Genomic DNA, 57,671 nt, shown 5'->3' on the forward strand with positions numbered 1-57,671 from the left:
CCGCCGCTGAGATGCGCACCCGGCTGCGGGATCTCGGTGCAGGGGGCGTGCAGGCGAAGACATTCCACGCTGCTGCCCTGAAACAGCTGCAGTACTTCTGGCCGCAGACCGTCGGAGGACCGCTGCCCGCACTGCTGGACCATAAGGCGCAGCTCATCGCCGAGGCGGCACGCAGGCTGCGCCTCTCCACCGACCGGGCGGCTATCCGCGATGTAGCAGCTGAGATCGAGTGGGCGAAGGTTTCAATGCTGACCCCGGACAGCTATGTGCGGGCAGCAGCAGGCCGTGATGCTCCTGCGGGCTTCGACCTCACCACCGTCTCGCGCATCTTCCAGTCCTACGAAGACGTGAAGGTAGACCGCAACGTCATCGACTTCGAGGACGTACTGCTGATTATCGTCGGCATCCTGCAGGAAGATCCGCGTGTGGCTGCGACGGTACGCGACCAGTACCGCCACTTTGTGGTGGACGAATACCAGGACGTTTCGCCGCTCCAGCAGCGGCTGCTGGACCTGTGGCTGGGGGAGCGGGATGAACTCTGTGTAGTCGGCGATGCCAGCCAGACCATCTACTCCTTCACCGGTGCCACGTCCCGGCACCTGCTTGAGTTCACCCACCGTTTTCCCGGCGCCCAGGTAGTCAAGCTCGTCCGGGACTACCGGTCCACACCGCAGGTCGTGAACCTGGCAAACCGGATCCTTGCTGCGCGTACGGCAGAGGGGGAGCGCTCGCGGAATGCTCCTTCCTGGCCTGCGCCCCTCGAACTCATTGCCCAGCGCCCATCCGGTCCGGAACCGGAATTCACCGAGTGTTCGGATGACGAGGCAGAAGCCGCACAGGTTGCCGGCCGCATCCGGAAGCTTCTCGATGCAGGGGTTGAAGCCAGCCAGATCGCGGTCCTGTTCCGCACCAACGGACAGTCCGAAGCCTATGAGCAGGCCCTGTCAACCGCAGGAATCGGGTATCAGCTGCGCGGCGGCGAGCGGTTCTTCGCCCGGCGTGAAGTGCGGGACGCCATGCTCCAGCTGCGCGCGGCGTCCCGGTCCGTCGGGAACGAACCCGTGCCCCAGCTGGTACGTGACATCCTGGCCAACCTCGGGTACACGGCCGAGCCGCCCTCAGGCGGAGGAGCTACCCGGGAGAAGTGGGAGTCACTGGCTGCGCTCGTTGCGCTGGCTGATGAGCTGCATGCGAACCGCACCCTGGACCCGGACAGCATCTTTACCCTGCAGGATTTCACCGCCGAGCTGGAGGAGCGGGCCGCTGCCCAGCATGCACCGAAGGTACAGGGAGTGACCCTGGCCAGCCTGCACTCAGCCAAGGGCCTGGAATGGGACGCGGTTTTCCTGGTGGGCCTGAGCGAAGGACTCATGCCGATTTCCTTCGCGGACACTCCGGAAGCCGTTGATGAAGAACGGCGGCTGCTCTACGTGGGCATCACCCGTGCGCGGGAGCATCTCTTTCTTTCCTGGTCGACAGCCCGGACGCCAGGCGGCCGGGCGAACCGCAAGCCCTCCAGGTTCCTTGACGGACTTCGGCCGAATACCTCGCGTGACACCGGTACCCCGCGGCAGGCAAAGCCTGCCCGGCGGAAGGTCACCGGGCCGGCCAAATGCCGTGTCTGCGGGAGCCTGCTTGTCAGCGGAGCGGAACGGAAGATGGGCCGCTGCGGGGACTGTCCCGCAACTTATGACGAGGCAACCTTTGAAGCACTGCGTGAATGGCGGCGGGAGGCAGCCGCAGAGGCCGGCGTCCCGGCGTTCGTTGTGTTCACGGACGCTACCCTGGTTGCCATCGCCGAGGATAAGCCGCCTACGCTGAACCGGCTTGCGACGCTGCCGGGTGTGGGCCCCTCCAAGCTCGAACGCTATGGCGAGGCCGTGCTCGAGGTGCTGTCCAAGAGCCCGCAGCTGTAGTTCCGGCGCGGCTAGGCCGCCCGGGCGGACTGCAGCCGGCATCCGCAGCTGGGGTGGAACTCCAGCGGCTCTATGCCGGCATGGCCGTCGGCAGCACGAAACTGCAGCACGGCAGACCAGGTCACCGGCTGGGCCACCCCGTCGATGAAGGACAGCGCCTGTCCTGCGGCGGCAGCGGCTGCCAGGGCCGCTGAGGACACTTCTTCGCCTCCCGGACCTGCGTTCTCATCCTGGGCGGGGCCCTCCGGAGCCAGGGCAGCGGCATACCAGCCCGGATCCGCGTCCCCGCGGTGCCGGTCCAGGCACCCCAGGCATGGTGTTGCCCCGGGAACCACCAGCGGGCCAACCTGGTAACCGTACTGCTGGGCCGCTATTGCCAGGTGCGGCTGCTCGCGCCGGCCTTCGGGCAGGGCGTGCAGCGGGGCAGGCTGCTCGCAGGCCAGGATCGACAGATCGACGCCAGCGGGGCCGGCTTCGGCTGACGGCCACGGGATCTGAACCACCCGCACAGTGGGGTCGATTCGGTACAGCTGGCGTTTGACAGCCTGGAACCGCGGCATCCCGATATCAGTCAGGGCGTAGGCGGGTCCGACGTCGCTGGGACGCACGATACCCGCATCGCCCAGCAGCACGGTGCCAATACCGGCGGCCGCAAGGATCCGTGCGGCCAGCGCCCCGCACCGGCCAAGTCCCAGGACCTCGACGGCTGCCGAGCCGCGCAGCGCTACCGGTTCCAGGGCATCGCGGCCATAGACGGCCGAGAGCCGTTCAAGGTCGGGACCAAGCCGCTCCTGGCGCAGCGGCGGCAGGAGCCGGCGGTCAGCCGGATTTGCCAGCAGAACGGGTGCCAGCGCCCGAAGCAGCTGCTCGCTGCGCTGGGTGTTAACACCTGCGGCTGCCGCCGCTTCCGGTTCTCCGCCGTCGGGAATCCCTGAGCGCAGGGCATGGATGAACGTGAGGTCGGCGTCCGTCAGCCCGGCGAGGAGAAGGGCTCCGCTGCCCAGCCCGAACTGCCGGCGGTCCGAACCGAGGTCCAGGACGTAAATCCCCGGGTTGATCCGCATGCCTGGACTCCTTCGGATTGGAATGTGCTGTGCCGGGGCACCATGTAAGCACGTCCAGGATGGGGCCGCAGGAGTTTTCCACAGGTTTCGAATGCACCCGTCGAGGCGAATAATGTGGAGATATGCCATCTGTCTCCACCCCAGCCACCACCCGTGCCGGGCTGCCCATCGAAGTGCGGCGTTCGGCACGCCGCAAGCGCACGGTCAATGCCGTTTTCCGGGACGGAGTGGCCGTTGTTTCGATCCCTGCCCACTTCACAAAGGCCCAGGAAGCTGAGTGGGTCCAGCGCATGGTGGACAGGCTGGAGACCAAGACGGCCGCTCCGCCTGCCGCGGACCCGGCGGAGGCGCACTCCGGGCTGGCCGAACGCGCCGCGGAGCTGTCCCGGCAGTACCTGGGCGGTGCGGCCCGGCCGGTTTCCGTCCGCTGGGTGGGGAACCAGAACTCCCGCTGGGGCTCTGCGACTCCGGCCAGGGGGACCATCCGGCTGTCCGACAAGCTGATCGGCATGCCCCAGTGGGTGGTGGACTACGTGCTGCTGCACGAGCTCGCGCACCTGATCGAGGGGTCCCACAGCCCGAAGTTCTGGCGCCTTCTCCAGTCCTATCCGCACACTGAAACAGCCAAGGCTTATCTCTCCGGCGCCGCGTACGCCAGTGCGCGGGGTCTTAAGGGAGAGTTCGCCGAGGACTAGGCGGAGGGTCCGTTCTTTCCGGAGCCGTCCCCGGAGCCATGTTCATCCGGGCCGTCGCCTTCGGAACCGCCGTCGCCGTTATCCGGCCGGGACTCCGTACCGTCTTCGCTGTCGGCAGCGCCGTCGTCCTCAGGAGTGTCGAACCCGCCGTCCAGCAGCCGCCGGAGCGCTGCATCCACGTCGGAGTCCGAAGCGTCCAGCAGCTCGCGCCGCTTGCTGAAGCCCGCGGGATCATCCAGGTCCTTGGAAGTTGGCATGAGGTCCGGGTGCTGCCAGATGGCGTCCCGGCCTTCGATCCCGCGTTCTTCGCGCAGCTGAGCCCACAGGGCGGATGCGTCACGAAGACGGCGCGGGCGGAGCTCAAGGCCCACCAGCGAAGCGAAGGTGTGTTCCGCCGGTCCGCCGCTGGCACGGCGGCGGCGGATCATTTCGCGCAGCGCCTGGGCTGAGGGAAGGTTCGACGTCGCTGCGGCAGTTACCTCATCCACCCATCCTTCAACCAGGGCTAGGGCCGTCTCCAGCCGTTCCAGGGCAGCGTCCTGCGCGGGAGTGCGTTCGGGCTGGAAGACACCTCCGGCGAGTGCTTCCTGGATCGACTCCGGGTTGGCCGGATCAATATCCCTGGCAACCTCCTCGATCTTCGAGACGTCGATGTGGATGCCCCGGGCGTAGCTTTCGATGAGGCCGAAGAGGTGGGCGGCGAGCCACGGCGCGTGGGCAAACAGCCGGGCGTGCGCGGCCTCGCGGACTGCGAGGTACAGCCGGACCTCGGCGTCGGGGACGTCGAGCCCCTCGCCGAACGAGGCGACGTTGGTCGGGAGCAGCGCCATGGTGCCCTCGGACAGGGGCAGGCCAATGTCGGTTGAGCTGAGGACTTCCTTGGACAATGCGCCAACTGCCTGGCCCAGCTGGATGCCGAACATGGCCCCGCCCATGTTCGCCAGCATGGAAGAAGCGCCGCCCATCATGGACTTCATTTCTTCCGGCATCTGAGTGGTAATTGCATTTGAGAGTGCCTGGGAGATGCTGACTGCCACCGGCTCGGTCAGCCGCCGCCAGGAGTCCATTGTGGCTTCAACCCACTCTGCGCGGGACCAGGCCCTGCCAAGAGTCGTTGTCGAAGGGAAATCCGTTACCGGATCGAGCCACATCTGAGCTACGTGAAGGGCTTCGTCCACCTCGCGGGCCTGGGACGCCGTAATCGACGGGTCACCTCCCGCCGCGGCCACCCTTCTGGCGTTGTCTTTGGCGAGCTGCCAGTTGACCGGCCCGTCGGACGGGGCGCTGAACATGGCCTGGACCTGCTGGAAAATCATGGCCATGGCGTTCGGATCCGAAGGCAGGCCGGCTGCCTTGGCCAGTTCCTGCGGGTCGATGCCTCCGGCCTGGCCTCCGCCGCCAAAGAGGCGGGCAAGCATCTCGGACAGCGGATCCTGGGGAGTGTCCCCGTGGTCGGAGGGATTTGAGCTCATGGGTACCACCGGTCCTGTGGAAGTTCTAGTGCATTGGCAGCGGTGGGTCACCGGCTGCGTGGAATCCCACGTTACCGGCACCTGCCGGGCACTGTCCCGTATTCGCGGGATTCGTTCGCTGTTGGCAAAGGCGCACGTGGGAGAATGTCGGCAGAGCCCGTGTGCGCCCGGGTCCAGGCAAGCCCATTCCCGTGCGCATGTACCGCCCGATACTCCCGGTGCCAGACCGGACTGAGGCCACGAGCCCCAGGAAAGGACAGCAGATTGCGTTCTCCGAACGAAGAACCGCCCGCAGGCAGCGCAGCAGGTGCCGAACCCGCAGGCACCTCCCCGCGCGCACGCCCGGGGCAGCGCCCGCCCCGCCGCCGGGCGCTGATGATCGCCGGCGGCACCGCATTCGTGCTGGGCGCTGCTGCCCTGCTGCTGCCCGCCCCGTACGTCCTTGAATCGCCCGGACCGACTTTCAATACGATCGGGGAAATAGGGGACAGCCCGCTCATCACCATCGAAGGTGAGCAGACGTACTCGACGTCCGGGGAGCTGGCGCTCACTACCGTGTATGTGTCCGGAGGCCCTAATGGTGCGGTGAACATGGGGGAAGTGGTCGGTGCCTGGCTGGATCCGCAGGACGCCGTGCTGCCCGTCGATTTCGTCTATCCGCCGGGAACTACCAGGGGGGAAATCCAGGAGGGCAACGCCGAGGCCATGACCTCTTCGCAGGAATCCGCTGTGGCGGCCGCACTGGATGAACTGGGGATTCCGTTCACGGAGGAAATCTCGGTGGCCGGGATCATGGAGGGTGCTCCGGCGGAGGGTGTGCTGGAAACCGGAGACATCATTGTGTCAGTGGACGGCAATCCGGTGACCAGCGTGGAGAGCCTGCGTGAATCACTGAATGCCACCGGCGGGGACGCCGCCGGTATTACGGTGAGGCGCGACGGAGAGGAACAGACCCTTGAGGTGACCCCGTCCCTGGCGGAGAGCGGTGCATACCAGGTAGGCGCCTACCTGAGCATCGATTTCACCTTCCCGTTCGAAGTGGCAATCGCCCTTGAGAATGTCGGCGGAGCCTCTGCCGGGATGATGTTCGCACTGGGAATCATCGACAAGCTGACCCCGGGGGAATTGACCGAGGGGCACCGCTTCGCCGGCACGGGCACCATCGATGCTGACGGCCAGGTTGGACCAATCGGCGGCATTGAGCAGAAGATGGTTGGCGCCGCGGAATCGGGAGCAGAATTTTTCCTGGCGCCTGTTGCCAACTGCGATGACGTAACGGGTAATATTCCGGACGGCCTGGAAGTGGTCAGCGTGAGCACCCTGGAAGAGGCGCTCACTGCCGTGAAAACCCTCGCATCCGGGAGCGGTGCCGGGGACCTGGCACGCTGTCCGTGACGGTGCCGGGACACCGCAGGCGCGGAGGGATCGAATCACGATCCTAATAAGGTTCCCGTCCTAACCGCTGATAAGTGGCCCCGAGCGCATTTAACAGGGCAGAATAAGGAACCACGGCAAGAAACGGGCAGGCCGTCGGACACAGGGGTCGTTAGTTGCTTTGATACCGAGGCAGCAGAGATCCGAACTCGCCGAGCTGCCGCAGGTGCCGTGAGCCGACGTACCGAACGATGAGGTAACTGTGACTTCCGGACCTAATGGCCCATTCTCCCGACCGAGCCCCAGCACCACCCGTCGGCGGCGCAGCCCGCTGATTGCCACCCTGATCGTCGTAGCCGTACTGGTGATCGGGTTTGTCTACTTCTCCCAGGTTTACGCTGACGTGCTCTGGTACAACCAGCTTGGCTTCCTTGAGGTCTTCGTCAAGGAAAACCTGACGCGGATTGCGCTGTTCGCAGCAGCTTTCCTGATCATGTCAGTCTGTGTGTACTTCAGCATCCGTGCTGCCTACTCATCACGGCCGATCTATGCGCCCGACAGCGCCCTGCAGGACAACCTGAACCGCTACCAGGCGCAGCTTGAGCCGGTGCGGAAACTGCTGATGATCGGCATTCCGGTTGTGGTCGGCGGTTTCGCCGGCACGGCGGCAATGGCCATGTGGGAACAGGCTCTGCTGTTCTTCAACCGCAAGGACTTCGGGCAGACCGACCCCGAGTTCAACATGGACTACAGCTTTTACCTCAATACGCTGCCGTTCGTGGGCTTCATTGTCGGTTTCCTGATCTCTGTCGTGGTGGTCAGCGGTATTGCCGGCCTGCTCACCCATTACCTCTACGGCGGCATCCGCCTGGAAGAAAAGGGTGTATTCGTCAGCCGTCCGGCGCGCATACACATTGCCGTGATCGCCGCATCCTTCCTGCTGCTCCAGGCCGTGAACTTCTGGCTGGACCGCTACAACACCCTGCTGAGCACCTCCGGTGCCTGGACGGGTGCCCTGTACACCGACGTCAATGCCGTCATCCCGACCAAGGCGATCCTTGCGGTGGCCTCGGTGATCGTGGCGCTGCTGTTCATCCTTTCGGCCATCATCGGCCGCTGGCGCCTGCCGATCATCGGCACGGCGATGCTCGTGATCACCGCCATCGTTGCCGGCGGGGTCTACCCCTGGATTGTGCAGCGCTACCAGGTCGTTCCCTCGGAGCAGACGCTTGAGCGCGAGTACATCCAGCGCAACATCGACCTGACGCGCGAAGCCTACGGGCTTGCCGACACCGAAGTGATCGACTACGACGCAACGGTTGATGCCAACGCCGGGGCCCTGGCAGCCGATGCCGGAACCACCGCGAACATCCGTCTCCTGGACCCGAATGTCGTTTCGGACGCGTTCGGCCAGCTCCAGCAGTTCCGCCAGTACTACCAGTTCCCGGAAACCCTGAACGTTGACCGCTACGACGTAGAGGGCGACGTCCAGGACACTGTTATTGCCGTCCGTGAGCTGAACGTCAACGGCGTTCCCGATGGCTGGGTGAACGAGCACATCCTGTACACCCATGGCTACGGCGTGGTTGCTGCCCGCGGCTCCACCGTCCAGCCTGACGGCAAGCCCAGCTTCATGGAATCCGGAATCCCCTCCACTGGTGTGCTGGGAGACTACGAGCCCCGGGTGTACTTCGGTGAGTCCTCCCCGGACTACTCCGTAGTAGGTGCGCCTGAAGGATCCGCTCCGGTGGAGATCGACCGTCCGCAGACCGGCAATGCCGAGGACGACACGCAGACCACCTTCTCCGGTGACGGCGGACCGAGCGTAGGCAACCTGTTCAACCAGCTTGTCTACGCCATCAAGTTCCAGTCCACGGAGCTGCTGCTCTCCGACTTCGTTAACGAAGACTCCCAGATCCTCTACGACCGCGATCCCCGCGAACGCGTGGAGAAGGTTGCTCCGTACCTGACGGTGGATGGAAACGCCTACCCCGCCGTTGTTGACGGACGAGTGAAGTGGATCGTGGACGGTTACACGACCAGCCGCTACTTCCCGTACTCCACCCAGCAGGAACTGGCTTCGGCCACTACCGACTCCCTGACCGGCGGCGCCTCAGCCGCACTGCCGGCAGACCGGGTGAACTACATCCGCAACGCGGTCAAGGCGACCGTGGATGCGTACGACGGTTCCGTGACCCTCTACGCCTGGGACGACGAGGATCCGCTGCTGAAGGCCTGGCAGGACGTCTTCCCGTCCACGCTGAAGCCCTACAGCGACATGTCAGCGGACCTGATGGCGCACGTCCGCTACCCGGAGGACCAGTTCAAGGTCCAGCGTGAGCTTCTGGGCCGCTACCACGTCACCGATGCCGAGTCCTTCTACAAGAACGACGACGCGTGGTCCGTTCCGTCCGACCCGACCCGGACGAACTCCGACGTCAAGCAGCCGCCGTACTACCTCTCGCTGCAGATGCCGGGCCAGGACGCGCCGGCATTCTCCCTGACGACGCCGTTCATTCCGTTCGTAGCCCAGAACGGCGAAGCCCGGAACGTGCTCTACGGCTTCCTCGCGGCCGACGCCGACGCCGGCACCGGCAACGACGGCGAGAAGTCGGAGGAATATGGAACTCTGCGGCTGCTCGAACTCCCGACTGATACGGCTGTGCCCGGCCCCGGCCAGGCACAGAACCGCTTCAACTCGGATCCGACCGTTTCCAATGCGTTGAACCTGCTGCGCCAGGGTGCCTCCGAAGTCATCAACGGCAACCTGCTCAGCCTGCCCGTAGGCGGCGGCATGCTCTACGTGCAGCCCGTCTATGTGCAGTCCTCCGGTGCCTCCTCCTATCCGACGCTCCAGCGCGTCCTGGTGAACTTCGGTGAAAAGGTGGGCTTCGCTCCGACCCTGGACGAAGCACTTGACCAGGTCTTTGGCGGCGACTCCGGAGCCGTTACCGGCGATGAGGAGAATGTTGGCGAGACGCCGGTTGATCCCAGTGCTCCGCCCGTGGAGACCACGGCCCAGGCAGACCTTGAAACTGCACTGTCCGACGCAGGCGCTGCAATCCAGGAAGGCCAGGAGGCCCTGGCCAGCGGCGACTTCGCAGCCTATGGCGCAGCGCAGGACAAGCTGAACGCCGCGATCCAGCGGGCCATCGCTGCACAGGACAAGATGGCAGGCGCAGCAGCGGGTGCCGATTCGGGCGACGCCGGTGCAGAGGATAGCGGGAACGAGGGTTCAGGAGAGTAGCCGGTTTGCAGCTCAACCCCGCGGCGGGTAACATGGATAACACGCCGCGGGGTGGAGCAGTTCGGTAGCTCGCTGGGCTCATAACCCAGAGGTCGCAAGTTCAAATCTTGCCCCCGCAACCAAGAAAATCCCCGTCCGGGTTCCGGACGGGGATTTTGTTTTGCCGGCAGTGCACCCATCAGCGCCGGCCATGCCGTCTTTGGGGGACTGGTTCCAACGAACCCGGGCTCCACTACACTGCGGGAATGAATGCCCGCCAGTATCCGGGGTTGAACGGAAGGCCGGAGCCGCGTGTCCAGAACGACCCGGACCGCGGTGAGAGTGCGCTGCAAAAACTGGACCGGAACTGGACGGACCTCTGGTCACCGCTGTCCTGATGTCCACCGTGGTGATGCACCGGTCCTTCTTCCAGCGGCGGATCAAGTACCAGCTGGTGCGCAACAGCGACCTGCTGCTGCGCTGGACACTCGTGCTGGTGGGGCTGATCCTGATTGGCACGCTGGGACTCGTTTTCGACCTCGTGCTGGGCGGCTGGGCAGGAGCTGTGGCCGCCGGCGCAGCCGCACTGGTGCTGCTGCTCCTTTGGATCGTGGTTCCGCAGCGCAGCAGGAGGCTCGCGGTTCGCAGGAAACTCGAAAGCAGCACCTGACACGGAAGCAGGCCGGCACCCGCATGGGGTGCCGGCCTGCTGCGGTAATGAGGAAACTAGTTCTGTTCGATTGCTGACTGGTTGGCTGCAGAGGCCTTCAGAGCGGCAAGCCGGGCTTCTACCTCCGTCTGCTCGCCCAGGTCCTCCAGGGACTCGAACTGAGCGTCGAGGCTGGAGGCAGCGAGCTCATTGGCACCGCGTACCTTCGCCTCTTCACGGCGGATCTTCTCTTCGAAACGGCCGACCTCAGAGGTGGGATCCATGACGTCAATGCTCTTGATCGCGTCGTGCATCTGGTTCTGCGCCGCAGCGTTGCGGGAGCGCGCGATAAGTTCGTTGCGCTTGGACTGCAGCTGCTGGAGCTTGTCCTTCATCTGGTTCAGCCCGGTCTTCAGCCGCTCGACGATTTCTTCCTGGGAAGCGATTGTCGGCTCGGCGCCGCGGGCCTCGTTCTCCGAGGCCATCTGGCGCTGGATTGCCACCTTGGCCAGGTTGTCGAACTTCTGGGCATCGGCGGTGTTGCCGCTGGCCCGGAACTCGTCAGCCTTGCGCGAAGCTGCGAGGGCCTTGTTGCCCCAGCTGCGTGCATTTTCCAGGTCCTCGTTGTAGTCGTCCTGAAGCATGCGCAGGTTGCCGATGGTCTGCGCCACGGCGCTTTCCGCCTCGGCGATGTTGTTGCTGTAGTCCCGGACCATCTGGTCAAGCATCTTCTGGGGGTCTTCCGCCTGGTCCAGAAGGGCGTTGATGTTGGCCTTGGCCAGTTGGGCGATCCGCCCGAATATGGACTGCTTTACCATCTGTCTGCCTTTCACATGTGTGCAAGTAACCTGCGTTGTGCTGTTGCCAGCCTGTCAAAATACCGGTGCTGCAGTAACCCCGTCCCGGTAATTACCGGGGATGTTACGCCGCTAGAAGTTGCCCCCGGAGGAACCGAAGCCGCCGCCTCCGCCGAAGCCGCCGCCTCCGCCGCCGAAACCGCCGAAGCCGCCGCCGCCCCATCCTCCGCCGCCCCCGTGCGAGCCGCCGCGGAGGATCGAGTCGATGAGGATGCCGCCCAGAATGGCGCCACCCAGGCCGCTGCCGCCGCCGCGGCCGCCGTACATTCCGCCGCCGCCGAAGCCTCCCATGCCGCCCATACCGCCGAAACCATCGACGTCCTGCTGGGCCATCTGGGAAGCCTGCGCCGCCAGGGCGTTTGCCTGCTGGGCGTACGCCAGCGCGCTGACCGGATCCGAGGACTGAAGTGCAATGGCCTGCTGCAGGTTGCGTTCAGCTTCTGCCAGGCGGGTCCGCGCCTCGCTGCCAACCCCGCCGCGGCGGGCCCGGATGTAATCGGAAGTGCCGGCGATCTGCGCCTGCGCGGACATGATGGTGTGCTGGAGGGCGTCGCGTGCCCGCCGTTCCTGTTCCTGCCGGTCGCGCAGTCCTTCGAGAGCTGCATCAAGCTGGGCATTCGAGGCTTCAAGCCGTCCCAGCAGGTCCACTGGATCGTATTTCTCCCCGCGGGCCGCTGCCACAGCATCAAGTGCCTGTTCGACGCCGGCGATCGGACCGGCGAGCGCGGGCTGCGCACCGCCCTGTGAGAAGGCACGTGCCTGGGCGAGGTCCTGCTTCGCATCGGCTACGGCGCGGTCCAGTTCCGCGGCTGCTTCGTCCAGCCCCTTGCCCGTGCGGTCGATGGCGTCCAGGAGGACGTTGGCCTGATGCACACTCTCCTCTGCAGCCCGGACAGCCAGTACTGCCGCGGAGGTATCTCCGCCCTGGAGCCTCTCTTCGGCGGTGGCGGATGCGTTTGATACAAATGCCAGCCGCTCCCGCGCCTGGTCAATGTTGTCCCGCACCTGGACCAGCGCGGAGTCACTGTACTTCGCGGACAGGCCTTCCAGCGCAGCACGGGCTGAGTCCAGCCGTTCTTCGGCGTTCCGGGCCGAGTCCTGGGCAGCGGCAAGAGCGGCAGGGGCGTTGCGTTCCAGTTCGCGCAGCGCGTCAAAGTCCTTCTTGTGGGCCTGCAGGGAGTCATTCACTGCTTCACAGCGGCGGATGATGTCCTTGAGCCAGGCGCGCTGCTGCTCCTCGGTATCGGGGATCTCGTCGTCAAGCTGCTGCTGCATCTTGAACGACTCACTCATGTGGGCGCGCGCAACTGCCAGGTCGTCGGTGAAAGTCGAGACGGCGTCGTCTCCGTACTGGGCTGCGGCAAAAGCCAGTTCCTGCTCGCTGGACTTGATTGCGTCGTCGGCCGCCACCAGCAGGCTTCCTGCCTGCTTGCGCAGCTCCGGGACGCTCATGGCGTCGAGCGGATCCTTGGGTGCAGCCGCTTCACGGCTGGTCAGTGCGCGCTGCTTCCTGGAACGGCTTCGAACCAGGGCGAAGACCGCAAACGCGCCCACCAGGACCAGTCCGGCCACCAGGAACGCCGGTACCAGGCTGCCGCCTCCGCCGCGGGATGTGGTTTCCCCGTTTCCTCCGCCGGCGATGTCCTCCAGCGATTCGGCGGCGTTGACGGCAGAAGCAGTCCAGTCCTGGGAAGTGATGTCCTGGTTGCCCAGGAGCGGTTCCTGTGCGGCCTGGAGCATGGCGTTGCGCCGGGACTCGTTTAGAACCGACTGGTCACCCGTGGCAACCTGCATCTTGCGGTCTTCGGTGGCGATTGCCAGCAGAGCTTCCTGGGCTCCCATGCCCTTGGTCTCCACTACGTCCCGTGCCCACGCGGTCGCGTCAGAGGGATCCGTGAACGTGTCGACGAAGACGACGTACAGGGTGTAGCCCGTGGATTCCTGCAGCTCTGTGATGGCGTCCCGGACCTCCGATGTACCAGCTCCGAGGGAGTCATTGGTATCCACCAGATACTGGCCCGGCGGAATGGTGACGGGCGGGTCGGCATGGGCTGCGGTCGGAACCAGCACCCCCAGCAAGCCGAGAGCAAGCACGGCTGCCAGCCGTGTGGTCCTGAACCGCATAAATTATCCTTCGTCTGTCATTCGTCTGTCCACGACAATCCTGTCGATGCTGCAACGGACTGCAGGGCGGATGTACCCCTGATTCTAGGGGTGGCCCCACCGCCCGTCCACCAAGAAACCGTATCCTACAAAGCTGGTGGTTGACCTTATGTACCGGCGGCTGACTAGGCCCGACGGCGCCGATACCACCCGGCTCCCGTAGACGAACGCTTTCGGGGAATTCCCAGCGAGTATCCAGAAACCTTGTGCCTTTGTCACAGGGTGCACTGTCATAGTGGATGGGTCGATACTTACGGGTACAGCAATCTTGAAAGGACGGCCCATATGAGTGAGCACTTTGGGGGCAGCGAAGGCCCGCAGCGGCCGTTGCCTCCCCGTCCGCCGGCGCCGCCGTCGTCCTCAGTTCAGCCGGAGCCTTCAGCACAGCCTGGGTCCCAGGTTCCGCAGGAACAGCAGGGCGGTTCCGCGGCAGGTTCCGCCCCCACCGCAGCCGGCGCCCACGCGGCCGGCGGGGCAGCCTCCCGGGACGCGTCCTGGACCCAGACACAGCCGGCGTTTTACGGTCCGCCTGCGGCCCCGCCCGGGAACGGCGGCGGGTACCAGGATCCGAACTACGGCGGCGGGTATTCCGGCTCCGCTTATCCGGCGAATCCGGGCAAGCGCCGCTACGGGACCGGGACGCTGGTAGGCGCCATGCTTGTTGCCGGCCTGCTGGGCGGAGGCGTGGCCGTAGCAGCCAACTCAGTGATGGGTAACGGCAATGCCACGGCGGGAACCACCGGCCAGTCCCAGACAGTGGTGGTTAATGACCGGGATGACGTCAACGCCATTACGGCCGCCGCGGTCAAGGCATCGCCGAGCGTGGTGACAATCGAGGTTTCGGGCTCGGGCGCATCCGGAAGCGGCTCGGGCATCATCCTGGACGATGACGGCTACATCCTGACCAACACGCACGTGGTGACCCTGGGCGGTACCGTGGCCACACCTACCATCGAGGTCCAGACCGAAGACGGACGGGTGCTCTCGGCAACCGTTGTCGGGACAGACCCGCTCTCAGACCTCGCGGTCATCAAGGTGGATGCCCCGGACCTGGTTCCGGCGACGCTGGGCGATTCGGATGAACTGAACGTGGGCGACTCCGTGATCGCAATCGGTGCTCCTCTGGGGCTCTCCGGCACGGTAACGGACGGAATTGTTTCCACGCTCAACCGCACCATCAGCGTGCAGTCCTCGGCGGCACCGGAAAACGAGTCGGACACCGCTCCGGAAGACGACGGGTTCGGATTCCGCTTCGCCCCGCCGGACGGCTCGTCACAAAACCAGAGCTCAGCGGCGTCGTCCATCTACCTGAACGTCATCCAGACCGATGCCGCCATCAACCATGGAAACTCCGGCGGTGCCCTGGTAAACACTGACGGTGACGTCATAGGCGTGAACGTGGCGATCGCTTCTGCCTCCAGCACCGGCAGCGGCGAAGACAGCGGAAACATCGGCGTCGGGTTCGCCGTACCCGCCAGCTACGCGCAGCGTGTGGCCGACGAGATCATTGAGAACGGGTCGGCCACGCACGGCTTCCTGGGCGTTTCCGTCACACCGGCGACGGGCGCGGGCTCATCGTCTTCCTTCACCATTGGAGCCGCCATCGCGGACAACCCCGCCAGCGGCACCCCGGCAGCGCAAGCCGGCCTGCAGAAGGGGGACATCGTCACGGCGGTGGACGGCATCCCTATCACGGACGCTAAGTCGCTGACCGCGGCGATCCGCATGCAGCCGGCCGACAGCAAGGTGACGATTGACTACGTCCGCAACGGACAGGCCGAGAGCACCGACGCAACGCTGGGCGACTCAGCGGACCAGTAACTATAAAACCGGATTGGCTCCGGGCCCCTGGCGCAAGCCGGGGGCCGGAGCCAATGTGCATATATGCGCAGTGCGAAGCGCTTCCGCGGCGCCGGGCTTTCACCGCCGCGGTATTCGAGCCGGGGCGCTGCGTGTGATTAGCTTGAATCTGTCACCGCCGACGGGCGGGGGATTGCCGGGATCCGACCGGCGGAATCTTCCTACAGGAAAGGCCGGAATGCAGGAGTCAGCCAACAGGCCGCTGAACATTGTTGTTTTGGTGAAGCACGTCCCGGACACCCAGTTTGACCGGCAGCTTGCCGGACCGGACCACACCCTTGACCGCTCGGAGAGCATCCTCTCCGAACTGGACGAATATGCGCTTGAAGCAGCGTTGCAGCTGGCCGAGGAACGCGGCGGCGAGAAGCGCGGCAACTCCGTTACCGCCGTCACAATGGGCCCGTCCGCAGCAGCGAACGCAGTCAAGAAATCACTCCAGATTGGTGCATACAAGGGCGTCCACCTGCTGGATGACGCACTGGCCGGTTCCGATGCCGCCGGCACGTCCCTGGCCCTGGCCGCCGTCGTGAACCACCTCAACGCCACCGCCGGACCCGTGGATCTGGTCATAACCGGGATGGCTTCCACCGACGGCGAGACGTCGCTGGTTCCGGCCCAGCTCGCCGAACGGCTGGGTTATGCCCAGCTCACGTTCGCTTCCGAGCTGGAGGCCGCAAACACCGCCTCCGGCCCAGGGCTGAGGGCCCGCCGCGACGGGGATTCCTACTCCGAAATCGTCGAAGCCCCGTTCCCGGCCGTGGTTTCAGTCACCGACCAGGCCAATGAACCGCGCTACCCCAATTTCCGCGGCATCATGGCGGCGAAGAAGAAGCCGGTAACCGTCCTGTCCCTGCAGGAAATCGGGGTGGACTCTGCCCAGGTTGGCAAAGCCGGTGCCTGGACCTCGGTTGCTGCCTCCGCTCCGCGCCCTGCACGCGGGCAGGGAACGATCATTACCGACGACGGAAACGCCGGCGTAGCGCTGGTGGACTACCTCGCCTCGCAGAAACTCATCTAGCACGTCCCTTACGGCGCTGCCGCGCCTGTACCCCTAGGAGAGCGCCCAATGGGCTCCGTACTGGTCTTCATTGATGTTCCGTCCCTTCCCCTTCCGCGGGCCAGCCGTGAGCTGCTGGCCCTTGCTGCCACCATCGGCACCCCCGCAGTCGCGTCCCCGCAGCCTCTTTCCGAAGATGCCGCCGCGGAGCTTGCCGGCTACGGAGTGCAGCGGATCTTCGAACCCAGCCAGCCGCTGCCTGAAGTCCTGGTAGCCGCCAAGGCTGCGTTCCTCGCTGAGGCCGTCCGCGCAGCAGCACCGGATGCCGTCCTGCTGGGCAATTCCTTTGAGGACCGTGAGGTGGCGGCACGCGCCGGAGTGAAGCTCGGCTCCGGAGTGATTACGGACGCCGTCGCCGTGGCGCCGGACCTGGCCGTCACAAAATCCGTTCTGGCCGGTTCCTACACTTCCACCTGCCGTGTCGAAACCGGCGTTCCCATCATCACGGTGAAGGCCAACTCAGTGGAACCTGCGGAGCGGGGCGCAGCCGGATCACCCGAACGCGGCCTCGTGACTGTCCCCGAGACAGGACCGGCGGCGGTTGTGATGGAACGGTCCGAGAAGCGCGTCAGCGGACGGCCGGAGTTGTCCGAGGCCCGCGTGATCGTGGCCGGCGGCCGCGGCCTGGACGGGGACTTTGGTCCGGTGGAGGAACTTGCAGACCTGCTCGGCGGTGCAGTGGGCGCCTCCCGTGCGGCGACGGATGCAGGCTGGATTGAGCATTCGGCCCAGGTGGGCCAGACCGGCAAGACTGTCTCGCCCCAGCTGTACATCTCTGCCGGCATCTCCGGTGCGATCCAGCAGAAGGCCGGTATGCAGACCGCCAAGGTGATCGTCGCGGTTAACAAGGACGCCGACGCCCCCGTCTTTGAAATCGCGGACTTCGGTGTTGTGGGCGACGTCTTCAAGGTGCTGCCGCAGGCCGCGGAGGAGATCCGGAAGCGCCGGGCGTGAGCGCATTCCCAACCGGAGTCCCTGGGCGCGTCCTCGCGTTCGCCGCGCACCCGGATGACATCGACTTCGGTGCCGCCGGGACGCTCGCCAAATGGTGCGCCGCGGGCGCCGAAGTGACGTACTGCATCATGACCTCCGGGGACGCCGGCGGATTCGAACCAGGTGACCGGGAAGGCGTGACGGCGCGGCGCAATGCTGAGCAGCGCGCCGCAGCGGACATCGTCGGGGCCGGGGAAATCCATTTCCTGGGGGAGCGGGACGGCTTCCTGGCCGCCGATCACGAGGTTGTGGGCAGGACCGTGGAGCTGATCCGCCGGGTGCGTCCCGACGTCGTGCTTTCGATGCACCCGGAACGGAACTGGTCCCGTCTCCAGGCCAGCCATCCTGATCATCTGGCCTGCGGCGAGATCGTGACCAGGGCGGTATACCCTGCGGCCGAAAATCCCTTCGCCTACCCCGAGCTCGCCGCCGGCGGGCTCGAAGCATACAAGGTGCCGTGGCTTTTCTTTTACGGAGCGCCGCGCGAGCGCGAAAACCACGCCGTTGACATCACCGCGGAAGTGGACCGCAAGCTCTCAGCCATCCGGGTCCATGCCAGCCAGCATCCCGACCTCGCAGGCATGGAGTCCGCGGTGCGCTCATTCCTGCAGGAAAACGCCGTGCGCCATGGCCTGCCCGAAGGCGCCAGCGCGGAGGTCTTCCACGCGGTGGGAGTCAACACCCCCGCCACGATCGCAGGTTTCTAGGGTTTGACGGCCGTTACGATCAGGGTGTCGGCATTGAGCGTGTACTCCTCGCCCAGTTCTGCGAGGAACGCCGTGCGGACGCGCTCGGCGGCACCGGGGTCGGCGGGCAGCAGCTGACGGAGCGGGCTGCCCATCACCAAAGCCCAGGCCAGGTCCTGGCTCAGTGCCACCGGAACCGGGGTGTGAACGGCCTTCACTCCGGTCAGCCCGGCGGACTGCAGCCGGTCCGTGGCCTTTTCCGGGGTGTTGATGCTCAGCATGTTGTCCCGTGAGCCGCCGCTGGCTTCCGGCAGCTCCACGCCTTCGGCGGCGCAGTGGCGGAAGAGAGCGGAAGTGAATTCCGTGAGCGCGCCCTCAGCCCAGGTGCTAAGCGCCAGGCGGCCGCCGCTTCGCAGCAGGGACACCAGATGGCGAAGCCCCGCGTCCATGTCCGGGAGGAAGAACACGGCGTAACCGCACAGAACGACGTCGTACTCCGTGTCCGGCTGCCAGGAGAGTACATCGGATACGTGGAACGAAGCGTTTTCCAGGGACAGCGTCTGGGCCTTCGCAGCCGCCACTTCCAGCAGCTCCGCTGAGAGGTCCACCGCGTCCACGACGGCTTCCGGGCCGGCGCTCTGCGCCGCCGGCACCGTGATGGCTCCGCCGCCGCTGCAGGCGTCCAGGACGCTCTCACCCATGCTCACATCGGCCGCGGCCACCAGGGCATTGCCCATTGGGTTCCACAGGGACGGGGCGAGGCGTTCAAAGTCGAGTGCACCGGCGTTGAAGGTCTCGGCAAGGGGATGCTGCTCGGGCATGGTGTGTCCTTTGGCTTAGAGCTGGGCACCTGCGAAGCCGTGCTGGCGCCAGGCTTCGTAGACAGCAATGGAGGCGGAGTTAGCGAGGTTCAATGACCGGAGGGAGGGCAGCATGGGCAGCCGGACGCGGGCCGTGACGTGCGGATCGTTTTTTACTTCAGCGGGCAGGCCTACCGATTCGGGACCAAAGAGCAGCACGTCTCCGGGCTGATAGGCGACGTCGGTATATGAGGTATCCCCGTCCGAGGTGAAGGCGTAAACCCGTTCGGGCTGCAGCGCTTTCCAGGCAGCTTCCAGATTCGGGTGCACACGAAGCACTGCCAGGTCGTGGTAGTCCAGCCCGGCGCGGCGCAGCTTTGAGTCTTCAAAATCAAAACCCAGGGGCTCCACCAGATGGAGCTCGGCGCCGGTAATGGCGGCAAGCCGGATTGCGTTTCCCGTGTTGCCGGGGATTTCAGGGGTATAGAAGAGGATGCGGAACACGTCTTTATCCTATGCCCGCGCCGCTACTGTTTCGCCGCATCAAGGAGGGCGCCCAGCACGGGAAGGAGCACTGTGTTCGGCTGAGGTCCGGTACTGAAGAATCGGCGAAGGTCCCGGGCAAGGGTTCCCGGGTTCACGACGTCCACCGGAGCTGACTCAGGAAGATTGGGCGGTGAGTCGATGACGGGTTCAAAAGGGTTCTGGTTGGCGTTGTGGAGTACCAGCCAGCCGGAGACCCGGACGTCCGGGAACCTCTCCTGCAGTGTCCGGACGGCGTCGTCCAGCCGAAGCGATCCGACTGCATGCCCGCGGTGGCGCAGGGTATTGCCGTCCCAGTACCAGGCCCCGGGAGAGGCCATCATCGAATCGATGACCGCCATCCGGTACCCGCCGAGCAGGACATGGCCGATCTCCAGCACCCCTCCCCGGCGGCCGCTGTCCGGAATTCGCAGACTGTTGACCAGCCTGCCTGCCGGGTAATCCGGGAGAAGGGAGTTGGCCAGCAGCCCGATAGTCAGGTTTTCAGCGTCGTACCGGGAACCGGCAGATGAACCCATCCGTTTGAACAGGCCGGGTCGTTCCGGCTCGCCGTTAACCTGGCGGCTGATCATCGCCAGGGGAATTGCCGGCGGCCGCTGAGGGGAAAAGTCGGGTTCAAAGACCGGAGACTTACCAAAGTCGGGGTTTGGTGCCGGTCGTCCGGGACGGCCCGGGGCGGTGCCGGCGCCGGTTCCCGCAGGACGGGCAGGGGAGGAGCCGTTTGGTGCGGCGCCGGTGCCGGCATGACCCAGACGCCGGTCGTAGGCGCTTCGCTGGAGCGGATCGGACAGTACCTGGTATGCCTCGGATACGAGGTGGAAGAGCTCGCTGCTGCCGCCCTGGTCCGGGTGGGACCGGCGGGCTGCACGACGGTAGGCCGACTTGATCTGCTCGCTCGTCGCGGACGGCGTGAGTCCCAAAACCTCATACAGCGATTGGTTTGGGGGAGTCACTGCTGGTCCTCTCGATAGCGAGTCGTCGGCGGCGGCATCCCGGCGCGGGTCCGTGGTGCCATACCTGCACATCACGGTGCAGGCACCGGTATAACGCTGCAGGCCGCGGATTAGTTCGCAGCCTGGCGGAGAGCCAATTCTAGCGTTCGAAAAAGGGATGCAGACGCATCGGCTGCAGGCCGGTTTGGTGAAGGACTCCGGGGCGCGGAGCGCCGAAGGAGCACAAGCCGTTAGAATTGTCTGGTGCCCGTGTACCTCGACCACGCGGCGACCACGCCGATTTCGGCTTCGGCCCTCGCCGCACTCACCTCCGAACTGAGCCGCAGCGGCAATCCTTCCTCGCTGCACGGCTCCGGCCGGCGTGCCCGGATGGTTGTTGAAGACTCCCGGGAAACCCTTGCCGCCGCGCTGGACTGCCATCCTTCCGAAGTCATCTTCACCTCCGGTGGCACAGAGGGGGACAACCTGGCAGTCAAGGGACTGTACTGGTCCCGCCGCGACGCAGATCCGCGGCGGACCCGCATCCTGTGTTCCCCGGTGGAACATCACGCTGTGCTTGACACGGTGGAATGGCTCGAAAAGCATGAAGGCGCCGTCGTTTCCTGGCTGCCCGTGGACTCGGACGGCGTGGTCAGCCTCGACGCGGTGCGCCGCGAGCTGGAGGAACACGGTGGGGAGACGGCACTGCTTACGGTGATGTGGGCGAACAACGAGGTTGGTGCCATCCAGGACATTCCGGCCCTGGTTGAACTCGCGCACGCCCACGGCGTACCCGTGCACTCGGACGCGGTGCAGGCCTTTGGCGCCGTTCCCGTGAGCTTCCGCGAATCCGGCCTGGACACCATGGCGGTCAGCGGACACAAGATTGGCGGCCCTGTGGGAGTCGGTGCGCTGGTAGTGGGACGGGCAGTGAAGCTCACGCCGGTGCTGCACGGCGGCGGCCAGGAGCGGGACATCCGTTCAGGAACCCTGGACAAGCCCGGAATTGCCGCGTTTGCTGCGGCGGCCCGGGAAACCACCGAAAACCTGCAGGAAGAAGCCGCACGGCTGCGCACTCTGCGCGACTACCTGATTACCGCCGTCGAACGCACGGTTCCCGACGCAGTACTCCGGGGACCGCGCGACGACGAGGCGGGCACCCGCAGGCTGCCCGGCAACGCCCACTTCACCTTCCCCGGGTGCGAGGGAGACTCCCTGCTTTTCCTCCTGGATCTTGCAGGGGTAGAGTCGTCCACCGGCTCGGCGTGCACCGCCGGCGTGCCCCGGCCCTCCCATGTGCTGCTTGCCATGGGACTAAGTGAGACCGAGGCCCGCGGGGCCCAGCGCTTCAGCCTGGGGCATACATCCACGGCTGACGACGTTGATGCATTGATAGATGCCCTGCCCGAGGCCTATGAGCGGGCCAAGAAGGCCGGCATGGCGGGCAGCGAAAGCAGCATTCGAACAGCAGGGACAGGTTTTATCTCATGAAGGTTTTGGCAGCAATGAGCGGCGGAGTCGACTCCGCCGTAGCCGCAGCAAGGGCAGTAGAGGCAGGGCACGACGTCGTTGGGGTCCACCTGGCGCTCTCCCGGATGCCCGGTACGCTGCGCACCGGCAGCCGCGGCTGCTGCACCATTGAAGACTCGCGTGACGCCTGGCGGGCCTGCGACATCCTGGGGATCCCCTACTACGTCTGGGACTTCTCCGAACGCTTCAAGGAAGACGTGGTGGATGACTTCGTCGCCGAGTACGCGGCCGGCCGCACCCCCAATCCGTGCATGCGCTGCAACGAACGCATCAAGTTCGCTGCCCTGCTGGAGAAGGCACTTGCCCTGGGATTCGACGCCGTCTGCACCGGCCATTACGCCAAGGTGATCACCGACGCCGACGGCAACCCGGAACTGCACCGCGCCGCTGACTGGGCAAAGGACCAGTCCTATGTGCTCGGTGTGCTGACCCACGAGCAGCTCAGGCACGCCATGTTCCCTCTCGCTGACACCCCGTCCAAGGCGGAGGTGCGGGCTGAGGCTGAGCGCCGGGGCCTGTCTGTGGCCAACAAGCCCGACAGCCACGACATCTGCTTCATTCCCGACGGCGACACCCGCGGCTGGCTCGAAGAGCGCATCGAAATGACCGAGGGCGAGATCGTGGATCCCACCGGCGAAACCCTCGGCACGCATCCCGGTGCCAACGCGTTCACCGTCGGCCAGCGCAAGGGCCTGAAGCTGGGCCGCCCGGCTGCCGACGGCAAGCCGCGCTTTGTACTGGAGATCCGGCCGAAGGAAAACAAGGTCATTGTCGGACCGGAAAAGCTGCTTGAAATCGACCAGATGCGCGGCATCAAGGTCTCCTGGGCCGGGCTGCCCATCCGTGAGATAGCCACCGGGGAAACCTTCGAGTGCACCGCGCAGGTCCGCGCGCACGGCGACCCTGTTCCCGCCACCGCCTGGATGGAAACAGGGGAGGACTCCCGCAGCGAGCTCGTGGTCCGGCTGAAGGATCCCATGCGCGGAGTGGCCCCCGGGCAGACCGTGGTGATCTACCAGGGCACCCGGGTGCTGGGCCAGGCCACGATCGACTCGGCACGTTCCCTGCAGTGGGACCCCGCAGCAGTCTCCTAGCCCCGGCCGCCGTAACCTGCGCCGGTGCCGGCCGTCCGGGACCCTAAACTGGAGTCATGAGTACTGCACCAGCTGACGACGACTTCGACCCCAAAGCCAGCTCCCTTTCCGGCAAGGTGGCCGACGAGGTCATGGACGAGCTGCTTGCCATGCGCAGCAGCATCGACAACATCGATGCGACGCTGGTGTATCTGCTGGCCGAACGGTTCAAGGCAACCCAGCGGGTGGGGCACCTGAAGGCCGAGCACCACCTGCCCCCGGCTGACCCAGGCCGTGAAGTTGCACAGATCGCCAGGCTCCGGCGGCTGGCGGAAGACGCCCACCTGGACCCGGCCTTCGCCGAGAAGTTCCTGAACTTCATCATCAGCGAGGTCATCCGGCACCACCAGGCCATCTCCGAGACCCGCAACGGCGGAAGCAATGACGCAGGAGCCTGAAACTTCCCAGCCGGCCCCGCCGTCCGGGGTCACAGCTACGGCAGCGGGCACCTGGCCCGGAACAGATCCGCTGGAAGCGGCGAAGACCATCCGGGGCGAACTGGGTGAGCCGCACCTGCCCTTCCTGGTGGAACTGCCCCAGCGGGGCCCGGGTGCCGACGCCACCGGACGTACCGCCGCACTGCTCGTGGAGCTCCCGGTGGACCTGCAGCCGCATGGCTGGCGCCTGGTGGACCGTCCCGGCGTCGACCACCGCCGCGCAGTTTCGCTGCTCTCACGGGACATCAACACCCTTGCCGACGTCATCGGCGAGGAGGAAGCACCTGGCTCTGCCCTGAAGGTCAGCCTCCGGGGACCGCTTTCCCTGGCCGCTTCCCTTTACCTGCACAACGGTGAGCGGGCGCTTTCGGACGCCGGTGCCCGCCGGGAGATCGCCGAATCCCTCGCCGCAGGTGCTGCCGGTTACGTTGAGCGGGTCAAATCCATAGCACGGGGAGCAGCGATTACGGTTCAGCTGGATGAGCCCCTGCTGGACCGGGTCCTGAGCGGACGCATTCCAACAGCGAGCGGCTACCGGACGCTGCGGTCGGTTCCGGCACAGGAAGCCTCACAGACATGGACTGCACTGCGGGAGACCCTGCTGGCAGCCGGTGCAGGCGAGGTCGTCCTGAATCTGCCCTCCGCGGAGCATGGCCGGCCCGGATCGGGGCTGGACCTTGCACTGGGAGCAGGGGCCGACGGCGTTGCGCTGCCAGCCCGCGGTCTTTCCAGCCGTGACTGGGAAGGACTCGCAGAAGCGATCGAGGCCGGGAAGCAGATCTGGCTGGGCATCCTGCCGCTTCCCGCCGCCGGTGCGGCACCCCGCCAGGTAACGGGGCTCGTTGAGGACGTCACCGGACCGTGGTCCCGGGTGGGACTGCCGCTGCGGGACCTCCAGGCACTTCGGATCATGCCCGACGGTGACCTGGCGGATCTTGCGCCGTCCAGCGCCAGGCGTGTCCTGGAGCGGCTGGCCCAGACCGCATCGGCCCTGGACCAGCTGGCCGCCGAAGGCTAAGGCCCGTCCTTCCGGAGAGCAGGCCTAGAGCCGCCGTTCCCACTTCTCGGGTTCCACATCCGGTGGAAGCACACCGTCGAAGTCCCGGTATTCGTAGCGGAAGCTGCCGTCATAGACGAACACGGTGCCGAGCTGCCGCTGGCGCACCAGGGTCCGGATCCGGAACATCCCGGATTCTGCGTCCCACCACTGCTCGGCGTGGGCGTCGGCGCCGGCGAGGACCGGGACCGGCACCCGCAGCCGGCCCAGGAACAGCCGGGTGTGCGGGGAGTGCATGTGCAGCCTGCCGTCCGCAGAGACGGAAAGCTGAAGGTCCGTGGCCAGGTTCCGGCGCCTGCCCACATAGTCCGTCAGCCCCGCGGGGGAGGTCAGGGACGTGGTGTCCTCGAAGATCCGCTCGGCGCGGTCAAAACTGAAAGTACGCACCGCCGTTAGCGAGGACCGCCCAAACGGGTCCAGATGTGCATAGTTGCGGATCGTAAACGGAACGGCGCGGCCGTAATCGGGGAAGAAAGCATTGGTCACCGGCAGGGCAGACATCAGGGGCCGCAGTACCGGGCGGGGGCTGCCGGCGACGTCGAACACTCCGGTTCCCACTCCGTACCGCTGCTCGCCGGGAGCCAGCGAGAAGTAATCCTGCAGTTCGGGCTGAAGCCGGTCGAAATCGGCGCCCAGCGCCCGCTGGTATACGGACCCGTCAGTCATTCCTCCACACTACGCCGCCGGACCGGCTGAACGGTCCGCGGACGCAGCTAGAGCCTGCCGGAGGCCTTCAGCCGGATGTACATATCGGCCAGCTTCGGAGGGAGCTCATAAGGCGGTTCATCCACCACTTCAGCTCCCATTGACTTCAGCTGCGCTGTTACGGCTGCCCGGTCCAGCAGGGCACGTTCGGCTGCTGCCGCCCGGAACACGTCCGCGGCGCTTCCACGCCGGGAACGGAGGTCATCCAGTGCCGGATCCCGCACGGAAGCCACCACCACCACGTGCTTGGCCAGCAGGGCCGGAAGCACCGGAAGCAGCCCCTCTTCCACCGCTCCGGCATCCAGGGAGGTAACCAGCACAACCAGCGAACGCCGCGATGACACGGAGGAAATGATTCCCGGCAGCAGCGAGAAGTCGGCCTCAATGAGTTCGGCGTCCAGTGGCGCCATCGCCCCGGCCAGCCGGCTCAGCAGGTTCGCCTTCGCGGCAGAATCCACCCGTGCCCGCACGCGGCGGTCAAAGGCGACGAAGTCCACCCGGTCCCCGCCGCCCTGTGCGAGCATCCCCAGAAGCAGGGCAGCTTCAATCCCCGTATCCAGGCGGGGTTCGTCGAGAATCCGCGCGGCTGCGGTGCGGGAAGTGTCCAGCGCGATGATGACCCGGCGGTCCCGTTCCGGGCGCCAGGTTCGTACCACCGTGTCCCGCCGCCGCGCCGTTGCCCTCCAGTCGATAGAGCGGACATCGTCGCCGCGCACGTAATCACGCAGGGAATCGAACTCTGTGCCCGCTCCGCGCAGCTGCACGGAGGCGTTGCCGTCGATTTCCCGCAGCCTGCGCAGTTTCGCCGGCAGGTGGCGCCTGGACCGGAACGGGGGCAGGACCCGCAGCGTGCCCGGGTAGGGAACGGTCCGCTGCCGGGCCGCCAGCCCCAGCGGGCCAAAGGAACGAACAGTAACCGAAGCGGTCCGAAGGTCGCCGCGCCGTTCAGGGCGCAGGGTTCCCGGTGCCCTTCGTGCTTCCCCGGCCGGGACCGTGAGGCGGCGCTGGGGCTGGAGCTGGCCGGCCGACGGCTGCCAGGCATCCCGGATGACGGCGTGGAGAGTGCGGCCGGAGCCATTGCGGACCACCAGTGCAGCAGGGACGTCTTCATCCAGCCGGGCACTTTCCGGCAGGACGCGTTCCAGCCGGACCTTCAGCGGGGACGCCGCCAGGGCCAGGTCCAGTGCTGCGGCCGCAGCAAGCACACCGAGCCAGCCCAGTATGCTGACCGGTCCAGGGAAGAGCACGACTGCCACGGCGCCGGCGGCTGCCAGAAGGACCAGTCGGGACGAGATGGCCATCGGCTACCGGGGTACCGGGACAGTGGCGAGGATGCTGCCCAGCACGTCATCCACGCTGACGCCGTCCATCTGGGCTTCGGGCCGCAGCGCAACCCGGTGCCGCAGCGCCGGCAGCGTCAGGGCTTTCACGTCGTCGGGCGTGATGAAGGAGCGGCCGGAAAGCCAGGCCCAGGCCCGTGCCGTGTTCAGCAGCGCCGTGGCACCGCGGGGGGAGACGCCCAGCTGGAACGACGGCGCTGAACGGGTGGCGCGGACAAGGTCCACGATGTAGCCCAGCACTTCCGGGGCGGTTTCCACCCGCGCCACCGCTTCGCGGGCGGCCAGCAGGTCGGTTTCCCCCGCCACCGGACGGACGCCCGCTGCAGCCAGGTTCCGCGGGTCGAAGCCGCTGCCGTGCCGTCGGATCACTTCGATTTCGTCGTCGCGGCCGGGGAGCTCCAGCGTCATCTTCAGCAGGAAACGGTCCAGCTGCGCTTCGGGGAGGGGATAAGTGCCTTCATACTCAACCGGGTTCTGGGTCGCTGCCACCAGGAACGGGTCCGGCAGCTGGCGGGAGACCCCGTCCACTGTGACCTGGCGTTCCTCCATGGCCTCCAGCAGTGATGCCTGCGTCTTGGGAGGAGTGCGGTTGATTTCATCGGCAAGCAGGATGTTGGTGAAGACCGGCCCCTCACGGAAACTGAACTCGGAGGTCCGCCCGTCGTAGATCAGGGAGCCGGTCACGTCACCCGGCATGAGGTCCGGGGTGAACTGCACGCGTTTGGTGTCCAGGGACAGCGCTGCGGCCAGGGTCCGGACCAGCAGCGTCTTCGCTACGCCGGGGACACCTTCCAGCAGAACGTGGCCGCGGGCGAGCAGGGCAATGATCAGCCCGGTAACTGCGGCATCCTGTCCCACCACCGCCTTTGCGACTTCCTGCCGGACGCCTTGCAGGGCCCGGCGCGCGTTTTCGCCGGCATCGGACGAAACGCCGGGCGCCTCGGCGGAGCCGGAGACCGAAGGGTAGTGCTGGGTCATGATTCCGTTATCTCTTCCTCTAGGTAGAGCAGTTCCTGTGACCACGTCACGAGGTCGCTGTCGTTTGCAGGTGCGTGCCGGTTGAGCAGGGCGTCGATCTCGGACGCCGGGCGTCCGGTACTGCGTGCTGCCGCCTCCACAACGGCGGCACTGGTGCTGCCGGGCCCCAGCCGGAGCCTGGCCGCCAGGCGGACCATGGTGCCGGCACGCAGATTCGCCGCGGCGCGGTCCAGTGCCCTGCTGTCCTGGTAGAGACGCGCCCGGCCGTCTGCTGTCTCCGAAGCACGGACCACCACCGGCATGGGTTCCATTGCCAGCGGGCCCAGCCTGCGGCCCCGCCAGAATGCCGCGATTGCTGCCACGACCACAACCCACACCAGCAGGGGATCCACCCAGTCCGGAAGCAGGCTGAACGGGTTGGCAGGGGCATCGCCGGCGGGGATGTCGGACGGGACGGGCAGATACCAGACCAGGGTGCCGGCACTGCCGAGGGAACGCAGAGCCAGGGCCGCGTTGCCGTTCTCGGTGATGGTGCCGTTGGCAAGCAGTCCGGAGTAGCCCAGGACGGCAGCCGAGCCGTCTTCTTCGGCAGCGAAGAGGCCGGCCGGCTCCCCGGCACCGCCGGTCACGGGAAAGCACGTGACCGGGCCGCGGTAAGCCAGTCCGCCGGCGCTGACCGTTCCGGCAGCCTCTGCCGCAGGGTCCGCGCAGCGCGGACCGGTCACCTCACCGGTTTCGACAGTCTCTTCGGGGACCAGCCCGGCCTGGGAGATCCCTGGTGCCAGCCCGCGCAGCTGCGCAAACGTCGGTTCCACAAGAACGGCCTTCCCGGCAGCGGCACGCAGTTCAGCCAGCTGGCCGGCGCCGAGGTATTCGTTCGGATCGAAGAAGAGCAGGGTCGCATCCTGCGCGTCCAGGGCCCGCAGTGCGCTGTCGAAGTCCGGTGCCTGAACGACGTCGACTCCCCGTTCGCCCAGAACCCTCACCAGCGCCTGCGCACCATTGGGGGAGGGGTTGCCGGCGGAGAGCGGGGTGCGGTCGGCACTGGTGGAGGTCAGCAGGCTAAGCACGACGCCTCCGGCCAGTACGAGCGCCAGGATGATCCACAGCCGCCAGGCGCGGAACCGTCTGCGCAGCCGGGACGGACCTGCGGACGTACCGGAAACATTGCCCCCGACGGCGTGCCCCGCTGCGGTTTCCACCGCTGCGCCGCTCATTTCGGGACCGCCAGGGACGGCTGCGCGGTGCGCTGCGGGGCGGCAGGCGAGGAGCCCAGCAGGCGTGCATCAAGTTCTCCCGCGCGGCGGGCATCCTGCTCCGCGGCCTGGCCGCCGCCGTAGCGGACTTCATCGAAGCGGCGGCTGAGCCAAAGAATTTCCTCCGCCGCAGCCGGGAAGACTGCTGAGAGCGAAGCCCCCGCTTCATGGGCGGTCCGTCCGGGCCGGGGATCCAGGATGACCCGTTCCTCGGCAGAGCGCAGGATCGCCCGGAGCCGTTCGGCCAGTGACCTGTCCCAGTCGCCGGCGCGCAGCGCTTCCTCGGCAAGGGCCCGGTGGCTGACCGCGTCCTGACCGGTTTCGGCGTCGTCGAAAACCCCGTCCGGCCTGCGCCTTGCGTTCAGGCGCGGCCGGATGACCAGGATGGCAAGGGCCAGCAGCAGCAGGGCACCAAGGCCCAGCAGGAGGACACCGGTGGAAGCACCCACCCCCTGGATTCCTGACACCACATCAGCGAGCCACTCCAGCACAGCCGTCAGCGCCCGCTCCAGCAGGCCCGGCTGGGCCTCCTGGTATTCGGGCTTCGAGAGTTCGGACTGCAGCCAGTCGCGGGCCTGGTCAGCGTCAGGTTCCACCGGCACCTGCAGGACGGGTGCGGTACGAATGCTTGTCTCCATGCAGCCCTAGGCAGAACCGGGGTATGGGCTGCCCGGCCACTGGCCGGCCGGTGCCGGGGGCTGGTTCCGGCCAGGAACGAACTCAGGGCCGGAAGCCGCTGCGACTTCCTGGTCCTTCATCAGCGCAACGTCGAATCCCTCGCGGCGCATGCGCAGGTCGATGTACAGCAGCGACGTAACCGCCGCCTGGAAGGCGTATCCGATTGCGCCGAAGAAGGCGGAGACTGCCGTAGTAAGGATGAGCACCGGGATGACGGAGGAAATGTCGTCCGCTGCAGCCTCTCCCGTGCCGAAGGACGCGAAGAGCGTGATCAGCATGGTTATGGGAGTGCTGATCACTGAAACGATGATGGAAACAATCACGCTGGTCAGCAGAAGGATGCCGAAAGTGCGCCACCAGTTGCGCCGGGTGAGGGTCCAGGACCGGGAGACCGCAGCGAAGACTCCGCGGGGTTCGGCGACCAGGGCCGCCGGGGCCAGTGCCAGTTTCACCGAGAGCCAGGCAAACACGGCAATCAGCGCGAGCACACCGATAACGGTCAGGAACACCCCGAACGGGCCAAGGAATTCAATGACGAAGATCAGGGCGAAGATAAAGGCGACGATGCCTGCCGCCACGGCAGCGAACATCAGCAGGCCCAGTCCGGCAAGCCTCAGCATTGATCCTTTGGCCAGCCGCCACGTCTGGCCGAAGCCGGTCTTGAGGTTCAGGATTGCCCGGGCAACCGGAATAACCAGCAGCCCCTGCATGAGCAGGATGCCGATCGCGGAGACCACGGTCAGCGCCGTACCGCCGGTCAGGGCAGTAGCGCCCAGTGAGAGTGCCTGCTCGTCGGTGAGCTCCGACTCGAGGCCAATGTCCGAAAGCGGTGCCAGGAGTGACTGTCCGAAGATCACCGTCAGGACAGAGATGACGGCCTGGATGATGATTGCGGTGCCGAAGGTCGCTGCCGGGTTCCGGCGGCAGGCCTGGAAGGCACCGTCCATGATTTCCCCGAGACCGAGGGGACGCAGCGGAATGACCCCCGGCTTCGGGGGAGCGCTGTACGCGCCGGGCGGATAGGGACCCTGGGGGCCTGCCCCGGGGGCGCCGTAGGGGCCGGCGTTCCAGCCCTGCGGCCCGTACGGCGGGACGCCGCCCGGCTGGGACGGGTTGCCTGCCGGCGGACCCCACGGCGGCTGTCCCCACTGGGGCACCTGGCCCCACTGCGGCTGCTGTCCCCAGGGCGCCTGGGGCGGAGGGGAGGGCTCATGCCCGGCTCCGGGGCGGGGTGCGCCGCCGGGTTCGGGTTCGTTGTGATTGTCCTGACTCATCCTTGCGCCCCGCCTTTTTGGGTGATCGTCCTGTTTCTCCTAGTCCGACTATAGTTTCTGGACGCCGTGAGAGGGACCCGGCGGGCCGGACGGAAATATGCCGTTAGGGATGATAGGGATAACATGGGCTATTCCGGCATGCCTGGCTTCAGGCTGGGTGCCGCATGTCCGGTGAGAGCACACATCATGGCGTGTGGCTGCCGGACAGCCCAGGACGTCGAATGCCCTGGCAGGGCGGGAAAGTAACGGGGAACTGAAAAGCATGAAGGCACGGATACTGGTCGTAGACGACGACGAAGCGCTGGCCGAAATGATCGGTATTGTGCTTCGCAACGACGGGTTCGACCCCGTTTTCTGTGCCGACGGCGCCCAGGCGCTCGAGGTTTTCCGCAGCTCCAAGCCGGACCTCGTCCTCCTGGACCTGATGCTTCCCGGAATGGACGGCATTGAAGTGTGCCGGCAGATCCGTGCCGAGTCAGACCTTCCGATCGTGATGCTGACCGCCAAATCCGACACCGCCGACGTCGTTCGCGGCCTCGAATCCGGTGCCGACGACTACGTGCCCAAGCCGTTCAAGCCGGCCGAACTGGTGGCACGGGTGCGGGCGCGGCTGCGCCCGGTTGATTCCAAGGCACCCGAGACACTGTCCATTGGCGAGATCAGCATCGACGTCGCCGGCCACTCCGTTTCACGCGGCGCCGAGCGCATTGCACTGACACCCCTGGAATTTGATCTCCTGGTGGCACTTGCCCGCAAGCCCTGGCAGGTCTTTACCCGTGAGATGCTCCTGGAGCAGGTGTGGGGTTACCGTCACGCCGCAGACACGCGGCTGGTCAACGTGCACGTCCAGCGCCTGAGGTCCAAGATTGAGCGGGATCCGGAAGCACCCGAAATTGTCCTGACGGTCCGCGGTGTCGGTTACAAAGCCGGCCAAAACTAGTACCTTCCCCTCCGCCGGTGCGGAGGAGGGCAGTGTGCCGGACAGTTTCAGAACCCAGGTCCGCGCGCGGCTGCAGCGCGCCCTTGCAGCGGTGCGCCGGGGAGCTGAATCCGCGCACCGGGCCAGCACCGCCAAGGTTGCCGCCCGCTGGCGCACGTCCCTCCAGTTCAAGACCGTTCTTGCAACGCTGCTGCTGGTGACCGTGGCCGCAGGCGGGATCGGGGCCTTCCTTTCCAACCAGATCGCCGGCGCGCTGTATGAGGAACGCCTGACGCAGTTCCAGGCCGAAGCCAGTTCGGGCCTGAGCAGCGTGAAGGAGAACTTCCGCACCACTGCCGCGGTCGACAGGGAAAGCACCGAACGGCTCGTCTCCAATACCCTGTCCCTGCTTGAGGGCAGGGGAGCTGAGACACCCCGCAGATACCTGCTCACGCCGCTGCCGGACCAGGAAAACCTCTACGTTTCACCGCTCGGCGACGGAATAACCGCCAGCGGTATCCCCGATCCGCTGAGCGAGGCCGTCGCGGCGCTTGATCCCGAGGGTGAGGACGTCGTCCACTGGTCCGCGCTGGCGCTGGCCCACGGCGAACCCGGGCTGGCTTTCGGCACCAAGGTGACGCTGCCTCCTGACCGGTCCGAATACGCGCTTTACCTCATTTATGACCTGTCCACCATGCAGCAGACCCTGGACGACATCCACCGCATCCTCTGGATTGCCGGCGGACTGCTGCTGGTCATCATCGGCACCATCGCGTGGGTAGTGACCAAAGCAGGCGTCGGCGCCGTCAGCGCAGCGGCATCGGTTTCGGAGAAGCTCGCCGCCGGTGAGCTGCAGGAACGCATGGAGGTCAAGGGAGAGGACGAGGTCGCCCGTCTGGCAGCGTCGTTCAACCATATGGCCGCAACGCTGCAGGACCAGATCACGCAGCTGGCCCAGCTTTCGCGCATGCAGCAGGGCTTCGTCTCCGATGTCTCGCACGAACTCCGCACCCCGCTGACCACAGTGCGCATGGCAGCAGAGGTGCTCTACGATGCCCGGGACGGATTCGATCCGGTGTCCAAACGGTCCACCGAGCTGCTTTATCACCAGGTTGAACGCTTCCAGGCGCTGCTGGCGGATCTGCTGGAAATCAGCCGGTTCGACGCCGGTGCTGCTGAACCGGACCTCGAAGCCGCCGATATCCTCGGCATTGTCCGCGACGTCGTTGAAGCCACCGAGCCGCTGGCACTGAACAACGGTTCCCAGGTCCGCATTGTGTGCCGGGAAGAACGTGTAGTGGTCGACGCCGATCCCCGCCGGGTTGAACGGATCGTGAGGAACCTTGTGGTCAACGCGCTCGAACATGGAGAAGGCAAACCGGTCGAGATCGCCGTCGCCACGAATGCCGACGCCGTTGGCGTGGCGGTCCGGGACTACGGCATTGGAATGACCGAGGACGACGCAGCGCGTGTCTTTGACCGGTTCTGGCGCGCAGATCCGGCACGGGCGCGGACAACCGGCGGCAGCGGACTTGGCCTGGCGATCGCCGCCGAAGATGCCCGGCTTCACCGGGGCTGGCTGGAGGCCTGGGGCAGCCCGGGCGACGGCGCGTGCTTCCGGCTGACCCTTCCGCGGCGCCACGGAGAAGGTTTTGCAGCCTCTCCGGTGCCGCTCTCGCCGCAGGACACCGCGCTGCCGGCACCCCCGCGGGCACTTACTGCGGCCCCTGCCGAGGGGGAGGAATCCAATGCCTAGAGCCCACATTGCCCGCCGTACTGCTGCAGTGCTGATCGCCGGACTGCTCTTCGTCTCCGGCTGCTCCTCGATCCCGACGGTGGGGCCGGTTGGCACAGCCACGGCCAACGCCGGCGGCAACAGCCTGACAAACCAGCTCAACTACAGCCCGCCCGGGCCGCCTGAGGGAGCCGGCCCGCAGGAGATCATCGAAGGATTCATCAGGGCAGGAGTGGGCGCCGCCGAGGACTACAGCGTTGCCCGCGAGTACCTGACTCCGGAACTGACTGCATCCTGGGTGCCCAACGAGCGTGTGGTTATCTACGGTGCGGACCCCAACATAGTCCCGCTGCCGGAACCAAATGCCTTCCAGATCCAGCTGGAAGTGGTCGGTTCGGTCAACGCCAAGGGAATCCGCACGGTGTCCGCACCGGGGACAACCGAGACGATCCAGGTTCGGCTTGTGGAGCAGGACGGCCAATGGCGGATCAACGGCATACCGAACGGCGTGATGATCTCCGACGTAACGTTCCCAACCGTTTTCCGGGCACACAACCTGTATTTCTACTCCAGCACGTACCGCTACTGGGTGCCGGACACCCGCTGGTTCGTCCAGCGTTCGGGCATGGCGGCCTCAGTGGTAAATGCGATGCTTGCCGGCCCGGCCCCTTATCTCGAAGGCGCGGTCACCAGCGCCTTCCCCGTGGAGACAAAACTTGCCCGCGACGCGGTCCCGGTGGTTTCCGGGGTGGCTACCGTGGACTTCTCCGCTGAGGTCCTGGAGGATTCCACGGACCTCAACCGGCAGCAGATGGAACTTCAGCTGCAGCAGAACCTGCGCCAGCTCAACAACGTCAACTCTGTGGAGATGACCGTCAACCAGCGGGCCGTTGATCTGGGGCCCGAAAGCAGCGAGCTGCTGCCGGTTCAGGCTGATCCATCGGTAGGGGACACCCAGGTGGGTGTTCTGGGGAAGGAACTGGTCTTCTTCCGTGACCGGCAGGCGAAGGGCATTGAGAACCTGCCGGATGTCTCCGAATACGGCCCGCGGGATCCGGCCGTGTCCGTGGACCTGTCAACCATCGCTTTCCTGTCGGGTGACCGCAGCACCCTCCTGGTAACCGGCCCGGACAAGGACGTAGCCCAGGTTGCAACTGGCAGCGGGCTCAGCGGGCCGAGCATCGATCCTGAGGGCTGGATCTGGTCTGCCGCGGAAGCTGGTCAGGGGAGCAGGCTCATCGCTGTGGGGCCGAACCTTGCGGCATCCACACAAGCCGGACTGACTCCTTCCTGGCTCGCAGACATGCGTGTCCGGGAACTGCGTATCTCCCGGGACGGGGCGCGCGCCCTGCTTGTGGTGGAGCAGGACGGCGCATCCCGGGTCCTGGTCGCCGGCGTCGTGCGTTCCTCGGACGGCACCCCGCAGACACTGACCACCCCCCTGGAACTGTGGACGACCGAGCCGGTCTCCACAGCGGTCTGGGCCGGTGAAAACCGGGTCGCGGCACTGCAGCGGGGACAGGATGACGCACTTACCCCGGTGGTCCTTGATCCGGCGGAAGACAACCGTGAACTGGCAGACTGGGAGGGCAGCTTCGGCATCAGCGGAGGCGACGGGCCCGAGGATATTTTCCTGCAGACCGGAGAAGCCGTTTACAAGAAGCTCGGCAACGGCTGGATCCGCGAGATCGACGGAATCCGGGACCCGTCCTTCCCCGGCTAACGCCACCGGCCCTGCACAGGTCCGTCCGTTTCCCGGTACCCGTCCCGTGTTTCCGGAATCCGGTCCCCTGTCCCGCAGCCAGCAGCGGGCAGGCGCGATCATGGGCGCATGGCAGCACTTAGGAGACTCGAGGAACTGCTCGCCCTGCCTGGGCCGGCAGCAGCCGCCGCAGCTTTGAATGAACTGCGCTCGGTGCTGCTGCCGGTGGAATGCGTTGCCTGCGGAACCCCGGACGCGTCGCTTTGCCTGCCCTGCCTGGCAGCCTTCCGCCAGGCCACCCTGCGCCCTTTCGACGCATCAGAACGGGCTGCCATGCTTCCCCGCCATGAAGAAGCGGATCATCTTCCTTTGCCGGTGACCGCCGCCGGACGTTACGGGGCAGAACTGGCAAGGGTAATGCTGGCGTACAAGAACCACGGGCACACAGACCTCACAGGCATCCTTGCCGAAGCGATGGCCCGTGCCCTTTACAGCGCGCGGTCATCAGCAGCCCACAGCGGGCACCTGGCAGTGGTGCCCGTCCCGGGATCTTTCCGGGGCAGGACCAGGCGCGGGTATGACCCACTGGAGCTGATCCTGGCGAAGATAGAGCGGCGGGGCCTGCTTCCCGCAGGAACAGGCATTCACCGCTCCCTGCGGTTCCGGCCGGCGGCTGCAGCAGCCGGAGTGCTCGGCCGGAGCAGAGGCGGGCAGAAGACGCTGAGGGCCCGTGCACGGCGCCGGAACGTCCACGGAACCATGACTGCCCGCCCGGTTACGCTCCAGGGGGCCACAGTGCTTGTTGCCGACGACGTTCTGACTACCGGGGCGACGCTGGCCGAAGCTGTCCGGGCACTCCGTGCCGCCGGGGCACACGTAGCCGGAGCGGTGGTAATCGCGGCGGTGCGTGCTCCGTCCTGAGCCAATCGGGCAGGCCGGGGCATATAAGAGTCCGGCCGCCGAAAACTCAGCCCGCCGAAGCACAGGCGGACACAGCGGCCAAGGTCAGAAGGTGAATTAACCTTCCCGGTGATCTAACGTGTTGGGTATGGATTGCTTCAAGAAATGGAGCGGTCCTGCGGCAACGGCCGCGAAGGAAACTGGCAGCGGCCGTTGTTGTGTCACCGAAGAATATTGGAGGGCACCATGGAATTCATGATCAGCGGACGCAATGTTGCAGTATCCGATCGGTTCCGTCAGTACGCCGCCGAAAAAATCGGCAAGGTCGAAAACCTCGGAGACAAGGTACAGCGGGTGGATGCCCGGGTTACCAAGCACGAAAACGTCCGTGAGGCGGATAGCTCCCTCACCGTGGAATTGACCGTACTCGGCCGTGGACCAGTGGTCCGTGCAGAGGCCTCTTCCGCTGACAAATTTGCAGCCTTCGATCTGGCTTACGGCAAGCTGATGGAACGCCTGCGCCGCGCCAGCGACCGGCGCAAGGTGCACCGCGGCCGCCACACCCCGGTTCCTGTCCGGGTTGCCACCGCGGGGCTGGAGCCAGTCAGCAGTTCCGAACCGCTCTCGTCCCAGTTCGCGGCCGCCGAGCCGGCCCCGGCCGAGAGCAGCGAAACCGACCAGGACATGCAGACCGGCGACTGCCCGGTCCTCATCCGTCGCAAGGTCTTCCCGGGTGCCCCCATGAGCCTTGACGACGCCGTCGACAACATGGAACTGGTTGGCCACGACTTCTACCTCTTTGTCGACGCTGCCACCGGAGCACCGTCCGTGGTCTACCGCCGGAAGGGGTGGACCTACGGCGTTATTACGCTGGATTCCAAGTGCGCCGAAGGGGCCGAGGAGATCCGCGAGGAGATGCGCGGCTACCGGGACGCCACGCCGGCCAAGGACGTGAACGCCGGCGCCTAGGGGCCAGTGCTCGCCGGTCCTAGGATGGGTGCATGCCAGCAGCCTTCTCCCTTGACCGGGCACGCCGCACCATCCTCGGTGCCCAGCAGCTAGCCAAACCGCGGCCCGTCCGCCCGACTTCCGGGCAGGCGGGCCGCGTTTTTGATGCGCTGGCGCTGCTGCAGATTGACTCGGTGAATGTGCTGGCCCGCAGCCACTACCTACCCCTCTTTACCCGGCTGGGCGCCTACGACCGGGCTGCCCTGGACCGGATGTCCACCCGGCATCCCCGCCGGATGGTTGAATACTGGGCCCATGAAGCCAGCTTCATCCGCCCGGATCTGTTTGCAGACCTGCGCCAGTGGCAGCGCCGGACCTGGGTGCGTGCCACCTCGATGCCGGAGGAACCGCGCAGCCAGCTCACTGAAGCTGTGCTGGGCCTCCTGCAGCAGAAGCATCCGCTGTCTGCACGGGAGGTGGAGACCGTCCTTGGTCATGGCACACAGCCCGGCACCAAGTCATGGGGCTGGAACTGGACTGATTCAAAACGCGTCCTGTCGGACCTTTTTGAACAGGGACTGATCTCATCGGCCGGACGGGGAACAGCCTTTGAACGGCTCTATGCTCCCGCAGCCGCAGTGCATCCTGACGGCGAAGCGGCACTGGAGCCGGCGGACCGGGACGAGGCCCTGCTGCGGCTAACGGAAACGGCGGCACGGGCAATAGGCCTGGGGACGGCACCAATGCTCGCCGACTATTTCCGCCTCCCGCTGCGGGACACGCTCGCCGCAGCCCGGCGCCTTGCACTGCAGGGGCGTTTGGAGGAAATCACAGTCGAGGGATGGAAAGATCCGGTCTTCCTTCACCCGGAGGCAGGGACACCGAGGCGGTGCCACGGGCGCGGCCTGCTGAGCCCCTTCGATTCGCTGGTCTTTGACCGGCGCCGGCTGCAGGCAGTCTTCGGTGTCCATTACCGGATCGAAATCTACACACCCGCCCACAAACGCCAATACGGGTATTACGTACTGCCGTTCCTCCTGCGCGAGGCGATCGTGGCACGGGTCGACCTGAAAGCCGACCGGGCCGGCCGGGCCCTGCTGGTCCAGGCAGCCCACAGCGAGCCCGGTTCCCCGGACGACACGGCCGTTGAGCTTGCCGCGGAATTGCGGCTAATGGCACAGTGGCTGGGGCTCGCAGAGGTTATGGTAAGACCTGTGGGCAACCTTGCGCCCGCCCTGAAACTGGCAGTTGACCGTGGATGACCCCCATGCGGGAACCAAGGCGACCTGCCGGACGTCTCTCACGTAGACTGGGGACGCCAGATTTCGGCAACACTAGATTGGGAGCAAATCAGTGGCATCACTTCTCGAACGAGTTCTTCGCACGGGTGACAAGAAGACGCTGAAAACACTGCGTAACTACGCCGATGCGATCAACGTGCTCGAGGACGAGTTCAAGGGCATGACCGATGCCGAACTGCGCGCCGAGACGGATAACCTCAAGGAACGCCACGCGGACGGTGAGAGCCTGGACGACCTGCTCCCCGAGGCCTTTGCCCTGGTCCGTGAAGCAGCCGGCCGGACACTCGGCATGCGGCACTTCGACGTGCAGATGATGGGCGGCGCCGCCCTGCACCTGGGCAACATCGCCGAAATGAAGACCGGTGAAGGAAAGACCCTGGTGGCTACGGCCCCGGCCTTCCTCAACGCACTGACCGGCCGCGGTGTCCACGTGGTCACGGTCAACGACTACCTCGCTGAATACCAGTCAGACCTGATGGGCCGTGTCTTCCGCTTCCTGGGCATGTCCACCGGCTGCATCCTTGCCAACCAGGATCCGGCCACCCGCCGTGAGCAATACGCAGCGGACATTACCTACGGAACCAACAACGAATTCGGGTTCGACTACCTGCGCGACAACATGGCCTGGAGCTCCAACGAGCTGGTCCAGCGCGGACACCACTTCGCAATCGTCGATGAAGTGGACTCCATCCTCATCGATGAGGCGCGGACCCCGCTCATCATCTCCGGCGCCGCCAGCGGCGATGTCAACCGCTGGTACACGGAGTTCGCCAAGGTAGTGCAGCGGCTGACGCTGGACGTCGACTATGAGGTCGATGAAAAGAAGCGCACCGTGGGTGTGCTGGAGTCCGGCATCGAAAAGGTCGAGGACTACCTCGGCATTTCCAACCTCTACGAAGCTGCGAACACACCCCTGATCGGTTTCCTGAACAACGCCATCAAGGCGAAGGAGCTCTTCAAGCGGGACAAGGACTACGTCATCCTCAAGGGCGAGGTCCTGATCGTCGACGAGCACACCGGACGCATCCTCGCCGGGCGCCGCTACAACGAGGGCATGCACCAGGCCATCGAGGCGAAGGAAGGGGTGCAGATCAAGGCCGAGAACCAGACACTGGCGACCGTCACGCTGCAGAACTACTTCCGCCTCTACGAAAAGCTCGCGGGCATGACCGGCACGGCCGAAACTGAAGCCGCCGAGTTCATGAGCACCTACAAGCTCGGCGTTGTACCCATTCCGACCAACAAGCCGATGGCGCGCCTTGACCAGTCGGACCTGATCTACAAGAACGAAGTCGCCAAGTTCGACGCCGTCGTCAAGGACATCGCCGAACGGCACGCCTCCGGCCAGCCCGTCCTCGTGGGCACCACCAGCGTGGAGAAGAGTGAATACCTTTCCAAGCAGCTCGCCAAGGCCGGCATCCGGCACGAGGTCCTGAACGCCAAGAACCATGCGCGTGAAGCGGCCATCGTCGCACAGGCCGGCCGCAAGGGTGCGGTTACAGTGGCAACCAACATGGCCGGCCGCGGTACCGACATCATGCTTGGCGGTAACGCAGAGTTCAATGCCGTTGCGGAGCTGAACAGCCGCGGACTGGATCCCGCCGAGGACCCGGAGGCCTACGAAGCAGCCTGGCCTGCCGCCCTTGAGAAGGCACAGGAAGCGGTTGCTGCCGAGCACGACGAAGTTCGTGCGCTGGGCGGACTCTACGTGCTGGGCACCGAGCGCCACGAGTCGCGGCGAATCGACAACCAGCTGCGCGGCCGCTCCGGACGTCAGGGCGACCCGGGTGAATCCCGGTTCTACCTGTCGCTGACCGATGACCTGATGCGCCTGTTCAACTCCGGCGCAGCAGAGCGGATCATGAACAGCTCCTCCATGCCTGACGACGTCGCGCTGGAATCGAAGCTCGTTTCCAAGGCCATCCAGAACGCCCAGGGCCAGGTTGAGGCCCGGAACGCCGAGCAGCGCAAGAACGTCCTGAAGTACGACGACGTTCTCAACCGCCAGCGCGAAGCCATCTACGGGGACCGGCGCCGCATCCTCGAAGGCGACGACCTGCAGGAAAAGATCGGGTTCTTCCTCGAAGACGTGATCACCGCCGTCGTCAACGATGCAACGGCCGAAGGACACGGCGATGACTGGGACCTCGAGACGCTGTGGAAGAACCTGAAGATTGTCTACCCCATCGGACTCACCATCGATGAGGTCATCGACGAGGCAGGCGGCCGTTCCAGCCTGACCCGGGACTTCCTGCTGGATGAAATCCTCTCTGACGCCCGGCTTGCCTACCAGGCACGCGAAGACGCCATCGGCTCGGCCGCAATGCGCGAACTCGAGCGGCGTGTTGTCCTCTCTGTGATCGGCCGGAAATGGCAGGAACACCTCTACGAGATGGACTACCTCAAGGAAGGCATCGGCCTGCGGGCGATGGCACAGCGCGATCCGCTGGTTGAGTACCAGCGCGAAGGTTTCGTGATGTTCCAGACGATGATGGAGGCGATCCGCGAGGAGAGCATCCGTTACCTGTTCAACGTTGAAGTCCAGGTCACCCAGCCCGCAGCCCCCGAGGCGCTGCAGGGAATCAAGGACGCACGCGGCGTCGTTGGCGCCCCCGTGATCAAGGCTCCGGGTCTGGACGCTCCCGAGCGTCCGGCCAGCCTGCAGTTCTCTGCACCGAACAGCCAGGGCCAGGTGGAGACCCGGGTGGAACGCACAGCCGCGGCGAAGCCGGGCAGTGCACAGTCCCCGTCTCCTTCCCGCAAGGACAACCGCGCCAAGAAGAAACGGCGCAAGTAGCGTCACCCGATTTCCAGGGCCGCAACTTTCCAGAGTAGCGTCACCCGATTTCCAGGGCCGCAACTTTCCAGAGTCCGCGCCGCAGCTCCAGACGGAGAGCTACGGCGCGGACTCTGTCCGTTTCTGCCGCGGCAACGGCGGTTTCGTAGACCCCGGGTGCCACCGGGCACACGCGGACCCTGAGGATTCGCACGTTCCGGTGCAGCCGGGTCCCTTCCCGCCCGCGGACCAGGTTGGTACGCAGCTGCAGCCGTTCAAACTCCTCAAAATCCATCCAGCGGGCCAGCTGCTGAAGCGGACGTGTTCCGGCGAGGACCTCAAGCGCCCCCATTGTGACTGAGCGGGAGATTGCCTCAATCCGGGCGTCGTCTTCCGGGGAGCTGGACCAGTTCGCTTCCGTCTTAGCCGGGGCGGGGCGCAGTTCCCTTATGACGGCCGGATGCCGCTGCGGGAGGACCGGTGGGGCCTGGCCAGGCACGGTGCTGAATACTGGAAGGGGTTCTCCGCTGGCCCTGGACAGTTCCGGGGAAGCCTCTCCCGGCGCGGGGAGAACGATCAGGATGCTCATGGGGGTGTCCTTTCCGATGGACCAGTTAGTAGTCAGCGGGCGGGGGAGGGACAGCCAGAACCTGTCCGGGGATTATCACGTTCGGATCCGGGCCGATGACAGAACGGTTGAGGTGGTACCAGCGGGGCCAGTGCCGGGAAATCTCCGCCTCGGCCGCAGAAGGACCGAGCTGTGCTGCGGCCAGCGCCCACAGCGTGTCCCCGGCCGCAACGGTGACGGTTTCGGCGGTCTGGGCAGGCCGCGGGGCGCGTGGGATGAGCAGCGAGCCGTTCAGCTGGCCGGAAGGCTGCCACGTAGGGTCTGCTGCCGGAGAGGAACGGGTGGCGGCGTCTGCACCGGCAGCTGACGGGCGCCAGACTGGATCCACCGGGGAAGAAGCAACAGCACCGATCGACGTCGTGTTCTCAGTGCCGCCGGCCAGGGCTGGAAGGGGAACAGCCACCAGCTGCAGTCCGAGCGCTGCCGCTGCCAGCCTCCGCAGGAAGGCCGGGCTCAGGCGGCCGACGGCTCGGGCTGCCCCGGGGTTGCCGCTGCGCCAGAGGATCGCTGCGATGAAGCCTGCCGCAAGGCCCGCGGCCCACCAGAGCAGAACCAGGAGGCCGAGGAAACTGGCGCCGAGTCCGGCGCAGGTCTGAAGGTCCGGCAGGGAAAGTGCAGATCCCGGGGCCCAGGGCCACAGCCCACGGGGATCCGCGCCAAGCTGGGTCCCTGCCCAAAGCAGGAGTGCGCCTAGCCCCGCTGCAGTGACGGCGAGAACCAGGTCCTCAAGGACCCTGCCTGGTGCTGGTCTGTCCTGAGCCATGGGCACCTCCGTGTTTGTTGCTCGATTCGGTTTCTATGTGTTTGATGCGTTTACCGTGCTCGTGGTTTTTGATGTGGTTTGGTGCAATTTCGTGCGATTTGGCAGAACTTGATGAAGGTTGATCCCCTTTACTACAGACTGATGAGCGTCCTGTCCAGAGTGGTGCGGCCGAAAAGGGCACGTTAGCCTTGCCCGATGAGGTGGGAGGCTTTGTTCACGGATTTGGAGGCGCAGCTTGCTGCAGCCGGCCAGGCTGACCTTGAGGCGGAAATAGCCGACCGGCAGCGGGGAGAAGTTGCAGGGCTGGACCTGGCTGCGAGGCTCCGTGCGCAGCGGGGCAGGAGCCTGAGCGTCTACCTGGGGCTGGCCGGCGGACCGTTGAACGGGGTTCTGGGGCAGCTGGGTGCTGACTGGTTCCTGCTGGAATCAGCAGCGGGTTCGCATGTAGTGGCGCTTGACGCGGTGTCCATGATCGAGGGAATGAACCGATATTCAGTCCAGGCCGCACCGACTGTGCAGCTGCGTTTGGTCTCCGCATTGCGTGGTCTCGCGCGGGACCGCTATCCGGTTGGCCTGCAGCTCCGGTCAGGACAGCAGCCGCTGCACGGCAGTATTGACCGCGTCGGGCGGGACTTCCTGGAGTTCGCAGCAGTGGAGCCGGGCGCGGCCCGGCGGCGGGAGAACATCTCCTCTTACCGGGTGATCCCCCTGGGGCAGGTGGCCGCGGTCAGTACTATCCGGTAACAGGCCTCGGGCGAGGCTGGGATCTTCGGGAGAGGCTAGGCTTCTGCGCCCTCGTCCTGGGGCAGCGCAGCACGCGCAGCTTCGGCACGGCGGTAGGCACCGGCGATGTACTCCTCGAGCTTGGCGGTTTCGACCCGCCACTGGCCCCGGCCTCCGACCTGGATTGCAGGCAGCTCACCGGACCGCACCAGCGCATACGTCTGGGACGAAGAGATGTTCAGGACCTCGCCCACGTCAGCAAGTGTGAGGAACCGTTTCTCCACCATTGCGCCCACCATCAACCCTTTCCGGCATTTTCCCCGCCGTGGCAAGTCTGCCACCAGAGTGCACCGCGCAGCTGTTATCCACATTTTCCGGGTTCCACCCGTTTCCATACTGCCTGTTCCGGGCCACAATGACCTCCAACACTCCGCAGGGAGGCTGAAAACCAAGGGGGAAGTATGAGTCTCAAGACGGCGGCGCCCGCCGCAGCTGCGCCGCGCCTGAAAAAACCGTCGTGGAAGGATCCGCGCCTGCTGCTCGGAATCCTGCTTGTCCTGGCCTCTGTGGCGGGAGTCAGTGCCCTGCTGGCGAGCCAGGACAGGACAACGCAGGTGCTGGCTGCCTCACGGGACCTTCCGGTAGGAACCGCCCTGAAGGCAGCAGACTTTGACGTGGTCCAGGTGTCCCTCGGCGGGCTTGAAGGAACGTATGTTTCCGCCGGGGACCCATTCCCGCAGGACGCGGTGGCGGGAAACCTGCTGCGGAGCGGAGAGCTGCTGGTCAAAGCGGACCTCACGGAGGCAGACAAACTGGACCGCAAGCCCCTCGGCCTGGATGTTCAGGCGCCCCTGCCCAGCGGAATCCGCGCCGGAGACAGGGTGGATGTCTGGGCCTCCCTCCCGAACGGGCAGAACGGCTACAGCGAACCCCGGAGGCTGCTTGAAGCGGCAGAAATCTCCGAGCTCTCTGTGTCGGATTCGGTAATCGGGGGAGCCGATTCAACCCGGCTCCTGGTCCTTGTGGAGGACCAGGATCTGCCTGCGCTGCTGGGTGCTCTGTCCAATCAGGCGAAGATCGCCGTCGTTCCGAATCCTTCCGCGGGATGAGCGCCATCCCGGTGGTGACCTCAGGCAGCGGGACGGCGGACCTGGTGCAGGGGCTCGAGCGGCTTCAGGGCCCCGTTACCGTGATTCGCCGCTGCACCGAACTTTCGGAGCTCATAGCGGCCTGCCAAAGCGGTATGGCGCGCGCTGCGATTGTTGACGACGACGCCGGCGAGCTGACTGCCAGCCTCGCAGACCGGGTGGCAGCAGCGGGCGTGGCGCTTGTGGTCCTCGCCGATGACCAGGCAGCGCGCAGCCGGTTCGAGCAGCTCGGCGTCCGCTGCGCGTCCCGGAACCTCGATTCACCGGCGCTGGCTGAGCTCGTGGCCTCGGCTGTCCAGTCCATGGAGGCCCGCGGCAGGGAAGAAGGTGCGGCATCCGCGCTGGCAGACCCGGCCGACTCCCTGCGTTCCTGGGAACTTGCCGGCGGCACATCCGGAGGAAGCTCTGACTCGCAGAATCACCGGCAGGGAAAGATCGTGGCGGTCTGGGGTCCGGCAGGCAGCCCCGGGCGAACAACCCTGGCCGTCAACCTGGCCGCGGAAGCCGCTGCTGCGGGCAGTCAGGTGCTCCTTGTAGACGCAGACACCTACGGGCCCAGCGTCGCGGCAATGCTGGGACTGACAGAAGAATCGGCTGGCCTCGCGCAGGCCTGCCGGCTGGCTGACCAGGGCCTGCTGGAACCGGCGGGACTGGAGGCGAGTGCGGTCCAGGTGGACGTCAGGGCGGCCCGTCTGCGGGTCCTGACCGGAGTTACCCGCGCGGACCGCTGGATAGAAATCCGGGGTACGGCGCTGGCCCGCGTACTTGAAGAGGCCAGGAGCCTCGCGGAGATCACGGTGGTGGACTGCGGGTTCAGCCTCGAAGCAGACGAGGAGCTGAGCTTTGACACTATGGCCCCTCGCCGCAATGCAGCAACGCTGGTGGCCCTGGAGCACGCGGATACGGTTTACGCGGTCGGGGCGGCAGATCCGCTGGGCGTGCCGCGGCTGGTCAGGGCGCTCGCAGAGTTGGAAAACGCTGTCCCGTCGGCTTCCCCGCTGGTTGTGATGAACAAGGTGCGTGCTTCGGTTACCGGCAGGTCTCCCGAACGCCAGCTCAGCGAGGCCTGGGCGCGGTTTGGGCCCGGCCAAATCGACGCGTTCCTGCCGGCAGACTGGGATGCAGCCGACGCCGCGCTGCGTTCCGGGGCAGTACTCCTTGAAGCAGCACCGTCATCCGCCCTGCGAACAGCGATTGCGGCACTGGCAAACGTTCCTGCAAGTGGCCGCGTCAAACGGCGCAGACGGCGCCGGATTCCCGCAAAGTGACCTTTTCTTTCCCAAAGGGATAGGCTCGTATCAAACGGGCCGCAACGGAGCGGTCTGTACTAAGCGGCGAATTTCGGAGGCGTATTAAATGTCGTCTGGGTCCAACTCCACGGATCTTTCCAGTTCGGATACTTCCCTCGAGGATTTCATCGGGAATTACTACGAGCACCTGGCGGCGGAAGATGCCGCTCTCTACCCTCCGCAGGCACTGCGGGAGCGGGCAGAGGCGCACCGGTCACTTGCCTGGACCCGTGCCGAGGGAACTGCTGCCGTTGATGTCTTCGACCAGGGCGATGCCAGCGTCATCCTCATCGTCACCGATGACATGCCTTTCCTCGTGGACTCCGTCACTGCAGAAATCGTGCGGCAGAACAGCGGCATCCGGCTGATGGTCCACCCCACCTTCCTCGCGACCCGCCACAAGGACAGCGACACCCTCCAGCAGGTGAAACGCGTGCCCAACGCTGCCGGCATCTCCAGCGGAGACACGGCCGCGCTTCCGGATATATCAGGCCTGCTGGGCGGAAGCGGAGCGACCACGCGCATTGAATCCTGGATCGCCGTCGAGGTTCCCAGGCTTACCGATGAGAGCCGGCGCAAGGACATGGTTGACGGCCTGGTCCGGGTCCTGGACGACGTGCGGCTGGCCGTCAAGGACTGGTCCGGCATGCGGGCGAAGGTCCACGAGATCGCTGCTGAACTGGCCACCGCCGGACCCGGGATCCCGGATCTCCAGCAGGCCCGGGAACTGCTGACCTGGCTGGATGACGGAAACTTCACGTTCCTCGGCTACCGGGAGTACGACCTGCTCAACGAGGACGGAGAGGACGTGCTCCGAGCCTCCTCCGGCACCGGACTGGGCCTGCTCCGCCGTCGTTCGGAGGCAGGCAAGGTCCAGCACCTGACAACCGCTGGCAGGGCCAAGGCACGCGAGAAGCGTGCCCTGGTAATCACCAAGGCGAACTCCCGGTCAACGGTCCACCGTGCTGCCTACTTCGATTACATCGGCGTGAAGCGCTTCGACGCGGACGGAAACGTCAACGGCGAACGCCGTTTCATTGGTCTGTTCGCCACCGGGGCCTACACGGGTTCAGTCCGGGAGATACCTATCCTGCGGGACAAGGTGCAGGACGTCATGCGCCGCGCCGGCTTCCCCGCCGATTCACACTCCGGCAAGGACCTGCTCTCCATCATGGAGACGTTCCCCCGGGACGAACTCTTCCAGATGGACGCGGACAGCCTGCTGGAGACGGCCCAGGGGATCCTGCGTCTGCAGGAGCGCCGCCGGACACGGCTGTTCCTCCGTCCGGATGTATACGGCCGGTTCATGTCTGCCCTCGTGTTCCTGCCCCGTGACCGCTACACCACCTCGGTGCGTCTGCGCATCCAGGACGAGCTGCGGGCTACTTTCAGCGCAGAGTCAATCGACTACGAGGCGCGGCTGACTGAATCGGCGCTCGCACGCCTGTTCTTCCGAATCCGCCTGCCCAAGGGTGCGGAGATCGGCGACGTAGACGCAGCGGCGCTGGAGCGCAGGCTGGTCAACGCCACCCGGTCCTGGTCCGAAGGTATCGACGAGGTGCTGCGCGGGAAGTTCGAACGCGAGCAGGCCGAACAGCTCTCTGCCCTGTGGGGGGACGCCTTCCCCATGGATTACCGCGTCGGCTACGAAGTTGAAGACGCGCTGGAGGACATCGCCCGGTTCGAGGACCGTCTGCAGAATACGGAGACGGCGCCGGAGCTCTTTGTCTACCTGCCCGCAGGCGGGGCGGACAGCGCTGACGCACGGGTCAAGCTGTACCTGCTCGAACCGCGCTCACTGACTCAGATCCTGCCCTTCCTGCACAACCTCGGCCTGGAAGTCCTTGACGAGCGTCCGTTTGAGATCAAACGGCAGGACGGGGTTGAACTCTTCCTCTACGATCTCGGGCTGCGTTACCGCCCAGGTGTGGATCCGCTGGAAACCGGAAGCCTCCTGGCAGCAGCTTTCCGGGCCGGAATTTCCGGAGCCAGCGAATCCGATGCCCTGGAGCGGCTGATCCTTGGGCAGGGCCTCGGCTGGCGGGAAGTTGTGATGTTCCGCAGCTACGCCAAGTACATGCGCCAGATGGGCAACACGAACTCTTACGGTTTCATTGCGGACACACTGATGGGCAACCCGCGGGTGACCGGCGCACTGGGCCGCATGTTCCGGGCCCGGTTCGACCCGTCGCTCGAGGATGAGAAGCGTGCCGCGGAAATGGAAGCCGCCCGCAGCGATCTCGACGCAGGGCTGGAACAGGTTCCCACCCTGGACGCGGACCGCGTCCTGCGGACCTTCGCCAACCTCATCGAAGCCACACTGCGCACCAACTTCTACCAGGACAAGCCGTACGTGAGCCACAAGCTCAACACGGCGGCAATCGACGGGGCGCCGTTCCCTCGGCCGAAGTATGAGATCTGGGTTTACTCCCCGCGGGTGGAAGGTGTGCACCTCCGCTTCGGCGAAGTGGCCCGCGGCGGTCTGCGCTGGTCTGACCGCCGGGAGGACTTCCGCACTGAAATCCTCGGGCTGGTCAAGGCACAGACCGTGAAGAACGCCGTCATTGTTCCAACCGGGGCCAAGGGAGGGTTCTACGCGAAGCAGCTTCCTGATCCTGCCCAGGACCGCGGTGCCTGGATGGAAGAAGGCAAGGAAAGCTACCGCACGTTCATCCGGGGGCTCCTGGACATTACCGACAACCTTGTTGTCACCGAAGACGGCGAGCAGGTCCGTCCGCCGGAGAACGTGGTGCGGCACGACGGTGACGACAGCTACCTCGTTGTTGCCGCTGACAAGGGCACTGCGTCATTCTCCGACATCGCCAACGCACTCTCCGCGGAATACGGTTTCTGGCTCGGCGATGCCTTCGCATCAGGCGGATCCGTGGGGTACGACCACAAGGCCATGGGCATTACCGCCCGCGGTGCCTGGGAATCCGTGAAGCGCCACTTCAGCGAACTCGGAGTCGACACCCAGAACGAGGACTTCACCGTTGTGGGCGTGGGCGACATGAGCGGCGACGTGTTTGGCAACGGCATGCTGCTGTCCAAGCACATCCGCCTGGTAGCGGCCTTCGACCACCGCCATGTGTTCCTGGATCCCAATCCGGACGCTGCGCGCTCGCATGCTGAACGGCGCAGGCTCTTCGAATTGCCGCGCTCGTCCTGGGCTGATTACGACGAAAACCTGATCAGCGAAGGAGGCGGGGTGTTCCCCCGCCAGTCCAAGAGCATCCCGATCAGTGCCCAGGTACGTGAGGTCCTCGGCCTGGACGCGTCGGTGACGCGCCTGAGCCCGCCGGAACTCCTCAGGACGATCCTCAAGGCACCCGTCGACCTGCTGTACAACGGCGGCATCGGTACGTACATCAAGGCGTCCGCCGAAACGAACGCCGAGGTGGGGGACAAGGCCAACGACGCGATCCGAATTGACGGACGCGACGTCCGGGCCAAGGTCATCGGCGAGGGCGGCAACCTGGGCATGACCCAGCGCGGCCGCATCGAAGCTGCCCTGTCCGGAGTCATCCTGAACACTGACGCGATCGACAACTCAGCGGGCGTGGACTGCTCCGACCACGAAGTGAACATCAAGATCTTCGTGGACCGTATGGTTGCTGCGGGCAGGCTGGACGCGTCCGAGCGCTCCGCCTTCCTGCATTCGATGACCGATGAGGTCGGACGCCTGGTGCTGCAGGACAACATCGACCAGAACATGCTGCTGCTGAATGACCGCCAGCGGGTAATCGAGTGGAGCCCCAGCTTTGAACGGCTGATGGACTGGCTCGAGGAACACGCCGGGCTGGACCGTGCCCTGGAAGCCCTGCCGACCAAGGACGAACTGCGTGCCCGTGTTGCCGAAGGCCACGGCCTGAGTGCTCCGGAGCTCTCGGTGCTGGCTGCCTACGCCAAGATCGAGCTGACCCGGGCGCTTACAGCCTCCGACCTGGCAGACGACCCGTACTTCCGCAGGACGCTGCGCCGGTACTTCCCCAAACAGCTGGTGGAACGCTTCGATGACCAGCTGGATACCCATCCGCTGCGGCGCGAAATCATCTCCACCATGGTCGCCAACGACATGATCAACATCGGCGGAATCACCTTCGCCTTCCGGGTCATGGAAGAGACCTCAGCTACCGAGGCCACGGTTGCCCGTGCCTTCAGCGCGCTGCGCGAAATCTACGCGATTGACGACGTCGTTGCGGCACTGGGAGAGCTGCCCGCCAGCTTCCCGACCGAGACCTGGACCTCCATCCACCTGGACATGCGCCGGCTGCTGGACCGTGCCGTGCGCTGGTTCGTGAACCATGTGGGACGAGGCAGCTCCATCGACGAGGACATCCAGGCTTTCAAGCCGATCGTCGAACCGCTCCGGAAAGACCTCATGCGCTTTATGTGCGGAGCTGACCGGGACCGGGTTGAAGCCGCCCTGGAGAAGGCATCCGGCTGGGACGTGCCCAAGGAACTTGGCACCTACTGGGCGGAGCAGTTCGAAAGCTACGGCCTGCTGGACGTCGCCCTGGCGACCCGGCAGGTCCAGGAACCCGCAGAGAACATTGCCGCCGTCTACTACGCGGTTTACGACCGCTACGGGATCGACGACCTGCTGGAGCGCATCACCAAGCTGCCCCGCGGCGACCGGTGGCAGGCACTGGCCCGCGCCGCCCTGCGCGATGACCTGTACTCCACGGTCGCGGACATGACTGTGGCGGCCCTGCAGGCCACCCCATCCATGGAGGGTGAGGAACCCGTAGCCCGGGTGGAAGCCTGGGAGCAGGAAAACGCAGACAACCTTGAGCGAGCCACCAAGATGTTCGCCGAGGTAAACCAGCTGGAGCAGGATGACATGGCTTCCCTTTCGGTTGCCCTGCGCCTGCTGCGCTCGATCGTAAGGCGCTGACGGACCTCCGATATGGCGATATTTACCGACCCGATCAAGGACCACGCGGATTTCGGTCCGGGCGATGCTGAGTGGCTGCACCTGCTGGTGGGGGACTGGCAGCTGGTTGCGGACCTCGCGTTCGCTGACCTCGCCCTGTGGTTTCCGCTGCCCGAAGGCACCTACGTGGCGCTGGCACATGCCCGCCCATCGACGTCGCATACTGTGTTCCACAGCGACTTCGTGGGCGAGCGTATCCGTGCCGACCTGCAACCTCTGGTGGACAAGGCCTGGAAGTCCCAGACCATTGAGCGCTCCAGCGAGACGAACTGGACCACGGAGACGGCGATGCGGGTGGAAGCGATTCCGTTCGTCCGCAACGGGCGCACGCTCGCCGTCGTTACCTCCCACATGGACCTTTCGAGTTCCCGGATGCCCTCACGGCTTGAGCTCACCTACCGGCAGTGCGCCTATGACCTGCTGCGGATGGGCACGCTGGGACTGTGGCCGGACTTCGCCACACCCACAGGGTCCCGCCGCGGCGCCCCACGCGTGGGCGACGGACTGATCCGGCTCGATGCCCAGGGAGTGGTGCAGTATGCCAGCCCCAACGGGGTCTCCGCGTTCCGCCGCCTTGGCGACATGGAAACGCTGGAAGGCAGGCCGCTTGCTGAAATCACGACGGCGCTGCTCAAGGACCGCAGGATGGTGGACGAAACGCTGCCGCTGGTGGTCACCGGGCGGATGCCGTGGCGCACCGAGATCGAGTCGAGGGGAGTGAGCCTGTCCCTGCGGGCCATCCCGCTGCGCGATGAGAAGGAACGGTTCGGCGCGCTGGTGCTGTGCCGCGACGTTTCGGAGCTGCGTCGGCGGGAAATGGAACTTGTGTCCAAGGACGCGACCATCCGCGAGATCCATCACCGGGTGAAGAACAACCTTCAGACGGTGGCAGCGCTGCTGCGCATGCAGTCCCGGCGGATGGAGAGCGAAGAAGGCAAGCAGGGCCTGGCCCAGGCCATGCGACGGGTCTCAACGATCGCGCTGGTCCATGAGACGCTGTCCCAGGGCCTGACCCAGAATGTTGACTTTGACGAGCTGATCGACCGCCAGTTCCGCCTTTCGGCCGAAGTTGCCTCACCGTCGCAGGCAGTCCGCACCGAACGGCAGGGCACCTTCGGTGAGCTGCCAAGCGACCTGGCCACGCCGCTTGCCCTGGTGATCAACGAACTGGTGACCAACGCCGTCGAGCATGGGCTCGCCGGTAAGGAAAACGGCACCGTATGGCTGAATGCTGAACGCCACCAGGGCAAAGACGGCGAAGAGAACCTGACGGTTACCGTCGCTGACGACGGCGTTGGGCTGCCTGACGAACCGCGGAGGGAAGGGCTGGGCCTCCAGATCGTCCGGACGCTGGTCCAGAGTGAGCTCGCCGGAACCATTGAGTGGTCGAAGAGGCCGGGCGGAGGTACTGAGGTGACGATCCAGATCGGGCTGGACGGCGCCCGCCGGCGCTAGGCCACTTTCCACGCCCACAAAGAAGGGCCGCTGCCATCCGGCAGCGGCCCTTCTTTGGTCCGGGCGGGGGTGCCCGGTAAGTCTTAAGGAGGTCCGGTTGGTCCTCTTCCGGGTCCCCTAGGAAGCCCGGCGTGCCCTAGCGGCACGGCGCTTCAGCGCACGGCGCTCGTCTTCGCTCATGCCGCCCCAAACACCGGCGTCCTGTCCGGTCTCGATTGCCCACTGCAGGCAGGTATCGATTACCGGGCACCGGCGGCAAACGCTCTTGGCCTCTTCAATCTGAAGAAGAGCCGGGCCGGTGTTCCCTACGGGGAAGAACAGCTCCGGATCCTTGTCCAGACATGCTGCGCGGCTCCGCCAATCCATGCTAATCACTATCTCCTCTGAAAAGTTGACTCCGCTTGTTTGTGAAAACATTCACGAGCAACCACAAACTAAAGGGGCCGGTTTCGGCCCCTGATTCCCCTCTACAAGGGTGTCACGCGATGGAAACGCAAACAAGGGTTAACAAGCTGTTAATCTGCCGGAAATGATGAGTGATGCGTCACAAAGGCCCGTGGCCTCGGTCCTCTAGGATCCCTAACCGGTCGCTGCCCCTCGACTATGTCCGGTATGGTGCCAGTGTGTCAAGACCCCAAAATTCCCCGGCCCAACAGTCGCGCCCGGGCGCAGTTGTCCTGATTTCGGCCATTCTGGTCTTTGAGGCACTTGCCCTTTTGGGAGTTGCGGGCTGGTACGTCTACAACCTGATCAACTCCACAGCGACCTCTTTCGGAGGAGCTGTCTTCAGCCTGTTCCTGATCGTCCTTGTGGCCGTATGGCTGCTGGTGGTTGGCCACTTCTTCTTCAGGGGCATGCGCTGGACGCGTGCTGCAGCACTGGTCTGGCAGCTGTTCATGATCGTTATTGCCGTGCCGACCCTGCAGGGCGGTGTGGTGCTGGTTGGGTTGGTGCTGCTCCTGCCCGCTGCGGCAGTCATCCTGCTGCTGTTCTCCAAGCCGGTCATCGCATGGACTTCGCGGACAAGTGGGGACACCAAGGCTTTCTGAGGCTGACGCCCATGCGCTGAGGGGATGCGCAGATCACCGCTTGTTCCTGGCCGCTGGTTCGCCACTCGTTGGACTGTTTCCCTGTCGTGTTTGTCACAAGGTTTGACGGCGCGCGTCTTTCTCGGACCTGCACTTGGACTGAATCAGTGTTGCGGGCGACTCCGGCAGGCAACGTCGCAGACTGGCCGTGGGCGGCGTGTTCCGTCGGCTTGAGCGAGGAGAACAGCCGGGAGAAAACCAGCTGAGCCGAAGAGGGGAGCCACAGATAACACGCTCCCGATTCCGTTGAGTGCTTCCCAAGGCGGATTGTCGCTGAGGGTACACTTCCAACCGGGGATCAAGTAATGCGCCAATGAGAGGTATGTGTGTCCCAAGAGTTACTGGCTGGCAGGCAGCAGCCCCCGACGCGTAGATCGTCGAAGAAGTCGACCTACCGTCCGGAGGTCCAGGGCCTGCGGGCACTCGCCGTCCTTATGGTGGTGACGTACCACGTCTGGTTCGGGCGGGTATCCGGCGGCGTGGACATCTTCCTGCTAATCTCCGCCTTCTTGCTGACCCTGTCCTTCATACGCAAGGTGGAAGCGGGCAGGGCCCTTGACCTTGGCCGGTACTGGCTGCACATGTTCAAGCGCCTGCTGCCCGCCGTCGTCGTGGTCCTGATCGGTGTCCTCGCGGCAACTGCTCTTTTTGTTCCCCGGTCGCGGTGGACGGAGATCCTCTCTCAGGCCTGGTCTTCCCTGTTCTACTTCCAGAACTGGGCTTTGGCGGCCAACTCCGTTGACTACTACGCCACCGACCAGAGCTTAGCCAGCCCGCTGCAGCATTTTTGGTCCCTCTCGGTTCAGGGGCAGGTGTTCATCCTCTGGCCATTGCTGTTCGCTCTGGCTGCGTTCATCGCCAAAGCGGGGAGGCTCCGTTTCCGCAGGGTAGTTCTGCTGGTATTCGGAACCGTCTTTACAGTGTCGTTGGTCTTTTCCATCTATGAGACCTATACAAACCAGGTCCAGGCATACTTCGATACACGCACCCGCCTTTGGGAGTTCGCATTCGGCACACTCCTGGCCTTGGCCTTGCCTTATCTCCGGCTGCCTCGGCCCGTGCGGATTGTTGCCGGTTGGGTCGGTCTCGCGGCCATGCTTTCGGGCGGCTTCATCCTCGATGTCCAGGGCCAGTTCCCGGGCTACGTTGCGTTGTGGCCCCTGGTCGCAGCGGCCTTGATCATTCTCGCCGGTCAGACCGACAGCCCAATAGGCGCAGACCGTCTGCTGACATGGAAACCCCTGATACGGCTGGGCGATATGTCCTATGCCCTCTACCTGTGGCACTGGCCTGTCCTGATCATCTACCTAATCTGGCGCGGGCGTGAAGAAGTCGGGCCAGTCGGGGGCACCGCCATCATCGCGCTGTCCCTTTTGTTGGCGTACCTCACCACCAGGTTCGTGGAACGACCCTTGCGATCCATGACGTGGGCGGAGAGAAAGCGGCGCCGGGCTGCCGTGGTGATCGGAGTATGCATCGCCTTGGTTACAGTTCCCGTGGCGGGTTGGCAGTCTGGCCTCAAGCTGGAAGCTGAGAAGCTGGCCGCCGGGGCTGATAGAAACAACCCTGGAGCTGTAGCCCTGTTGCCTGGGTTTGTCAGCGTCGCCGAGGAGGGCGCCCGGATACTTCCCCAGCCGGAGCATGCCAGCGCCGAATGGCCAGAGCTGCCTGGAGACTGCACGGATACTCAGCGAATGGAAGTTGTGTGCCAGCTCGACTTCAACGAGGATCCTAATGCGCCGCGAGTTGCGCTGATAGGCAGCTCGCATGCACAGGTATGGTTGTCGGCCGTTGTGCCCATTGCGGAGCAAAGAGGATGGAACGTCAGCGTTAGAGTGAAGGGATTCTGCCCCGTCACGTTCGAGGACGGAACAGACGAAGCGTGCCTGCGATTTAACGAGCAAACGATGAGCGAGTTGCTGGCATCTCCGCCGGACCTAGTCGTTACGACCGGCAGCATAACGGTCTTAGACGGCGAAGAACACATGCACGACACGTGGGTTCGATCCATCGAACAGATGCGTCGCGCCGGGAGTGCTGTCGTGGCCATCCGCGATACGCCGCGCATGGACGGATTCGCGCCAGTGTGCATCGAGGAGAACGAAGACCAGCCGCAACTATGCGGGATAGATGCTTCCAGGACACTGGGGGCCAGCAATCCTGCCGTAGAAGCGTCACGCGAACTCGGTATCATTCATCTCGACCTCAACGATTTTCTGTGCCCAGACGGCTATTGCCCAGCGGTAATAGGCAACGTTTTGGTTTACCTGGACAACCATCACCTAACCAAAACTTATGTCCGAAGTTTGCTGCCCGTTTTTGAACAGCGGCTAGACGATGGTCTTGTGAGCAGCGGAACGACGCCGAGCTTGACCCCTAAAGTGCCTGCTGACGGATAGTCAGATATCCTTGACCGTCGGGTGCGTGCCGCAGGCTGCACCGAAACTAACAGGAGTGATTGTGAACGTTGACCTCGTCGTGGTTGGGTCAGGCTTTTTTGGCCTCACCGTAGCCGAGCGTGCCGCTAAAGAGCTGGGCCTGAAAGTTGCGGTCCTGGACCGCAGACACCACATCGGTGGCAACGCCTACAGCGAGAACGAAGCCCAGACCGGAATTGAGGTCCACCGCTACGGCGCTCACCTCTTCCACACGTCCAACGAGCGTGTCTGGAATTACGTGAACGAGTTCACCCAGTTCACCAATTACGTCCACAAGGTCTACACCAGCCATAAGGGCGAGGTGTACCCCATGCCGATCAACCTCGGCACGATCAACCAGTTCTTCCGTTCCTCGATGGGGCCCGCCGAAGCCAGGGCACTCATCCAGGAACAGGCCGGCGAACTTGCCGGAACTGATCCGCAGAACCTGAACGACAAGGGCATCCAGCTGATCGGGCGCCCCCTCTACGAAGCGTTCATCAAGTACTACACCGGCAAGCAGTGGCAGACGGACCCCCGGAACCTGCCGGCTGAGATCATCTCCCGCCTCCCGGTTCGGTATACCTATGACAACCGGTACTTCAATGACAAGTACGAGGGCCTGCCGGTAGACGGCTACACCGCGTGGATCGAGCGGATGGCTGACCACCCGAACATCCAGGTGCACCTCAAGACTGACTTCTTCGACGAGGGACACGAATTCTCCCGCGCCACCACTCTGGGCCAGGTTCCCGTTGTCTACACGGGTCCCGTCGACCGTTACTTCGACTACGCCGAGGGCGATCTGTCTTGGCGCACGATCGACCTTGAAGAAGAAGTCCTCCCCATCGAGGATTTCCAAGGAACTTCAGTCATGAACTACCCGGACGAAGATGTCCCGTACACCCGGATCCACGAGTTCCGCCATTTCCACCCCGAGCGCGACTACACCAAGGACGCAACGGTCATCATGCGTGAGTACTCCCGCTTTGCTGAAAAGGGAGATGAGCCGTACTACCCGGTCAACACTGCTGAGGACCGCTCCAAGCTGCTTGCCTACCGCGACCTCGCCAAGGGCGAAAAGGACGTTCTGTTCGGCGGACGGCTGGGTACCTACAAGTACCTGGACATGCATATGGCCATCGGGTCGGCCCTGTCGATGTACGACAACAAGATCAAGCCCCACTTTACTGGGGGAGCCAAGCTGGAAAGCGGAGGAGTCGACGCGTGAGCAAGGTCGATACAGTGACGGAACCACAACAGTCAGGCACCGTGGACGCTTCCGGCGCGGACAACACCTGGCACACTGTCCAGCGGGTCATTTTTCCGGATCAGAGCCAGATGGACACGGCGCTCCTATATGTAGACACCGGCACCGCCAGGGGAGCTGCGTTCAACACCATGGACGGGTCCATGGCCACCACGTCGAAGGACGGTAAGGTGCCTGTGGCCGCCTCCGCCGCGGCTGCTCCCCAAGGGGAGGTCAACGTTGAGGACTTTACCTCTCGCACTTCAGGGATGGCGCGTCCCGGCCAGCGACTCTCGTTCGGCACCTATTTCAACGCCTTTGCGGCGAGCTACTGGCGCCGATGGACCCGGGTCGAGAACGTTCGCCTGCAAGTGGCCACCAGCGGCACCGGCGTTGTAAGCGTTTATCGTTCAAATGCGCGAGGATCACTGCAGCATGTGGAGACGCGTCGAGTGGCCGACGAGACCGTGTCAAGGTTCGACTTGCCGCTGAAACCCTTCGGCGATGGTGGGTGGTACTGGTTCGACCTGGTTGCCGGGTCATCCCCGCTGGTTCTAGACGCTGCTGAGTGGCAGGCACCCGGGGCAGCTAAGGCACCGGGCTCCGTTACGCTCGAAATCACCACCCTGAACAAAGTAGATTTCTGCCTCAATAATTTGCGGATTCTGGCAGACAATCCTGATGCCCTGGCTTACCTCAAAGAGGTCCTGATCGTTGATCAGGGAACCAAGAAGGTGAAGGATGCCCCCGGCTTTGCGGAGATTGAAGCCAGGTTTGGAGGGAAACTCCGCCTGATTCACCAGGGCAACCTGGGCGGATCCGGCGGCTTTGCCCGCGGCATGTATGAAGCTGTCCAGAATAACAGCGACTACGTGCTTCTCCTGGATGACGACGTAGTGGTCGAACCGGAGAGCATCGTCCGTATGGTCACCTTTGCGGACCATTGCAACAAACCGACGATTGTCGGCGGGCATATGTTCGATCTCTACAACCGCACGGTTCTTCACACCTTCGGGGAG

General features: G+C 65.1%; 46 protein-coding genes and 1 tRNA gene (2 of these 47 running past the window's edge). 30 read left to right on the forward strand and 17 right to left on the reverse strand.

The genetic code is table 11. The features are described 5' to 3' along the window. Window positions 1–1,916, forward strand: partial view of an ATP-dependent DNA helicase UvrD2 gene (locus AO716_RS03335; RefSeq protein WP_055239516.1) — the 3' portion only. The gene continues 208 nt to the left of window position 1, outside the view; 1,916 of the gene's 2,124 nt are visible here — the last part of the coding sequence; its start codon lies beyond the left edge, outside the window; the stop codon is at window positions 1,914–1,916. A gap of 11 nt (window positions 1,917–1,927) precedes the next feature. On the opposite strand, the gene AO716_RS03340 is transcribed toward AO716_RS03335, so the two are convergent. Then, the gene (locus AO716_RS03340) at window positions 1,928–2,980 is read right to left on the reverse strand and encodes a ThiF family adenylyltransferase (RefSeq protein ID WP_055239517.1); all 1,053 of its coding nucleotides are present in this window, start codon (window positions 2,978–2,980) and stop codon (window positions 1,928–1,930) included. A gap of 122 nt (window positions 2,981–3,102) precedes the next feature. On the opposite strand from AO716_RS03340, the gene AO716_RS03345 reads away from it, so the two are divergent. Next, the gene (locus AO716_RS03345; protein ID WP_055239518.1) at window positions 3,103–3,675 is read left to right on the forward strand and encodes a M48 family metallopeptidase; all 573 of its coding nucleotides are present in this window, start codon (window positions 3,103–3,105) and stop codon (window positions 3,673–3,675) included. Here the strand turns inward: AO716_RS03345 and AO716_RS03350 are convergent. Further along, window positions 3,672–5,147, reverse strand: a complete 1,476-nt coding sequence (locus AO716_RS03350; protein ID WP_055239519.1) for a zinc-dependent metalloprotease — start codon at window positions 5,145–5,147, stop codon at window positions 3,672–3,674. The two genes, AO716_RS03345 and AO716_RS03350, sit on opposite strands and share 4 nt — an antisense overlap. 264 nt (window positions 5,148–5,411) lie before the next feature. Here AO716_RS03350 and AO716_RS03355 point away from each other — a divergent pair, with 264 nt between their 5' ends. The 4 genes from AO716_RS03355 to AO716_RS03370 all read left to right on the forward strand — a co-directional run bounded on the left by AO716_RS03355 (window position 5,412) and on the right by AO716_RS03370 (window position 10,417). Then, on the forward strand, window positions 5,412–6,542 hold the full coding sequence (locus AO716_RS03355; protein ID WP_235471982.1) for a PDZ domain-containing protein: 1,131 nt from the start codon (window positions 5,412–5,414) through the stop codon (window positions 6,540–6,542). 241 nt (window positions 6,543–6,783) lie between these two features. Further along, complete coding sequence (locus AO716_RS03360; protein ID WP_404320474.1) at window positions 6,784–9,768, forward strand: UPF0182 family protein; 2,985 nt, start codon at window positions 6,784–6,786, stop codon at window positions 9,766–9,768. A 45-nt stretch (window positions 9,769–9,813) separates the two neighbouring features. After that, window positions 9,814–9,890, forward strand: a tRNA-Met gene (locus AO716_RS03365). A gap of 236 nt (window positions 9,891–10,126) precedes the next feature. Further along, complete coding sequence (locus tag AO716_RS03370) at window positions 10,127–10,417, forward strand: DUF6328 family protein (RefSeq protein WP_268753552.1); 291 nt, start codon at window positions 10,127–10,129, stop codon at window positions 10,415–10,417. A gap of 56 nt (window positions 10,418–10,473) precedes the next feature. Here AO716_RS03370 and AO716_RS03375 read toward each other — a convergent pair whose 3' ends face one another. Both AO716_RS03375 and AO716_RS03380 read right to left on the reverse strand, forming a co-directional pair. Next, a complete protein-coding gene (locus AO716_RS03375; protein WP_055239521.1) occupies window positions 10,474–11,214 on the reverse strand; it encodes a PspA/IM30 family protein in 741 nt (246 codons plus the stop codon). A 111-nt stretch (window positions 11,215–11,325) separates the two neighbouring features. Beyond that, the gene (locus AO716_RS03380; protein WP_055239522.1) at window positions 11,326–13,377 is read right to left on the reverse strand and encodes a TPM domain-containing protein; all 2,052 of its coding nucleotides are present in this window, start codon (window positions 13,375–13,377) and stop codon (window positions 11,326–11,328) included. A gap of 324 nt (window positions 13,378–13,701) precedes the next feature. Between AO716_RS03380 and AO716_RS03385 the strand changes: the two genes are divergently transcribed. From AO716_RS03385 to AO716_RS03400, 4 genes are all read left to right on the forward strand, one after another. Next, the gene (locus AO716_RS03385) at window positions 13,702–15,237 is read left to right on the forward strand and encodes a S1C family serine protease (RefSeq protein WP_055239523.1); all 1,536 of its coding nucleotides are present in this window, start codon (window positions 13,702–13,704) and stop codon (window positions 15,235–15,237) included. A 217-nt stretch (window positions 15,238–15,454) separates the two neighbouring features. Continuing rightward, the gene (locus AO716_RS03390) at window positions 15,455–16,294 is read left to right on the forward strand and encodes an electron transfer flavoprotein subunit beta/FixA family protein (RefSeq protein ID WP_200907579.1); all 840 of its coding nucleotides are present in this window, start codon (window positions 15,455–15,457) and stop codon (window positions 16,292–16,294) included. Window positions 16,295–16,342: 48 nt separating this feature from the next. Beyond that, on the forward strand, window positions 16,343–17,287 hold the full coding sequence (locus AO716_RS03395) for an electron transfer flavoprotein subunit alpha/FixB family protein (RefSeq protein ID WP_055239524.1): 945 nt from the start codon (window positions 16,343–16,345) through the stop codon (window positions 17,285–17,287). Next, window positions 17,284–18,033, forward strand: coding sequence for a PIG-L deacetylase family protein (locus AO716_RS03400; RefSeq protein ID WP_055239525.1), 750 nt, complete (start codon window positions 17,284–17,286; stop codon window positions 18,031–18,033). The genes AO716_RS03395 and AO716_RS03400 overlap by 4 nt, the downstream gene beginning before the upstream one ends. Here AO716_RS03400 and AO716_RS03405 read toward each other — a convergent pair. The 3 genes from AO716_RS03405 to AO716_RS03415 are packed head-to-tail and all read right to left on the reverse strand — an operon-like array spanning window position 18,030 to window position 20,308. Then, window positions 18,030–18,833, reverse strand: coding sequence for a class I SAM-dependent methyltransferase (locus AO716_RS03405; RefSeq protein ID WP_055239526.1), 804 nt, complete (start codon window positions 18,831–18,833; stop codon window positions 18,030–18,032). The two genes, AO716_RS03400 and AO716_RS03405, sit on opposite strands and share 4 nt — an antisense overlap. Window positions 18,834–18,848: 15 nt before the next feature. Further along, window positions 18,849–19,316, reverse strand: coding sequence for a tRNA (cytidine(34)-2'-O)-methyltransferase (locus tag AO716_RS03410; protein ID WP_055239527.1), 468 nt, complete (start codon window positions 19,314–19,316; stop codon window positions 18,849–18,851). Window positions 19,317–19,339: 23 nt separating this feature from the next. Beyond that, on the reverse strand, window positions 19,340–20,308 hold the full coding sequence (locus AO716_RS03415; protein WP_160317902.1) for a J domain-containing protein: 969 nt from the start codon (window positions 20,306–20,308) through the stop codon (window positions 19,340–19,342). Between the two features lie 243 nt (window positions 20,309–20,551). Between AO716_RS03415 and AO716_RS03420 the strand changes: the two genes are divergently transcribed. From AO716_RS03420 to AO716_RS03435, 4 genes are read left to right on the forward strand one after another with little or no spacing between them, the layout of a single operon-like run. Then, window positions 20,552–21,778, forward strand: a complete 1,227-nt coding sequence (locus tag AO716_RS03420) for a cysteine desulfurase family protein (RefSeq protein WP_055239529.1) — start codon at window positions 20,552–20,554, stop codon at window positions 21,776–21,778. Beyond that, window positions 21,775–22,911: a tRNA 2-thiouridine(34) synthase MnmA gene (mnmA, locus tag AO716_RS03425; protein ID WP_055239530.1), complete on the forward strand. Its 1,137-nt coding sequence runs from the start codon at window positions 21,775–21,777 to the stop codon at window positions 22,909–22,911. The genes AO716_RS03420 and mnmA overlap by 4 nt, the downstream gene beginning before the upstream one ends. A gap of 56 nt (window positions 22,912–22,967) precedes the next feature. Next, window positions 22,968–23,348 carry a chorismate mutase gene (locus AO716_RS03430; protein WP_055239531.1) on the forward strand — a complete coding sequence of 127 codons (381 nt, stop codon included), beginning with the start codon at window positions 22,968–22,970 and terminating at the stop codon, window positions 23,346–23,348. Then, complete coding sequence (locus AO716_RS03435; RefSeq protein WP_055239532.1) at window positions 23,332–24,405, forward strand: hypothetical protein; 1,074 nt, start codon at window positions 23,332–23,334, stop codon at window positions 24,403–24,405. The genes AO716_RS03430 and AO716_RS03435 overlap by 17 nt, the downstream gene beginning before the upstream one ends. Before the next feature lie 24 nt (window positions 24,406–24,429). On the opposite strand, the gene AO716_RS03440 is transcribed toward AO716_RS03435, so the two are convergent. The 6 genes from AO716_RS03440 to AO716_RS03465 are packed head-to-tail and all read right to left on the reverse strand — an operon-like array spanning window position 24,430 to window position 30,675. Next, window positions 24,430–25,110 (reverse strand): DUF4166 domain-containing protein, encoded by a 681-nt coding sequence (locus AO716_RS03440; RefSeq protein ID WP_055239533.1) that lies wholly within the window; start codon window positions 25,108–25,110, stop codon window positions 24,430–24,432. Window positions 25,111–25,157: 47 nt separating this feature from the next. Beyond that, window positions 25,158–26,450: a DUF58 domain-containing protein gene (locus AO716_RS03445; protein WP_055239534.1), complete on the reverse strand. Its 1,293-nt coding sequence runs from the start codon at window positions 26,448–26,450 to the stop codon at window positions 25,158–25,160. A gap of 3 nt (window positions 26,451–26,453) precedes the next feature. Then, window positions 26,454–27,467 (reverse strand): AAA family ATPase, encoded by a 1,014-nt coding sequence (locus AO716_RS03450; RefSeq protein ID WP_055239535.1) that lies wholly within the window; start codon window positions 27,465–27,467, stop codon window positions 26,454–26,456. Continuing rightward, complete coding sequence (locus AO716_RS03455) at window positions 27,464–28,684, reverse strand: DUF4350 domain-containing protein (RefSeq protein WP_055239536.1); 1,221 nt, start codon at window positions 28,682–28,684, stop codon at window positions 27,464–27,466. The genes AO716_RS03450 and AO716_RS03455 overlap by 4 nt, the downstream gene beginning before the upstream one ends. Then, a complete protein-coding gene (locus tag AO716_RS03460; protein WP_082413278.1) occupies window positions 28,681–29,361 on the reverse strand; it encodes a DUF4129 domain-containing protein in 681 nt (226 codons plus the stop codon). The genes AO716_RS03455 and AO716_RS03460 overlap by 4 nt, the downstream gene beginning before the upstream one ends. Before the next feature lie 6 nt (window positions 29,362–29,367). After that, window positions 29,368–30,675 carry a proline-rich domain-containing protein gene (locus AO716_RS03465; protein ID WP_055239538.1) on the reverse strand — a complete coding sequence of 436 codons (1,308 nt, stop codon included), beginning with the start codon at window positions 30,673–30,675 and terminating at the stop codon, window positions 29,368–29,370. A gap of 262 nt (window positions 30,676–30,937) precedes the next feature. On the opposite strand from AO716_RS03465, the gene mtrA reads away from it, so the two are divergent. The 7 genes from mtrA (at window position 30,938) to secA (ending at window position 40,977) form a co-directional block, all read left to right on the forward strand. Further along, on the forward strand, window positions 30,938–31,615 hold the full coding sequence (gene mtrA / locus AO716_RS03470) for an MtrAB system response regulator MtrA (protein WP_055239539.1): 678 nt from the start codon (window positions 30,938–30,940) through the stop codon (window positions 31,613–31,615). A 34-nt stretch (window positions 31,616–31,649) separates the two neighbouring features. Then, window positions 31,650–33,350, forward strand: a complete 1,701-nt coding sequence (gene mtrB / locus AO716_RS03475) for an MtrAB system histidine kinase MtrB (RefSeq protein ID WP_055239540.1) — start codon at window positions 31,650–31,652, stop codon at window positions 33,348–33,350. After that, a complete protein-coding gene (locus AO716_RS03480) occupies window positions 33,343–35,052 on the forward strand; it encodes an LpqB family beta-propeller domain-containing protein (RefSeq protein WP_055239541.1) in 1,710 nt (569 codons plus the stop codon). The genes mtrB and AO716_RS03480 overlap by 8 nt, the downstream gene beginning before the upstream one ends. A 108-nt stretch (window positions 35,053–35,160) precedes the next feature. After that, a complete protein-coding gene (locus AO716_RS03485; RefSeq protein WP_055239542.1) occupies window positions 35,161–35,952 on the forward strand; it encodes a ComF family protein in 792 nt (263 codons plus the stop codon). Between the two features lie 225 nt (window positions 35,953–36,177). Then, window positions 36,178–36,900, forward strand: a complete 723-nt coding sequence (gene hpf / locus AO716_RS03490; protein ID WP_055239543.1) for a ribosome hibernation-promoting factor, HPF/YfiA family — start codon at window positions 36,178–36,180, stop codon at window positions 36,898–36,900. 32 nt (window positions 36,901–36,932) lie between these two features. After that, complete coding sequence (locus AO716_RS03495; protein ID WP_055239544.1) at window positions 36,933–38,141, forward strand: winged helix-turn-helix domain-containing protein; 1,209 nt, start codon at window positions 36,933–36,935, stop codon at window positions 38,139–38,141. A 91-nt stretch (window positions 38,142–38,232) separates the two neighbouring features. Next, window positions 38,233–40,977: a preprotein translocase subunit SecA gene (gene secA, locus AO716_RS03500; RefSeq protein WP_055239545.1), complete on the forward strand. Its 2,745-nt coding sequence runs from the start codon at window positions 38,233–38,235 to the stop codon at window positions 40,975–40,977. Window positions 40,978–41,017: 40 nt separating this feature from the next. On the opposite strand, the gene AO716_RS17660 is transcribed toward secA, so the two are convergent. Further along, window positions 41,018–41,545: an Rv3235 family protein gene (locus AO716_RS17660; protein ID WP_055239546.1), complete on the reverse strand. Its 528-nt coding sequence runs from the start codon at window positions 41,543–41,545 to the stop codon at window positions 41,018–41,020. A gap of 25 nt (window positions 41,546–41,570) precedes the next feature. Next, the gene (locus AO716_RS03510; RefSeq protein ID WP_055239547.1) at window positions 41,571–42,347 is read right to left on the reverse strand and encodes a LysM peptidoglycan-binding domain-containing protein; all 777 of its coding nucleotides are present in this window, start codon (window positions 42,345–42,347) and stop codon (window positions 41,571–41,573) included. A 195-nt stretch (window positions 42,348–42,542) separates the two neighbouring features. Between AO716_RS03510 and AO716_RS03515 the strand changes: the two genes are divergently transcribed. After that, window positions 42,543–43,091: a hypothetical protein gene (locus AO716_RS03515; protein WP_055239548.1), complete on the forward strand. Its 549-nt coding sequence runs from the start codon at window positions 42,543–42,545 to the stop codon at window positions 43,089–43,091. A gap of 35 nt (window positions 43,092–43,126) precedes the next feature. On the opposite strand, the gene AO716_RS03520 is transcribed toward AO716_RS03515, so the two are convergent. Then, window positions 43,127–43,357 carry a helix-turn-helix domain-containing protein gene (locus AO716_RS03520; RefSeq protein ID WP_055239754.1) on the reverse strand — a complete coding sequence of 77 codons (231 nt, stop codon included), beginning with the start codon at window positions 43,355–43,357 and terminating at the stop codon, window positions 43,127–43,129. 174 nt (window positions 43,358–43,531) lie between these two features. Here AO716_RS03520 and AO716_RS03525 point away from each other — a divergent pair, with 174 nt between their 5' ends. From AO716_RS03525 to AO716_RS03540, 4 genes are all read left to right on the forward strand, one after another. Continuing rightward, window positions 43,532–44,179: an SAF domain-containing protein gene (locus AO716_RS03525; protein WP_055239549.1), complete on the forward strand. Its 648-nt coding sequence runs from the start codon at window positions 43,532–43,534 to the stop codon at window positions 44,177–44,179. Further along, window positions 44,176–45,486 carry an AAA family ATPase gene (locus tag AO716_RS03530; RefSeq protein WP_055239550.1) on the forward strand — a complete coding sequence of 437 codons (1,311 nt, stop codon included), beginning with the start codon at window positions 44,176–44,178 and terminating at the stop codon, window positions 45,484–45,486. Before AO716_RS03525 ends, AO716_RS03530 begins: the two co-directional genes overlap by 4 nt. Before the next feature lie 88 nt (window positions 45,487–45,574). After that, a complete protein-coding gene (locus AO716_RS03535) occupies window positions 45,575–50,404 on the forward strand; it encodes an NAD-glutamate dehydrogenase (protein ID WP_055239551.1) in 4,830 nt (1,609 codons plus the stop codon). Window positions 50,405–50,416: 12 nt separating this feature from the next. Further along, entirely contained in the window at window positions 50,417–51,898 is a 1,482-nt protein-coding gene (locus AO716_RS03540; protein WP_055239552.1) for a sensor histidine kinase, read from the forward strand. 117 nt (window positions 51,899–52,015) lie between these two features. Here AO716_RS03540 and AO716_RS03545 read toward each other — a convergent pair whose 3' ends face one another. Next, window positions 52,016–52,264 carry a WhiB family transcriptional regulator gene (locus tag AO716_RS03545; protein ID WP_055239553.1) on the reverse strand — a complete coding sequence of 83 codons (249 nt, stop codon included), beginning with the start codon at window positions 52,262–52,264 and terminating at the stop codon, window positions 52,016–52,018. Window positions 52,265–52,521: 257 nt separating this feature from the next. Here AO716_RS03545 and AO716_RS03550 point away from each other — a divergent pair, with 257 nt between their 5' ends. The 4 genes from AO716_RS03550 to AO716_RS03565 form a co-directional block, all read left to right on the forward strand. Next, window positions 52,522–52,947: a hypothetical protein gene (locus AO716_RS03550; RefSeq protein ID WP_235471983.1), complete on the forward strand. Its 426-nt coding sequence runs from the start codon at window positions 52,522–52,524 to the stop codon at window positions 52,945–52,947. 365 nt (window positions 52,948–53,312) lie between these two features. Next, window positions 53,313–55,385 (forward strand): acyltransferase family protein, encoded by a 2,073-nt coding sequence (locus AO716_RS03555; protein ID WP_082413280.1) that lies wholly within the window; start codon window positions 53,313–53,315, stop codon window positions 55,383–55,385. 61 nt (window positions 55,386–55,446) lie between these two features. After that, window positions 55,447–56,634 (forward strand): UDP-galactopyranose mutase, encoded by a 1,188-nt coding sequence (gene glf, locus AO716_RS03560; RefSeq protein WP_055239554.1) that lies wholly within the window; start codon window positions 55,447–55,449, stop codon window positions 56,632–56,634. Between the two features lie 110 nt (window positions 56,635–56,744). Further along, window positions 56,745–57,671 carry the beginning of a glycosyltransferase gene (locus tag AO716_RS03565; protein WP_055239757.1) on the forward strand. 1,005 nt of this gene lie beyond the right edge of the window, so 927 of the gene's 1,932 nt are visible here — the first part of the coding sequence; its start codon is at window positions 56,745–56,747; its stop codon lies off the right edge, out of view.

It is taken from the genome of Arthrobacter sp. Edens01 (genome assembly GCF_001307035.1).
GTDB lineage: Bacteria > Actinomycetota > Actinomycetes > Actinomycetales > Micrococcaceae > Arthrobacter_B.

What these genes read in the sequence shown, in the direction of transcription:
- AO716_RS03340 (WP_055239517.1), bottom strand. Translation starts at nt 2,980, where the DNA reads ATGCGGATCAACCCGGGGATTTACGTCCTGGACCTCGGTTCGGACCGC.
- AO716_RS03345 (WP_055239518.1), top strand. Translation starts at nt 3,103, where the DNA reads ATGCCATCTGTCTCCACCCCAGCCACCACCCGTGCCGGGCTGCCCATC.
- AO716_RS03350 (WP_055239519.1), bottom strand. Translation starts at nt 5,147, where the DNA reads ATGAGCTCAAATCCCTCCGACCACGGGGACACTCCCCAGGATCCGCTG.
- AO716_RS03375 (WP_055239521.1), bottom strand. Translation starts at nt 11,214, where the DNA reads ATGGTAAAGCAGTCCATATTCGGGCGGATCGCCCAACTGGCCAAGGCC.
- AO716_RS03380 (WP_055239522.1), bottom strand. Translation starts at nt 13,377, where the DNA reads ATGCGGTTCAGGACCACACGGCTGGCAGCCGTGCTTGCTCTCGGCTTG.
- AO716_RS03385 (WP_055239523.1), top strand. Translation starts at nt 13,702, where the DNA reads ATGAGTGAGCACTTTGGGGGCAGCGAAGGCCCGCAGCGGCCGTTGCCT.
- AO716_RS03390 (WP_200907579.1), top strand. Translation starts at nt 15,455, where the DNA reads ATGCAGGAGTCAGCCAACAGGCCGCTGAACATTGTTGTTTTGGTGAAG.
- AO716_RS03395 (WP_055239524.1), top strand. Translation starts at nt 16,343, where the DNA reads ATGGGCTCCGTACTGGTCTTCATTGATGTTCCGTCCCTTCCCCTTCCG.
- AO716_RS03405 (WP_055239526.1), bottom strand. Translation starts at nt 18,833, where the DNA reads ATGCCCGAGCAGCATCCCCTTGCCGAGACCTTCAACGCCGGTGCACTC.
- mnmA (WP_055239530.1), top strand. Translation starts at nt 21,775, where the DNA reads ATGAAGGTTTTGGCAGCAATGAGCGGCGGAGTCGACTCCGCCGTAGCC.
- AO716_RS03430 (WP_055239531.1), top strand. Translation starts at nt 22,968, where the DNA reads ATGAGTACTGCACCAGCTGACGACGACTTCGACCCCAAAGCCAGCTCC.
- AO716_RS03435 (WP_055239532.1), top strand. Translation starts at nt 23,332, where the DNA reads ATGACGCAGGAGCCTGAAACTTCCCAGCCGGCCCCGCCGTCCGGGGTC.
- AO716_RS03440 (WP_055239533.1), bottom strand. Translation starts at nt 25,110, where the DNA reads ATGACTGACGGGTCCGTATACCAGCGGGCGCTGGGCGCCGATTTCGAC.
- AO716_RS03445 (WP_055239534.1), bottom strand. Translation starts at nt 26,450, where the DNA reads ATGGCCATCTCGTCCCGACTGGTCCTTCTGGCAGCCGCCGGCGCCGTG.
- AO716_RS03450 (WP_055239535.1), bottom strand. Translation starts at nt 27,467, where the DNA reads ATGACCCAGCACTACCCTTCGGTCTCCGGCTCCGCCGAGGCGCCCGGC.
- AO716_RS03455 (WP_055239536.1), bottom strand. Translation starts at nt 28,684, where the DNA reads ATGAGCGGCGCAGCGGTGGAAACCGCAGCGGGGCACGCCGTCGGGGGC.
- AO716_RS03460 (WP_082413278.1), bottom strand. Translation starts at nt 29,361, where the DNA reads ATGGAGACAAGCATTCGTACCGCACCCGTCCTGCAGGTGCCGGTGGAA.
- AO716_RS03465 (WP_055239538.1), bottom strand. Translation starts at nt 30,675, where the DNA reads ATGAGTCAGGACAATCACAACGAACCCGAACCCGGCGGCGCACCCCGC.
- mtrA (WP_055239539.1), top strand. Translation starts at nt 30,938, where the DNA reads ATGAAGGCACGGATACTGGTCGTAGACGACGACGAAGCGCTGGCCGAA.
- AO716_RS03480 (WP_055239541.1), top strand. Translation starts at nt 33,343, where the DNA reads ATGCCTAGAGCCCACATTGCCCGCCGTACTGCTGCAGTGCTGATCGCC.
- AO716_RS03485 (WP_055239542.1), top strand. Translation starts at nt 35,161, where the DNA reads ATGGCAGCACTTAGGAGACTCGAGGAACTGCTCGCCCTGCCTGGGCCG.
- hpf (WP_055239543.1), top strand. Translation starts at nt 36,178, where the DNA reads ATGGAATTCATGATCAGCGGACGCAATGTTGCAGTATCCGATCGGTTC.
- AO716_RS03495 (WP_055239544.1), top strand. Translation starts at nt 36,933, where the DNA reads ATGCCAGCAGCCTTCTCCCTTGACCGGGCACGCCGCACCATCCTCGGT.
- AO716_RS17660 (WP_055239546.1), bottom strand. Translation starts at nt 41,545, where the DNA reads ATGAGCATCCTGATCGTTCTCCCCGCGCCGGGAGAGGCTTCCCCGGAA.
- AO716_RS03510 (WP_055239547.1), bottom strand. Translation starts at nt 42,347, where the DNA reads ATGGCTCAGGACAGACCAGCACCAGGCAGGGTCCTTGAGGACCTGGTT.
- AO716_RS03515 (WP_055239548.1), top strand. Translation starts at nt 42,543, where the DNA reads ATGAGGTGGGAGGCTTTGTTCACGGATTTGGAGGCGCAGCTTGCTGCA.
- AO716_RS03520 (WP_055239754.1), bottom strand. Translation starts at nt 43,357, where the DNA reads ATGGTGGAGAAACGGTTCCTCACACTTGCTGACGTGGGCGAGGTCCTG.
- AO716_RS03525 (WP_055239549.1), top strand. Translation starts at nt 43,532, where the DNA reads ATGAGTCTCAAGACGGCGGCGCCCGCCGCAGCTGCGCCGCGCCTGAAA.
- AO716_RS03530 (WP_055239550.1), top strand. Translation starts at nt 44,176, where the DNA reads ATGAGCGCCATCCCGGTGGTGACCTCAGGCAGCGGGACGGCGGACCTG.
- AO716_RS03535 (WP_055239551.1), top strand. Translation starts at nt 45,575, where the DNA reads ATGTCGTCTGGGTCCAACTCCACGGATCTTTCCAGTTCGGATACTTCC.
- AO716_RS03540 (WP_055239552.1), top strand. Translation starts at nt 50,417, where the DNA reads ATGGCGATATTTACCGACCCGATCAAGGACCACGCGGATTTCGGTCCG.
- AO716_RS03545 (WP_055239553.1), bottom strand. Translation starts at nt 52,264, where the DNA reads ATGGATTGGCGGAGCCGCGCAGCATGTCTGGACAAGGATCCGGAGCTG.